The organism is Celerinatantimonas sediminis (assembly GCF_046054195.1).
Taxonomy (GTDB): domain Bacteria; phylum Pseudomonadota; class Gammaproteobacteria; order Enterobacterales; family Celerinatantimonadaceae; genus Celerinatantimonas.
This window is the reverse complement of the sequence record NZ_JBEQCS010000001.1, coordinates 172,524-230,194: the sequence shown is the minus strand read 5'-3', so window position 1 is coordinate 230,194 and position 57,671 is coordinate 172,524. Positions and strand designations below refer to the sequence as shown.

47 protein-coding genes (2 of these 47 cut by a window edge) are annotated in these 57,671 nt (G+C 46.3%); 20 read left to right on the top strand and 27 right to left on the bottom strand.

Features of this window, described 5'->3' with window-relative positions:
* Both ABTQ23_RS01055 and ABTQ23_RS01050 read right to left on the bottom strand, forming a co-directional pair.
* Positions 1 to 924 carry the 5' portion of a sensor histidine kinase gene (locus ABTQ23_RS01055; protein ID WP_408613767.1) on the bottom strand. The gene continues 510 nt to the left of window position 1, outside the view, so the window shows 924 of its 1,434 coding nt (coding positions 1-924); its start codon is at positions 922 to 924; its stop codon lies off the left edge, out of view.
* A 104-nt stretch (positions 925 to 1,028) separates the two neighbouring features.
* Complete coding sequence (locus ABTQ23_RS01050; protein ID WP_408613766.1) at positions 1,029 to 1,235, bottom strand: hypothetical protein; 207 nt, start codon at positions 1,233 to 1,235, stop codon at positions 1,029 to 1,031.
* Between the two features lie 324 nt (positions 1,236 to 1,559).
* Between ABTQ23_RS01050 and ABTQ23_RS01045 the strand changes: the two genes are divergently transcribed.
* Together ABTQ23_RS01045 and pntB are read left to right on the top strand one after the other, a co-directional pair.
* Positions 1,560 to 3,113, top strand: a complete 1,554-nt coding sequence (locus ABTQ23_RS01045; protein ID WP_408613765.1) for a Re/Si-specific NAD(P)(+) transhydrogenase subunit alpha — start codon at positions 1,560 to 1,562, stop codon at positions 3,111 to 3,113.
* Between the two features lie 13 nt (positions 3,114 to 3,126).
* Complete coding sequence (gene pntB, locus ABTQ23_RS01040; RefSeq protein ID WP_408613764.1) at positions 3,127 to 4,590, top strand: Re/Si-specific NAD(P)(+) transhydrogenase subunit beta; 1,464 nt, start codon at positions 3,127 to 3,129, stop codon at positions 4,588 to 4,590.
* Positions 4,591 to 4,930: 340 nt separating this feature from the next.
* On the opposite strand, the gene mqo is transcribed toward pntB, so the two are convergent.
* Positions 4,931 to 6,532, bottom strand: a complete 1,602-nt coding sequence (gene mqo / locus ABTQ23_RS01035) for a malate dehydrogenase (quinone) (protein ID WP_408613763.1) — start codon at positions 6,530 to 6,532, stop codon at positions 4,931 to 4,933.
* Between the two features lie 549 nt (positions 6,533 to 7,081).
* Between mqo and ydfZ the strand changes: the two genes are divergently transcribed.
* The 8 genes from ydfZ (at position 7,082) to ABTQ23_RS00995 (ending at position 17,918) form a co-directional block, all read left to right on the top strand.
* Positions 7,082 to 7,276 (top strand): putative selenium delivery protein YdfZ, encoded by a 195-nt coding sequence (gene ydfZ / locus ABTQ23_RS01030; RefSeq protein WP_408613762.1) that lies wholly within the window; start codon positions 7,082 to 7,084, stop codon positions 7,274 to 7,276.
* A 170-nt stretch (positions 7,277 to 7,446) separates the two neighbouring features.
* Positions 7,447 to 9,522, top strand: coding sequence for an ATP-dependent DNA helicase RecG (recG, locus tag ABTQ23_RS01025; RefSeq protein WP_408613761.1), 2,076 nt, complete (start codon positions 7,447 to 7,449; stop codon positions 9,520 to 9,522).
* A 97-nt stretch (positions 9,523 to 9,619) separates the two neighbouring features.
* The gene (locus ABTQ23_RS01020) at positions 9,620 to 9,907 is read left to right on the top strand and encodes a type VI secretion system PAAR protein (protein WP_408613760.1); all 288 of its coding nucleotides are present in this window, start codon (positions 9,620 to 9,622) and stop codon (positions 9,905 to 9,907) included.
* A 548-nt stretch (positions 9,908 to 10,455) separates the two neighbouring features.
* The gene (locus ABTQ23_RS01015) at positions 10,456 to 12,540 is read left to right on the top strand and encodes a TonB-dependent siderophore receptor (protein ID WP_408613759.1); all 2,085 of its coding nucleotides are present in this window, start codon (positions 10,456 to 10,458) and stop codon (positions 12,538 to 12,540) included.
* A 55-nt stretch (positions 12,541 to 12,595) separates the two neighbouring features.
* Positions 12,596 to 13,711, top strand: a complete 1,116-nt coding sequence (locus tag ABTQ23_RS01010) for an ABC transporter substrate-binding protein (RefSeq protein WP_408613758.1) — start codon at positions 12,596 to 12,598, stop codon at positions 13,709 to 13,711.
* 11 nt (positions 13,712 to 13,722) lie between these two features.
* Entirely contained in the window at positions 13,723 to 14,517 is a 795-nt protein-coding gene (locus ABTQ23_RS01005) for an ABC transporter ATP-binding protein (RefSeq protein WP_408613757.1), read from the top strand.
* The gene (locus ABTQ23_RS01000) at positions 14,504 to 15,529 is read left to right on the top strand and encodes a FecCD family ABC transporter permease (protein ID WP_408613756.1); all 1,026 of its coding nucleotides are present in this window, start codon (positions 14,504 to 14,506) and stop codon (positions 15,527 to 15,529) included. The genes ABTQ23_RS01005 and ABTQ23_RS01000 overlap by 14 nt, the downstream gene beginning before the upstream one ends.
* Positions 15,530 to 15,761: 232 nt before the next feature.
* The gene (locus tag ABTQ23_RS00995) at positions 15,762 to 17,918 is read left to right on the top strand and encodes an AsmA family protein (RefSeq protein WP_408613755.1); all 2,157 of its coding nucleotides are present in this window, start codon (positions 15,762 to 15,764) and stop codon (positions 17,916 to 17,918) included.
* Here ABTQ23_RS00995 and ABTQ23_RS00990 read toward each other — a convergent pair.
* Positions 17,890 to 18,774, bottom strand: a complete 885-nt coding sequence (locus ABTQ23_RS00990; protein WP_408613754.1) for a LysR substrate-binding domain-containing protein — start codon at positions 18,772 to 18,774, stop codon at positions 17,890 to 17,892. The genes ABTQ23_RS00995 and ABTQ23_RS00990 overlap by 29 nt on opposite strands.
* 106 nt (positions 18,775 to 18,880) lie before the next feature.
* On the opposite strand from ABTQ23_RS00990, the gene ABTQ23_RS00985 reads away from it, so the two are divergent.
* Complete coding sequence (locus tag ABTQ23_RS00985) at positions 18,881 to 19,897, top strand: YeiH family protein (RefSeq protein ID WP_408613753.1); 1,017 nt, start codon at positions 18,881 to 18,883, stop codon at positions 19,895 to 19,897.
* Here the strand turns inward: ABTQ23_RS00985 and ABTQ23_RS00980 are convergent.
* The 3 genes from ABTQ23_RS00980 to ABTQ23_RS00970 are packed head-to-tail and all read right to left on the bottom strand — an operon-like array spanning position 19,865 to position 22,129.
* Positions 19,865 to 20,797 (bottom strand): bifunctional GNAT family N-acetyltransferase/hotdog fold thioesterase, encoded by a 933-nt coding sequence (locus tag ABTQ23_RS00980; RefSeq protein ID WP_408613752.1) that lies wholly within the window; start codon positions 20,795 to 20,797, stop codon positions 19,865 to 19,867. The genes ABTQ23_RS00985 and ABTQ23_RS00980 overlap by 33 nt on opposite strands.
* A 33-nt stretch (positions 20,798 to 20,830) precedes the next feature.
* Positions 20,831 to 21,268: a D-aminoacyl-tRNA deacylase gene (gene dtd / locus ABTQ23_RS00975; protein WP_408613751.1), complete on the bottom strand. Its 438-nt coding sequence runs from the start codon at positions 21,266 to 21,268 to the stop codon at positions 20,831 to 20,833.
* 6 nt (positions 21,269 to 21,274) lie between these two features.
* Complete coding sequence (locus ABTQ23_RS00970) at positions 21,275 to 22,129, bottom strand: virulence factor BrkB family protein (protein ID WP_408613750.1); 855 nt, start codon at positions 22,127 to 22,129, stop codon at positions 21,275 to 21,277.
* 245 nt (positions 22,130 to 22,374) lie between these two features.
* Between ABTQ23_RS00970 and ABTQ23_RS00965 the strand changes: the two genes are divergently transcribed.
* Positions 22,375 to 23,928, top strand: coding sequence for a SulP family inorganic anion transporter (locus ABTQ23_RS00965; protein WP_408613749.1), 1,554 nt, complete (start codon positions 22,375 to 22,377; stop codon positions 23,926 to 23,928).
* Positions 23,929 to 23,971: 43 nt separating this feature from the next.
* Here ABTQ23_RS00965 and ABTQ23_RS00960 read toward each other — a convergent pair whose 3' ends face one another.
* From ABTQ23_RS00960 to ABTQ23_RS00945, 4 genes are all read right to left on the bottom strand, one after another.
* Positions 23,972 to 25,273, bottom strand: coding sequence for a hypothetical protein (locus tag ABTQ23_RS00960; protein ID WP_408613748.1), 1,302 nt, complete (start codon positions 25,271 to 25,273; stop codon positions 23,972 to 23,974).
* Between the two features lie 188 nt (positions 25,274 to 25,461).
* On the bottom strand, positions 25,462 to 26,706 hold the full coding sequence (locus ABTQ23_RS00955; protein ID WP_408613747.1) for an MDR family MFS transporter: 1,245 nt from the start codon (positions 26,704 to 26,706) through the stop codon (positions 25,462 to 25,464).
* 135 nt (positions 26,707 to 26,841) lie between these two features.
* Positions 26,842 to 28,671, bottom strand: a complete 1,830-nt coding sequence (gene typA, locus ABTQ23_RS00950; RefSeq protein WP_408613746.1) for a translational GTPase TypA — start codon at positions 28,669 to 28,671, stop codon at positions 26,842 to 26,844.
* 208 nt (positions 28,672 to 28,879) lie between these two features.
* Complete coding sequence (locus ABTQ23_RS00945) at positions 28,880 to 29,917, bottom strand: GGDEF domain-containing protein (protein ID WP_408613745.1); 1,038 nt, start codon at positions 29,915 to 29,917, stop codon at positions 28,880 to 28,882.
* Between the two features lie 318 nt (positions 29,918 to 30,235).
* Here ABTQ23_RS00945 and glnA point away from each other — a divergent pair, with 318 nt between their 5' ends.
* From glnA to glnG, 3 genes are all read left to right on the top strand, one after another.
* The gene (glnA, locus tag ABTQ23_RS00940) at positions 30,236 to 31,642 is read left to right on the top strand and encodes a glutamate--ammonia ligase (RefSeq protein ID WP_408613744.1); all 1,407 of its coding nucleotides are present in this window, start codon (positions 30,236 to 30,238) and stop codon (positions 31,640 to 31,642) included.
* 289 nt (positions 31,643 to 31,931) lie between these two features.
* A complete protein-coding gene (gene glnL, locus ABTQ23_RS00935) occupies positions 31,932 to 32,960 on the top strand; it encodes a nitrogen regulation protein NR(II) (RefSeq protein WP_408614044.1) in 1,029 nt (342 codons plus the stop codon).
* Positions 32,961 to 32,970: 10 nt separating this feature from the next.
* Positions 32,971 to 34,380, top strand: coding sequence for a nitrogen regulation protein NR(I) (gene glnG / locus ABTQ23_RS00930; protein ID WP_408613743.1), 1,410 nt, complete (start codon positions 32,971 to 32,973; stop codon positions 34,378 to 34,380).
* Positions 34,381 to 34,445: 65 nt separating this feature from the next.
* On the opposite strand, the gene hemN is transcribed toward glnG, so the two are convergent.
* Genes hemN through yihI form a run of 3 tightly spaced genes read right to left on the bottom strand, consistent with a single transcriptional unit; the run spans position 34,446 to position 36,837 of the window.
* Positions 34,446 to 35,819, bottom strand: coding sequence for an oxygen-independent coproporphyrinogen III oxidase (gene hemN / locus ABTQ23_RS00925; protein ID WP_408613742.1), 1,374 nt, complete (start codon positions 35,817 to 35,819; stop codon positions 34,446 to 34,448).
* On the bottom strand, positions 35,819 to 36,283 hold the full coding sequence (locus ABTQ23_RS00920; RefSeq protein WP_408613741.1) for a DUF2489 domain-containing protein: 465 nt from the start codon (positions 36,281 to 36,283) through the stop codon (positions 35,819 to 35,821). The genes hemN and ABTQ23_RS00920 overlap by 1 nt, the downstream gene beginning before the upstream one ends.
* Entirely contained in the window at positions 36,280 to 36,837 is a 558-nt protein-coding gene (gene yihI / locus ABTQ23_RS00915) for a Der GTPase-activating protein YihI (protein ID WP_408613740.1), read from the bottom strand. Before yihI ends, ABTQ23_RS00920 begins: the two co-directional genes overlap by 4 nt.
* A 314-nt stretch (positions 36,838 to 37,151) precedes the next feature.
* On the opposite strand from yihI, the gene yihA reads away from it, so the two are divergent.
* Positions 37,152 to 37,778 carry a ribosome biogenesis GTP-binding protein YihA/YsxC gene (gene yihA / locus ABTQ23_RS00910; RefSeq protein WP_408614043.1) on the top strand — a complete coding sequence of 209 codons (627 nt, stop codon included), beginning with the start codon at positions 37,152 to 37,154 and terminating at the stop codon, positions 37,776 to 37,778.
* A 543-nt stretch (positions 37,779 to 38,321) separates the two neighbouring features.
* Here the strand turns inward: yihA and polA are convergent.
* The gene (gene polA / locus ABTQ23_RS00905) at positions 38,322 to 41,096 is read right to left on the bottom strand and encodes a DNA polymerase I (protein ID WP_408613739.1); all 2,775 of its coding nucleotides are present in this window, start codon (positions 41,094 to 41,096) and stop codon (positions 38,322 to 38,324) included.
* 383 nt (positions 41,097 to 41,479) lie between these two features.
* On the bottom strand, positions 41,480 to 41,785 hold the full coding sequence (locus ABTQ23_RS00900; protein WP_408613738.1) for a hypothetical protein: 306 nt from the start codon (positions 41,783 to 41,785) through the stop codon (positions 41,480 to 41,482).
* Between the two features lie 70 nt (positions 41,786 to 41,855).
* Here ABTQ23_RS00900 and ABTQ23_RS00895 point away from each other — a divergent pair, with 70 nt between their 5' ends.
* Positions 41,856 to 42,632, top strand: coding sequence for an alpha/beta fold hydrolase (locus tag ABTQ23_RS00895; protein WP_408613737.1), 777 nt, complete (start codon positions 41,856 to 41,858; stop codon positions 42,630 to 42,632).
* A 7-nt stretch (positions 42,633 to 42,639) separates the two neighbouring features.
* Here ABTQ23_RS00895 and ABTQ23_RS00890 read toward each other — a convergent pair whose 3' ends face one another.
* The 3 genes from ABTQ23_RS00890 to recQ form a co-directional block, all read right to left on the bottom strand.
* Positions 42,640 to 43,239: a histidine phosphatase family protein gene (locus ABTQ23_RS00890; RefSeq protein WP_408613736.1), complete on the bottom strand. Its 600-nt coding sequence runs from the start codon at positions 43,237 to 43,239 to the stop codon at positions 42,640 to 42,642.
* A 92-nt stretch (positions 43,240 to 43,331) separates the two neighbouring features.
* Positions 43,332 to 44,285: a magnesium/cobalt transporter CorA gene (gene corA / locus ABTQ23_RS00885; protein ID WP_408613735.1), complete on the bottom strand. Its 954-nt coding sequence runs from the start codon at positions 44,283 to 44,285 to the stop codon at positions 43,332 to 43,334.
* Positions 44,286 to 44,438: 153 nt separating this feature from the next.
* Positions 44,439 to 46,232, bottom strand: a complete 1,794-nt coding sequence (recQ, locus tag ABTQ23_RS00880; RefSeq protein ID WP_408613734.1) for a DNA helicase RecQ — start codon at positions 46,230 to 46,232, stop codon at positions 44,439 to 44,441.
* Between the two features lie 238 nt (positions 46,233 to 46,470).
* On the opposite strand from recQ, the gene ABTQ23_RS00875 reads away from it, so the two are divergent.
* Complete coding sequence (locus ABTQ23_RS00875; RefSeq protein WP_408613733.1) at positions 46,471 to 47,085, top strand: hypothetical protein; 615 nt, start codon at positions 46,471 to 46,473, stop codon at positions 47,083 to 47,085.
* An 88-nt stretch (positions 47,086 to 47,173) separates the two neighbouring features.
* Complete coding sequence (rarD, locus tag ABTQ23_RS00870) at positions 47,174 to 48,073, top strand: EamA family transporter RarD (RefSeq protein ID WP_408613732.1); 900 nt, start codon at positions 47,174 to 47,176, stop codon at positions 48,071 to 48,073.
* Positions 48,074 to 48,081: 8 nt separating this feature from the next.
* Here the strand turns inward: rarD and uvrD are convergent, their stop codons facing one another.
* From uvrD to lptM, 7 genes are all read right to left on the bottom strand, one after another.
* On the bottom strand, positions 48,082 to 50,253 hold the full coding sequence (uvrD, locus tag ABTQ23_RS00865) for a DNA helicase II (protein WP_408613731.1): 2,172 nt from the start codon (positions 50,251 to 50,253) through the stop codon (positions 48,082 to 48,084).
* Between the two features lie 86 nt (positions 50,254 to 50,339).
* Positions 50,340 to 51,020, bottom strand: a complete 681-nt coding sequence (locus ABTQ23_RS00860; protein ID WP_408613730.1) for an HAD-IA family hydrolase — start codon at positions 51,018 to 51,020, stop codon at positions 50,340 to 50,342.
* Positions 51,020 to 51,928, bottom strand: a complete 909-nt coding sequence (xerC, locus tag ABTQ23_RS00855) for a tyrosine recombinase XerC (protein ID WP_408613728.1) — start codon at positions 51,926 to 51,928, stop codon at positions 51,020 to 51,022. Before xerC ends, ABTQ23_RS00860 begins: the two co-directional genes overlap by 1 nt.
* Complete coding sequence (locus ABTQ23_RS00850) at positions 51,918 to 52,616, bottom strand: DUF484 family protein (protein WP_408613727.1); 699 nt, start codon at positions 52,614 to 52,616, stop codon at positions 51,918 to 51,920. The genes xerC and ABTQ23_RS00850 overlap by 11 nt, the downstream gene beginning before the upstream one ends.
* The gene (gene dapF / locus ABTQ23_RS00845) at positions 52,613 to 53,443 is read right to left on the bottom strand and encodes a diaminopimelate epimerase (RefSeq protein WP_408613726.1); all 831 of its coding nucleotides are present in this window, start codon (positions 53,441 to 53,443) and stop codon (positions 52,613 to 52,615) included. The genes ABTQ23_RS00850 and dapF overlap by 4 nt, the downstream gene beginning before the upstream one ends.
* Positions 53,444 to 53,452: 9 nt before the next feature.
* On the bottom strand, positions 53,453 to 54,700 hold the full coding sequence (gene lysA, locus ABTQ23_RS00840; RefSeq protein ID WP_408613725.1) for a diaminopimelate decarboxylase: 1,248 nt from the start codon (positions 54,698 to 54,700) through the stop codon (positions 53,453 to 53,455).
* Positions 54,701 to 54,729: 29 nt separating this feature from the next.
* The gene (lptM, locus tag ABTQ23_RS00835) at positions 54,730 to 54,873 is read right to left on the bottom strand and encodes an LPS translocon maturation chaperone LptM (RefSeq protein WP_408613724.1); all 144 of its coding nucleotides are present in this window, start codon (positions 54,871 to 54,873) and stop codon (positions 54,730 to 54,732) included.
* Positions 54,874 to 54,946: 73 nt separating this feature from the next.
* On the opposite strand from lptM, the gene cyaY reads away from it, so the two are divergent.
* Positions 54,947 to 55,261, top strand: a complete 315-nt coding sequence (gene cyaY / locus ABTQ23_RS00830) for an iron donor protein CyaY (RefSeq protein WP_408613723.1) — start codon at positions 54,947 to 54,949, stop codon at positions 55,259 to 55,261.
* Positions 55,262 to 55,523: 262 nt separating this feature from the next.
* On the opposite strand, the gene ABTQ23_RS00825 is transcribed toward cyaY, so the two are convergent.
* Positions 55,524 to 57,671 carry the 3' portion of a class I adenylate cyclase gene (locus ABTQ23_RS00825; RefSeq protein ID WP_408613722.1) on the bottom strand. 354 nt of this gene lie beyond the right edge of the window, so 2,148 of the gene's 2,502 nt are visible here — the last part of the coding sequence; its start codon lies beyond the right edge, outside the window — the gene reads right to left on this strand; it ends in the stop codon at positions 55,524 to 55,526.

Below are 57,671 nucleotides of genomic sequence, written 5' to 3'. Positions count from 1 at the left end.
AATTTCCGAAGCTCGCAGCGCTTCGTTTGAAATTTTAGTTAACGTCTCATCGACTCGTTCAAGTTTTTGCTGAGCTAAAAACCGTTTACTGATATCGGCATAACCGGTAATTGAGGCAAGCGGCTGATTTAGCTCATGCGCCAAAGAGGTCGCCATCTCGCCCATTGTCACTTGGCGGTCCATCCGCGCCAATTGCTGCTGCATTAACGCGCGTTGCTCGCTTTCGGCCAAGCGCTGACGGTTTTCCTGCTCAAGACATTGTGCCATATCGTTATAGGCATCGACTAAATCATCCAGTTCATCATTTTGCCGTTTATTTCGCTGCAACCTTAACGGCTGGCCACTGAGATGACCATCGTCCCCACGCAAATAGGCAACAATTTGAATCAGATATTGTCCGAGGAAAATATGGAAAATAAACAACATGAACAATACGACCATCGCCGCTTTGAACAAGTTGGAAATTAACAGTGTTAACGCATAACGAATCAAATCTTGCTGAATTTGATTGGTATCGATAACAACCGCTAAAGCGCCTAATTTTTTGCGTTTGCCGTGATCGACATGCTGCAGAGGGAAATTATATAAAAAGCTATCTGGCGGCGCGGGATGGCCCACTGCAAAATATTGACCATCATCTAAAGATAAACGAACTTCCATAATAAATGGCAAGTTAATCATCCCATTTAACTGAAGCTCGATAAGGTCGGTATTATAATCCCAGACACTTTCGGTCAGTGCTGGCACCCACGAATCTTGAATAATATCGGCTGACTGGCGCACGTTACTCATATCTAAACGATATTGCAGATACAACTGAACGCCCGTGACCGTTAAGGTTAACAGGGAACTAAATAAGACAATGGCCAATACTAGCCGTCTGGCCAGACGACTATCTCGAAAAGACCAACTTTTACGAGCCAAAAGCAATTATTCCGTGTTATCGACTAAAAACACTATATTGCCAGAAGCCGATACAGAATCCTATGACTAAATAGCCATCACCAATAACTGTAATGTGTATTTACTTAGTGAGAACGCTTATGACGCTGACTCTGTTGGGAAGAGCGTGACGAATGGCGCATTTTGGAAACATCGATCAATAACCAGAGCAAGATGACCAACCCGGCAAACGGGGCACCAAACTGTAAATATAGACTCATCAAGCCAGCAAAATAGCACAAAACTGGAACAACACCCACTAAGACCAACAACAGTGCTAAATATGCAAACATCCGCTTACTACCTAAAAAATCTATTAATTATTATATGGTTATTGGGCTTTTTGAACAACACCCTCAACCGAAAAAGCGGCGCATTTTCACACAATAGTCATAAAAATGCATCAATAATCGCAGATTTGCAGATAACTTGTATTTACATTGATTATCTATAAAAGAGTTAGTAACTTAACAACATGACTTTTAATCAAGTTCTCACCTGGGCTGTTGTGTAGAACTACAATAAAATCATGGCTTGTCCAATGCGAAGTTGTACGCATGACACCCCTTTTCATAATGGCTGGTGTTAAAGCTGGCCTTAACCATTAGGACATCACTATGCAAATTGGAGTACCCAAAGAAAGCCGGGAAGGTGAAGCACGGGTCGGCGCAACACCCAAAAGCGTCTTGCAACTGACTCAGCTGGGTTATGAGGTTATCGTTGAAAGTGGCGCAGGTGTGCTGGCTAACTTTAACGATGATGCCTATCAAGATGCCGGAGCAACTATCGGCGATCGCAATGCAGCGTTTGCTTGCGATATTATTCTCAAAGTTCATGCGCCCACCAGCGAAGGCGATGACTGTGAGCTGAGCCTTATTTCACCCGATGCCAGCGTCATTAGCTTTGTCTGGCCCAAACAAAATCCCCAGTTACTTGAGCTCTGTAAAAGCAAATCAATTAACTTGATGGCCATGGATATGGTGCCCCGCATCTCTCGTGCCCAATCGTTGGATGCGCGCAGTTCTCTGGCCAACGTGGATGGCTATCGCTCGGTTATCGAAGCGGCGAATCATTTTGGACGTTTCTTTACCGGCCAAATCACCGCTGCCGGGCGTATTCCACCTGCCAAAGTCTTAGTGATTGGCGCAGGCGTTGCTGGACTTGCCGCGATTGGCACCGCCAACAGCCTCGGCGCGCAGGTTCGCGCCTTTGATACTCGCCCAGAAGTAAAAGAACAAATCGCTTCGATGGGCGCCGAATTTTTAACTGTTGATGTCAATGAGCTGGCCACCAGTGGCGATGGCTATGCCAAACAGATGAGCCAGGAATTTATCGATGCCGAAATGGCACTGTTTCGTGAGCAAGCCGATGAAGTGGACATCATCATTACCACCGCGCTCATCCCGGGCAAACCTGCCCCCAAACTGATTCTCAAAGATATGGTTGAGCGCATGCAACCAGGCAGTGTTATTGTGGATTTAGCAGCAGCTAATGGCGGTAACTGTGAACTGACCAAACCCGGAGAAATCGTGGTTGAGCACGATGTAACCATCATTGGCTTAACTGAACTATCCAATCAAGTGCCAGCCCAAGCCAGCCAGTTGTACGCCACCAACTTGGTGAATTTGCTCAAATTGCTAACACCTGAAAAAGACGGGCAGATGGTGATTGATTTTGAAGATGAAGTCATCCGTGGGGTTACGGCCGTACGCGAAGGCGAAATAACCTTTCCACCACCCGCGATTCAGGTCAGCGCCGCGCCTAAAGCTCAACCGAGCGAACCAGAACCGACATCGGCCCCAGAGCCAAAACCTTCTCGTCCTTGGCTTAAACCTGTCATCGCCGTTGTTGGTGCGCTGTTATTTGGTTGGGTGGCGGCCAATGCTCCGACTGAATTTGTGCAGCATTTTACGGTGTTTATCTTAGCCTGCGTGGTCGGCTATTACGTGGTCTGGAATGTCACCCATTCACTGCATACGCCACTAATGAGTGTCACCAATGCCATTTCTGGGATCATCATTATTGGGGCCTTTGTCCAGATGAAAACGACTAGCACCACATTGATGCTGATTTTATCAACCATTGCAGTGTTAATTGCCAGCATCAATATTGTCGGTGGTTTTGCTGTGACCCAGCGGATGCTCAAAATGTTCCGCAAAGACGGCGAGTAAAGGAGGACTCATTATGTCACATGGATTACTCATCGGTGCATATCTTATTGCGGCACTATTATTTATCGCCAGCCTCGCTGGACTCAGTAAACAGCATACAGCTCGACGCGGCAACTTGTTTGGTATGATTGGGATGGCCATTGCCATCATTGCTACATTAGCCAGCGCGCAAGTTTCAGCGGGCGGTTGGCTCATCCTCATCGCCATTATTATTGGCGCAGCAATTGGACTGCGGCTTGCAATGAAAGTTGAAATGACCCAAATGCCGGAGCTGGTAGCGATGCTACATAGCTTTGTCGGGTTAGCGGCGGTGTTGGTCGGATTTGCCAGTGCATTAGAGCTAGGCCAGCATCTTGAACAGCTGCAGATGGTCAACCATCAATTGGACCAAGTTGCTAAATTCTTAGGCAGCGCCGCACAAACTCAGCAAGTTTTACACAGCGGCCAAAGTGCCCTCATCATTCATCAGTGGGAGATATTTTTAGGTATCTTTATCGGGGCCGTGACCTTTACCGGATCGATTGTCGCATTTGGCAAATTAAATGGCCGATTAAAAAGCGCGCCTAAATCACTCCCCGGCAAACATTGGCTCAATTTAGCGATGCTTATTGTGTCATTGATTCTAGGGCTGGTATATGTCAGCAACGGCAGCTTACTCGCTCTATTTGTCATCATGCTGATAGCTTTTGTCTTTGGCTATCATCTGGTCAGTGCCATTGGCGGCGCTGATATGCCCGTGGTTGTTTCGATGCTCAACTCCTACTCGGGTTGGGCAGCTGCCGCATCTGGGTTTATGTTAGGGAACGATTTGTTGATCATCACCGGCGCCTTAGTGGGTAGCTCTGGGGCGATTCTTTCGTACATTATGTGTAAAGCGATGAATCGCTCGTTTATCAGCGTGATTCTCGGTGGATTTGGCGTTGAAGGTGGCACCATCAGCGATGCTGAGCAAGGTGAGCACCGCGAAGCTTCTGCCAGTGAAGTTGCGCAAATGCTCAGCGAAGCGCAGCGCGTTGTCATCGCACCGGGCTATGGCATGGCAGTGGCGCAGGCGCAATATCCAGTCGCGGATATGACCAGAAAACTGCGCGACAAAGGCGTGGATGTACGCTTTGCCATTCATCCTGTTGCCGGAAGATTGCCAGGGCATATGAACGTACTTCTGGCCGAAGCGAAAGTCCCCTACGATATCGTCTTTGAAATGGATGAAATCAACCCAGATTTTGGCCAAACCGATGTGGTTTTGGTGATCGGTGCCAACGATACCGTCAACCCCGCCGCAAAACAGCCGGGGAGCCCCATTGCCGGGATGCCAGTTTTAGAAGTTTGGGAAGCTCGCCAAGTTGTGGTCTTTAAACGGTCCATGGCCACAGGTTATGCAGGGGTACAAAACCCATTGTTCTTTAAAGAAAATACACAAATGCTGTTTGGCGATGCCAAAGACAGTGTGGAACAAATTCTAAAAGCTCTGGGATAGTTGCAATAAAAGTTGCGATAAAAAACAAAGCCCTCTACATGCGGGCTTTTTTACTATCGATTACAATAAAATAGCTAGGGGCTGTTGACCTTTTGTGATTAGTTTTGCGGCAATCTGAGAGGAATTTAGGCAGATAAACGTTGTGCCGTGTAGGTCTGCACAAAAAACGTTTAACGCTGGATAAATTTCTCTCAGATACTGCCCTTCGGGTTCATTTAAACGCATCCTGAACTTTGTTACACCCTGCTTGGCTTAACTCATTAAGAGACACAGGATGCGCCGCGTTCAAAATGCGTTTAATTTGAACAAAATTCAACCACCAAAGATTAACACCCCCTAATTAAGAGTGCTCTTCTAAACTTAAACTGTCAGCCATCTGCACAATCTCTTGCCACGTTTTAATAGCATTTTGGATCTCTTTACCATCAAATTGATGGGTCAATTGCAGAATTTGTCCGGTAAGTTGCAACTCATGTTCATTAAGCTGAGCATTATTATTAAGTGATACCCCATAAGATGGGATCATCGTTTTAATCTGTTTTTGCCAGCGCTCGCTTGAAAATTCATCAGCAAAACAACGCTCCAGCAATTGCAGCATAATCGCAGCTGAAGTAGATGCACCAGGAGATGCGCCAAGCAGCGCACTTAACGAGCCTTGTTCATCACAAATCAGCTCCGTACCAAAACGCAGCTCACCTGATTTACCCGGCTCTTTTTTAATAATCTGCACTCGCTGGCCCGCTTGCCATAACTTCCAGTCATCTTCTTTGGCTTGTGGGAAGAACTCTTGTAAAGCCTGATAGCGAGCATCGCTACTTTGACATAACTGCCCAATTAAATATTTCACCAAGTCAAAGTTGTGCAAACCAACCTGCACCATCGGCCGCAAGTTGGATAAATTCAGCGAGCCAAACAGATCCCATAACGAGCCGCTTTTTAAGAACTTGCTCGAAAAGCTAGCAAATGGTCCAAACAATAACAATTGTTTGCCATCGATAACACGCGTATCTAGGTGTGGCACTGACATTGGTGGCGCGCCCACAGCGGCTTTACCATATACTTTAGCTTGATGTTGACTGACTAGTTCTGGATTTTCAGTCACTAAGAATTGTCCGCCGACCGGGAAACCACCGTATTGACGAGCCTGAGGGATCCCTGATTTTTGCAATAATTTAAGTGATGCCCCACCTGCGCCAATAAAGACATGCTTCGCATAAACGGTGCGTCGATTCTGTTTATTGTTGCGCTCGGCAACGGTTACTTCCCAGCCTTGTTCGACGCGATTCAGTTCACAGACTTCATAGCCGACACTGAGTTTAAAATTCTCATGTTGCAACAACAGCTGCACCATCTGCCGAGTCAAAGCGCCAAAGTTAACATCTGTACCCAGCGCCATGCGAGTTGCCGCAACAGGTTGCGATGGGTCACGCCCCTGCATCACCAATGGGATCCAATTTTTTATCGTGTCATGATCTTCGCTGTATTCCATCGCTTCAAACAAAGGACTCTGAATCAACGCCTCATAACGCTTGCGTAAAAACTCTACATTTTTCTCACCCCAGACAAAGCTGACGTGTGGCACGCTATTGATAAATGAACTTGGCTCACTGATTAATCCTGAGCGAACTAAATAAGCCCAAAATTGGCGAGAAAGCTGAAATTGCTCATCGATACGAATCGCTTTGGTGATATCAATTTCACCATTTGATTTTTCTGGCGTGTAGTTCATCTCGGCTAATGCGGAATGGCCTGTCCCCGCATTGTTCCAGCCGTTACTGCTCTCTTGCGCAACGCTATCGAGGCGCTCAAACAGCTCAATTTTCCAATCCGGCTCAAGCTGGCTTAAAAAGGTGCCTAAAGTGGCGCTCATGATACCGCCACCGATCAGCACAACATCAACCAGATCTCGGCTATGAGATTCAGAACTTGTAGAATTTGGCATTTTATTGGTTCACTCAAAAATATTGCAGCAACTTTTCATCGCCAAGACCAAATCCTCCCACAAGAGAAATACTTGTAGATACGGTCTAACGATTAACTTAACGAGAAACGTTGATAGTATGCTTTGACAAAAGCACTCCGATCACATTCGGAGCGTAAAATCTAAAAGACACATTAGTCAAAGGTGTTGGACTACTGGTCAATATACCACCATTAGTGGATGGCTCAAGTATTGATTTATTCTCAATACACTTATTAATAAGCCCGTCAATGGGCAATTATCACTCATATCATTGATATTGTTATATCTTCGTCAGAAAAAATAATTTTGATTAATTTTAGAACAATTCTCAAATCCATTTTAAAATGAGACAGAGCTCACATTTTATTATTATTTTATTCAAATCAATCAATTATCCAACTAAAGACAATTTCCTTAAAATTTCATTTAACCATGGCTTAATGTGACAAAGATCTGATCAATAACAACAATCTGTTCTTTAACAGGCTTACAATAATTTCGTCTTTTGGAATGATAAGGAGAACAAAGATGACCAAAGTCTACGATCTCTACCATAACGAATTACAACCCGGTCAACGAGTCCTGATTCGAGAAACTGGTGAAATCGACCAAATTGAAAAAATCAATGCTGATAATCTCTCACCTTACGCCGCTGAACATAATCAATGTGTACAACTAAAACAGAGTACTTGTGCGCCTATTGATATCGCTCGACTTGGCTAATCAGCAAGACCCATAAAGCCAGGGCCAATCTCTTTGGGCTCTGGCTGATAGCAATTTTAATTCCAAACAGCCTTTTAATTTTTCAATCCAATAGTCCCTAACGGATAAAGCTGATTTTAATCAGCCAATTGCATATACTAACCTTAAATCCTGATCATATTTACAGTGGTATGCAGCTGGAACAAACTCCGATAACAGTGCTTAAAGGCGTTGGTGCAAAGTTAGCCGAGAAACTACAGCGACTCGATATTTCAACGCTGCAAGACTTATTGTTTCATCTACCACTGCGCTATGAAGATCGCACCCACATCTGGCCTATCAGCGATTTAATGCCTGGCGTACACGTTTGTGTCTGCGGCATGATTGATAAAGTGGATACACTTTATGGCCGACGCCGAATTTTAAGCTGCCGCATTAATGATGGCAGTGGCGCGCTAACCCTCATCTTCTTTAACTTTAATCAGGGCCAAAAAAAGGCCATGCAACAGGGATTAAAGCTTCGAGCATACGGCGAAATTCGCCGCGGTAAACACGGTTGGGAAATCGTTCATCCGGATTATCAGATTTTTGAGGCCGATGAAGCACTCAATCTAAATGAGCAGCTCACCCCGGTTTACCCCACAACCGAAGGGCTGCGGCAAATTTCTCTGCGCCAGCTAAGCGATCAGGCGCTGCAATTGCTTGAGCAATATCCGCCGCAAGAGCTCATTCCAGAACAAACAGGCCTGCTTCAAGCTTTACCCAAATTGGCTGATGCACTTAAAGCGCTGCATCGGCCCGCACCAGAGACACATCTGGCTGATTTAGAAGATGGTAGCTACCCACCATTGCAACGATTGGTGATTGAAGAGCTTTGCGCCCATCAGTTAAGTCTCTTGACGCTTCGCCAACAGGCGCAAGCTGAATCTGCGCAAGTTTTGCCGAGCGCCCCAGAGCTTGAGCAGCAATTTCTCGCTCAGCTAGGTTTCACCCCAACCCACGCCCAGCAGCGAGTCGCCCATGAAATCAGTCAAGACTTAGCACAAAGTTGGCCGATGATGCGCTTAGTCCAAGGTGATGTGGGCAGCGGCAAAACACTGGTAGCGGCACTCGCGGCACTGCAAGCGCTGGCACAAGGCCAACAAGTTGCGTTAATGGCCCCAACGGAAATTCTCGCCGAACAGCATTTAAATAACTTTACTGATTGGCTTACGCCACTGGGGTTTTCTATCGATTGGCTAGCTGGCAAACAAAAGGGAAAAGCTCGCGAAGAGGCGCTCGCTCGCATCGCCAGTGGCCAGACGCAAATGGTGATCGGAACCCATGCAATTTTTCAAGATCAGGTGCAATTTGCCCATTTGGCACTAGTTATCATTGATGAGCAGCACCGTTTTGGCGTCCACCAGCGCTTGGCGCTTCGCGAAAAAGGAGCCCATGGCTTTGTACCGCATCAATTGGTGATGACCGCAACCCCAATTCCACGAACACTGGCAATGACCGCCTATGCAGATTTGTCACTCTCGGTGATTGATGAGCTACCGCCAGGGCGCACGCCAGTGACCACAGTAGTGGTTCCCGATACGCGCCGCGAGGAAGTGATCAACCGCGTTCATCAAGCATGTCAGAGCGAAAACCGCCAAGCCTACTGGGTATGCACACTGATTGAAGAGTCTGAAGCACTGCAGTGCCAAGCGGCTGAAGATACCGCCGCGCAATTACAACAACAGCTTCCACAATTGCGTATTGGCTTGGTTCATGGGCGCATGAAAGCTCAAGAAAAACAGTGGGTCATGGACGAATTTAAAGCCCATCGGCTGGATCTTTTAGTCGCAACGACAGTCATTGAAGTGGGGGTCGATGTGCCTAATGCCAGCCTAATGATTATTGAAAATCCAGAACGCCTCGGGCTTGCCCAGCTGCATCAGTTACGCGGACGCGTTGGCCGCGGACAAATCGCCAGCCACTGCGTATTGCTCTACCACAACCCCTTGTCAAAAACAGCGACGGCTCGTTTAGGCGTATTGCGCGATAGTAACGATGGCTTTGTGATTGCTGAACGCGACCTTGAAATTCGCGGCCCAGGAGAGATGTTGGGCACCCGTCAAACCGGGCTAGTTAGTTTTAAAATTGCGGATCTGATGCGCGACCAGACGCTGCTAGCACCGGCCCGAGAGCTTGCTAATCAAGTTCTTAGCGAACACCCGGAATGGGTCAAGCCGTTAATTCGCCGCTGGTTAGGCCATCGGGATAAATATGTCCAGGCGTAACCTTGGCAATTAAGTGTGAACATTGAACACTTTATCTTTTCAGCAAAGTTACGCATAATATGTAACTTATTAATAGCTTTGCAGTGATGGAGGACTCATGCCTAAAGCGGTGATTGTCGGTGATATTGGAACAGCTCATGATGGTTATTATGCAACCCCGGTAACAGCAGGGTCTGGAACTGTAAAAATAGATAATATTCCAGCGGCTCGAGTGGGCGATCCGCTCGCGCCACATGACAAGCCCAACAGTCCTAAACACTCACGAACCATTGCCTCAGGTTCATCATCGGTCATTATTGATGGTAAAGCCGCGGCGATTACCGGTGGCAGTGTTGATTGTGGCGGCGTCACGATTGGCACCACAAGCGTGAATATGGGCGCTTAGCCCGCTTTTTTAATTGTGACTGCGTGGGCACTTTAAGATAGTTTTCAAATTGGCCCACACTGGCTCATTGCTTTTTTTGTCATCAAAACAAAAAACCTGAAAATATTGACATATTTCAGAATTATATTCTAAACAGATAATATTTTTGTTTTTATACCCTACAGTTCAACTTTAAAAACTCATTAAAAAACATAATATTCTGAATTATCTACCAAAATTTATCTCTTCCAGCAAATCTCGTTAATTGACAAATATCAATCTAATGACAAGTTACCTACTTATTCATATGACAACTATTTGACAAAATATATCTTGTATGTGACCTTCGTTATATAAAAAAATACATAACGAAAATCATCCAATGCAGTCCTAAATTGGTTGATGTCTGAACTCTGTAATAAACCCGCGCTGCTCTGTTCGCATGCCTGCCCGACTCGGTATTGATTTGTATTTTCTCGACTCACGCATCGACAACAAAGATCGACAAGCACAATAAGTTTGGGTCTGGAAGATATGTGGTTTTTGCTTTTAATACGGATATTACCAATATGGATACGTTTAAACGTAGTAAATTATCGCTCGCCATAGGGATATTTTGCGCCAGCAACATATTCTCTCCTGCATTTGCCGATGACTCAAACGCCACGACAACAACCAACAATCAGAGCTCTGAAGTCACCGCCGAGCCGCAATTGGTTGTTCAGGGTCAGAAAAGTACCAAAGCTGACGAATATTCTCCCAAAGAGGCCTCACTGGGTGCTCTGGGCAAACAAAAATTGCTTGATTTGCCCTATTCAGCAACGGTATTGAGCGAAGATCTACTCGAAGATCGCCAAATCAGCGGCCTTAATGATGCTCTAAAATATGATTCATCCACGCAGATGGAAGCTCGTGGTGGCGTCGATATTGGCCGCCCGCAAAGCCGCGGGATGGAAGGTAGCGTAGTTGATAACAGCCATATCGATGGGATGAACGCAATTATCACGACCGCACAGCCCATGGAACTGTTTGAGCGAGTAGAAATTATTCACAGCTTAACGGGCGCCGTGTATGGACCCGCAACCCCAGCGGGCAGCTTTAACTTTGCCTTTAAACGCCCAACCAAAGAGTATTTAAATAAACTCACCGCAGGCTATAGCAAAGATGGGGCTCACACTCTGGCCGGTGATTTTGGCGGCTCGCCCTCTCGCTATGTTGGTTATCGGTTTAATGTATTAAAAGAGCAAGGTGATGGTTATGTTTCAGGTTCATCCTTAAACCGCAAGATGGCCGGTGGTGCACTTGATTTTCATCCGTTTGAACACACCACCATTGAACTTAACGGCAGTTATTACAAATACAAACGATTTGGTTACCCTGGCGGTTTTAGCTATTCAGCGTCAACCGGCCTTCCCAAAGCATTCGATCCGAAAAATACCAGCTATTCAAACAGCGCTTATGGTCCAACATTAGATACCACTATGGAAAGCGCCAAATTAATTCAACAGATTAATTCAAACTGGTCATTGACCGCTGGCGTTCTACACCAAATTGCGCGGCGCACACTCGATAGCGTGCGCAACACCATCGGCAGTGATGGCACCGTCACCACTACGACTCGCGATGCCAGCCCAATGCGCTTTGTCATCACCAGTAACACCGCTCATTTAAACGGCACCGTGCATACTGGCTCAATCAAACACTCATTGGTGGTTGGAACCTCCGGATATAACTGGGATATTTATCGCAGCTCGACTCACTCGAGCAAAACCAAAGTGCAATCGTTTATGCTTAGCGATCACATTGACTTTAACCGCTATTTCTCAACATTACTGATTGGCAGTTATGGCAAATTTGACGAGCTGAGCTATTCCGACGGTAAAAAAGAGACAACTTATAAAGATCATGGACTCAGCTCCACGGTCTCGCTGATGTATAAACCGTTCGACACACTGACGACCTACATTGCGCATGCCGATACCTTAGAAGCAGGTTCAGCAGCGGATGATGATGCCGACAATGCAGGCGAAGTCATCGCACCTTTACGTAGTAAACAATGGGAGATTGGAGCCAATACCGATTGGGGACTATTGCAAGGCCATTTAGCATTATTCCACCTCACGCGCCCTTATGCCTACACCAACAGCGATACCAATATCTATGGCGTACAAGGCAAACAGCGCAACAACGGTATCGAACTCTCGTTAAATGGCTCGCCACTGTCTCAAGTCGAAATGATGGGTTCACTCACCTACATCGATGCCAAATTGAAAGATGGCTATAGCGAAGATGTCTCCAATAAACGGGTTGTGGGGGTTCCTCGTTATCAAGCGAATCTGTTAAGCGAATATGACTTTCGAGCCATCGAAGGATTATCGCTAAACGCCGATGTTCACTATGTGGGCAAACGAGCTGCAGACAGTACCAATGCGACTTGGGCGGGTTCTTACACCACATTGGATTTAGGAGCCAAATACGTCACCGATAAACTCTATGGGAAAAAACTGACCGTACGACTGAACGCAACCAACGTGACCAATCGCAAATATTGGGTATCGATCTTTCCCGGTAGTATCTACGGCGATGGCAACTCAGCAAGCGCCTTCTTAGGGGCCCCTTTGCAAATGAAATTAAGTGCAACCCTTGAGTTTTAAAGCCAATTAAATGCTGGCATCAAACTGATGCCAGCACTTTGCCAAGGAAGATACGATGCAAGCAAATTTATCATTCTTTTTAAAAGCTAAGGTGTCAGTGTTGTTGGCTCTGCTCATCTGTTCAGTGAGCCCATTTGCGCTGGCGCAAATCCGCTCATCCATACCGACGGTGCAAAGCAGTCAGCCGCGGCGCATAGTGACCTACTATGGGCATGTAAAAATATCGGTGCCGCAAAAAATTAAGCGTATCGCCTGCGCTTGGGAAGCGCAAAACTCTATTCTAGTGATGCTCGGCGCTGGTGATAAAATTGTTGCCACTACAAAAGTTGCGAAAAGTATCCCGGCCTTTACCCAAATCGATCCGGCCATTCGCCACGCTCAACTGGTGACGATGGGAGGAGCGAATGATCTCAACGCTGAACATCTCATCACGCTGCACCCTGATATTTTATTCGTCCCTGAAGGCTTTTCTAAAACCAAACAGCGTCAACTCGAGCGGGCAGGAATTGCGGTCAGTGCTTTTCATAGCAATTCGATGCACTCACTCATTGAGCGCGTTTTAATTACCGGGAAATTGCTAGGTCCTAAGGCTTATCAAAAAGCGCTTCGTTATCAGGCCTATTTTAAACACAACGAGCAGTTGGTTAGCGAACGCTTAAAATCAATCCCGCTCGATCAACGCCGCAGTGTTTATCTAGCCTCAGGGCAACCGTTAACCACCACCGGAAGCCCTTCTTTAAATCAAGATTGGATGGATTTATCCGGGGCTATCAATATTGCTAAAAATTGGCAGTTAGGTTCATTTCATTACGGGCAAGCCAATACCAATATTGAATCGATTATTGGCGCAAATCCGGATGTTATCGTCACCATGTTTGCACGCAGCGCCAAATCCATTGAGCACAACCGGCAATGGCAAACAATCAATGCGGTTAAAAACGGGCACGTTTTAGTTAATCCCCGCGGGCTGTTTTTCTGGAGCAGGGAAACCTCAGAACAAGCGCTGCAGTTTCTATGGATGGCCAAGACGCTCTATCCCAAAGCGTTTAGCGATATTGATATGATCCATGAAACCATTCGTTTTTATCAGAAATTTTATGATGTAACACTCACGCGCACCGAGGCTCAGAAATTTTTGCATCCTGGGCCACTTGTCATTGTCCGTCACTAAAGGAGTCAAGCATGCCAAAGGCTCTTTGTGAACTTGCGGTTAAACAGGTGAGTTTCCACTATGGTGCTCAGCCTATTTTGAATCAGATAAGTTTAAGCGTTACACCCGGTGAGATTGTCGCGCTGCTCGGAGCCAATGGCGCGGGTAAAAGCACGCTTTTACAGCTCATGCTGGGGCTAATTAAACCATCTTCGGGGCTGGTGTTACTCAATAACAAACCCCTTAGCCATTATCGGCGCAAAGAAATTGCTCGCCATATTGCATACGTGCCGCAGCATCATGAATGTCCATTTCCATATAAAGTTTGTGATGTTATTGCGATGGGATTGTTTAGCCAGCGCCATTTTTTAGGTGCTTCGCCAATCGACAGCCAAGCACGAATTATGAAGCTATTAGAACGATTTCATCTGGCCCATTTAAGCCAAAAACCTTATCCACAGCTCTCAGGCGGCCAACAGCAAATTGTGCTGATGTGTCGAGCACTCATTCAAGGCGCAAGTATTTTAGTACTGGATGAACCAGCCTCAGCCTTAGATTTTGGCCATCAAGCGCGGTTACTGGCGCATCTTCGCCAGTTAGCCTCAACTGGCCTTGCAGTTGTGATGAGTACCCATCATCCACAACACGCCACCGCGATAGCAACCCGCGCGGTATTGATGAGACAAGGCCATTTGATAGGTCAAGGCAAACCAGCAGAAGTACTGACCGAGACAAAACTAAGCCAGCTCTATGAGCTAAGCCAGGATGAACTTAGTTTGGTTTGTCAAAGGCAAATTAAAAAGGATTACGCCGATGCAATGGCATAAAGTTCACAGTTACAGCCAATTTTTACTCCTGATTATCATCCTTCTGGCGACCTTGCTCATAGCCCTAACTATTGGCAATTATCCTGTGCATCTAATGGATGTCATGCATTTTGTGAGCGCCTCTTTGGGATGGCAAAAGATGGCGCCCCAACAGTGGAACATTCTTGATGATATTTTTGTGCAAGTTCGCTTTCCGCGGATCCTTGCAGCTATATTAGTTGGCATGGCGCTAGCCACCGCAGGTTCTGCCTACCAAGCTATCTTTCGCAATCCACTGGTTTCACCAGGAATTTTAGGCGTTCTAGCCGGTTCTGCGTTTGGCGCTACTCTAGCGATGTTGCTTAATCAGAGCGATGGCGTACTGCAAATTTGGGCCTTTGGGTTTGGCTTGTTTGCGGTGGTGGTTGGTATTGTCATTGGTCAGCTGTTTGGCTCCGGATCGCTGGTGATGCTCATTTTGGGAGGAATGATTAGCTCAGCGCTTTTTAGCGCACTGTTATCGATTGTTAAATATGTGGCGGACCCACAAGATCAGTTGCCATCGATTACCTATTGGCTAATGGGCAGTCTTGGTCGGGCAAATCTCACCCAAAGCCTATATCTGGCGATACCCATCGGTGTGGCGACGGTTGTCTTGTGGCTATTAGGACGCGCGATTGATGTGATGTCAATGGGCGATCAAGAAGCTAAAACGCTAGGTGTTCCAGTGGTTTTCATTCGCTATCTGGTCATTGCTTTGGCAACGCTCATCAGTGCGTTATCTGTTTCTATCGCCGGCATGATTGGCTGGATTGGTCTGCTCGCGCCACACGTTGCAAGGCTCCTCGTGGGCCCAGGCAATAGCCGATTGCTCCCAGCCAGTACCATCCTCGGAGCAGTATTTTTAGTCATTGCTGACTGCATTGCCCGCTCCGTCGCAGCGGTTGAAATTCCAATTGGGATCATTACCGAATGTTTAGGTCTGCCGATGTTTATTTTGGTGTTACATCGGGTGAAAAAAGGTTGGAATTAACACCCAACAATCAGTTTTTTCTTCGCAAGAGACGCTTAAAACCGCTTAATAAACGGCATTGATTGTTGATAAGTTTGCTAGAATTAATTGTTCAGGTTCAAGTAGTTGTGTAAAGACGCTAGGATTTTTAGATGCCTGTGGTTTAATCGGCTATAAACATAGACAAATAGCCGTTTTAATTTATGCTGTAGCTTTATGTAAGATGTGATGCTAAATAAAGGCCTGAACCTTCATGAGACGGATACGAGATCTATTTTTTATCGTCATTTTGTTGCTGCTGTGCGCAGTGACATTTTTTATCTTCTCGTTTAATCCCGATGACTATCAGACACAATTGCATAACTGGGCAGAGCGCCAAGGCTGGAATATCAGTTATGAGCAAAGCCGCTGGCAATTTACCGACCCATTTCACTGGCAGCTGGATAACGTGTCACTCTCAAAAGCTGGCGATGTCGCACTCGTTAGTCCACAGCTCTCGTTAACGCTCAATCCACTGGCGCTATTTTCGGGCAAATTTGAACTGTCGCAGTTAAATTTGTCTCACCCTAAAATAACGTTTGCCCTGAATCGACAAGCCTCTTGGCAATTTCATATTCCAGCTATTCGCCTCTATCAGGTTGATAACATCAATATCCAGCAGGCGCAAATCAGCTGGCAAGATAGCCAAGGCAAAATGCCATTACAGCTTGAAAATGCGCAACTTGAAATCAGCCATTGGCATCAGCAAGGCAGCAAAAGCTGGCAGCTGCGTGGGATTAGTGATTCACTCAAAAGCTCTAACATTGAGCTCACTCATCCTCAATTTGATGTACAAATCAGCGATAACCAATGGCAGATAGACCAGCTTAATTTTCAGCTAGCTGGGGCCAATATTCAGACTCAAGGCTCTTGGCGGGATGGACAACTCACACTCAATCAGATGCAAATCGATGGCTTAAAATTACAGCCATCCGACTTAGCAAAAGTAACCGCGCCATCACTACCTGAGTTTATTCAATCCGTTGATATCGATGACCTAGCGCTTAGCTCAGCGAATCTGCAAAGTCAGCTAGGGTCGATGCCGGTCGTTATCAATAACATCAGCGGAGATATTCTAAAGCTGCATTGGCAACGAAATACTCCTGCGCAATTATCAGCAAGCTTTGATTTAGATATCAATAACATGCTGTTTAATCAGCTGCCGCTTGAGAAATTATCCTTGCAAGGCGCGCTAAATGGGCAATCGTTAGCAGTGAGCGAGTTTTCAGCCCAATTACAACCAGGACAGTTAACCACATCATTTAATTACAACTGGCAAAATCAGCCCCAGCTTGATATCACCAGCTTAAATGCCAGTGATGCAGTCATCGCACTTTCCAAGACGAGTGAACAAACCGTTGAGACACTTAAAAAGCTATGGCCTGTTACGCTCAACATCTCTCAAGCGAGCCTCAATGGCATTAAACTGCTCTCATACAACAGTGAACTGCCACTCTCGATTCACACAATGGACGTGTCGCTAAGCAATCTAAATGTACTCGATAAAGGCAAGCTCGTATCGCTTAAACAAGCGCTTCACCCTGATACCAGTTTCTTCTGGCAGGCCCCCGATGTTGCCTTTCGCGGCCTGATTATTAACAATGCCAGCTTAGATTTAGGGCCTAACGAGGATCCCAAACAAACGCATATCAACTTATATGGTGAGCTACCACAAGGGCAATTCCAGTGGCAAAGCACACTCCAAAATCAACTGCCAAGTTTGCCGTGGCAGGGTAAATTATCCGCGTTAATTTTAGATATTTCACCGCTATCAAGGCTTACTTTAAGCCGCGATTTTAAACTCGGTGGCGATTTAGAAGCTGATGGCAGCTTCTCCGGGTCGCTAAGTGAGGGTGTTGCAAGTGTCAGCGGCCAGCTTTCTGCAAGCAGCTCCCAATTAGCATTTAATCGCAACCTGCAACCGCTATGGCAACAGCTGCTCAATAGTCCAAAAACATCACTTCCTGCTCACAAAGCACTGCTCAGCGAAGGCATTTCAGCACTATGGAAAACCCCAGAACAGATCCCCGAAGGTGCAACTTTATTTAATCAAGCGAAGCTAAACGTGGATATCACGCGCGGTGTTGCTCAAATTGTCCAGACGCAACTGCCCAGCCAACCTTATAACTGGCTCTTAAGCGGACAGATAGATTTAACTCACCAGAGCTACAATGCGCTTAGTATCGGGATTACTGACAAAGGATGTGTCTTACTCAGCCAGCTATTAGATGGTCCTTGGCAGGCACCACAGATGCGCATTGACCAATATCAGCTCAACCAAAGCTACCTGCCACAAACGGATACGTTTGTCTCAGATAGTCAAAGTTCAGGACAGTGCCAGCTCAAACCAGCATCATCGCCTGCTCAATAAGGCAATCGCGCAAAGGATCGCTTCCCGCGTCTTTGCGCCAGACAAAATGAAACTGGCGACTGATATTAAGTCCATCCACCGATAAGATTTTCAGCTGGCCGCTATTGGCGCGCGGTAAAACGACACGTTTAGGCAAGCAGCTGGCGTATTGACCACTTTCAAGTAGCGCCATAATGGTTGGCACGTGGGTAAATTCTCGCCAGATATTGAGTTTATTAATTCGCGTTGCAACGCTGTTGGTAAAGGTTTCTCGGGTTCCAGAGCCGCTCTCACGCAGCACCCAGCGCAAAGCACTTAAATCATCAATCGAAACCGCATCATGCTGGGCCAACGGATGGCGAGCGCCTACCACGACCACCAGCTCATCATCACACCAGTGAAAGCTCTTAATGCGCGGCTCATCACAGCGCCCTTCAATCACGCCAAGTTCCAGTTCATGGTGCAAGAGCCGTAGAATCACCTGTTCGCTGTTGCTAACAAATGGCTCGAGGCGCAATTGTGGATACAAGTCATCCAGCCGACAAACCAATTGCGGCAAGAGCACTTCGGCAATGGTTTGGCTAATGCCCATGCGTAATTGGCCCGACAACAGATGGCGCCCCTGAAAACCCTGTTCAATCTGTGTGGCATCCTGCAGTAATCGTTTCGCCCGAGGTCGCAGCCAATAGCCCCAAGCGTTCAAAATCAGTCGTCGCCCCGAACGTTCAAATAAAGGATGGCCCAGTTGCTGTTCAAGCTGAGCAAGCGCCATGCTGGCCGCAGACTGGGTCATGGCTAAATGCTCAGAAGCCAGACTCACACTGCCAAACTGAGCGACTGCATCGAAAACAGCCATCTGTTTAAGTGAAAAACTCATATCAATTTTTCTGATTTAAAATATCAAAACTATTCGTTTTATAAATAAATAGCAAGTCCGTAGACTTCTTATTCATCTTTTTACCATCTTTGTAAAGGAATCATAGATGAAAACGCTCTTTCCCGGAGTGCTGCTTGCGTTAGTCACAGCGCTGGTCGGGTCGGTCATTAGCCATTATGTCAGCCATTGGGTCGCACTCAGTCCATTGATGGTCGGTTTGATCTTGGGAATTATCATTGCCAATTCGCCTCTGGAACGATTGCTCCACCCAGCAGCTCAAGGGCTTGGATTTTCCCAAAGCCGCTTGTTACGTCTTGGCGTGATGTTATTTGGTTTACATATTACCGTCTCGGAACTTATTGCAATTGGCTGGCCGGGAATCGGCTTAGCGGCAGTGATGGTCAGCTCGGTGCTGATTGTTGGCTATTTTCTGGGCACTCGCGTTTTTAAACTTCCTGCCGAGCTGGCGCTTTTAACAGCATCTGGGACAGGGATCTGCGGCGCTGCGGCCGTGATGGCAGTGGACCCGGTGATTAAACCCAAAGATGAATATGTGGTCGTTGCAGTTGCCACGGTGGTTATCTTTGGCACATTGGCGATGTTTGGCTATCCGCTAATCTTTCCCATGTTACATATGTCGCAAGATGCCTTTGCCGCATTAGCCGGCTCAACTACTCATGAAGTTGCCCAAGTGGTGGTTATCGGGGAGAGTATTAGTCCACAAGCGGCCAACGTTGCCGTTATCGTCAAACTGGCTCGGGTTATGTTGCTCGCCCCTGTCTTGTTGATTATCAGTTGGCTCTGGCAGAGACGCGCAGCAGCGCAAAACAATACCGGGACACAAAGCCGCGGTAAAATTACGATTCCATGGTTTGCGTTCGGCTTTATTGTGGTGGTTTTACTAAATGGGTACCTGCCATTAACCCATAGCATTCGCAGTGGCTTGCTTAATTTTGATACATTAATTCTCGCCATGGCGATGTCAGCGCTTGGCTTTAATACGCGGCTTAAAAACATTCATGCCAGCAGCGCTAAAGCACTGCTTCTGGCGCTGTGTCTATTTGTGATGATGGTGGCTATCTCTTCAACCTTAATTCACTTTTTCTGGCCGGCGACACTGTAACCGTCTGAGCAAAAATAGCCCTTCAAATTCAGCGACCAAATGGTCGCTGCTATAAAGCTCTACAGCAATCTTAAAGCGGGTTCTTGAGTGGCCCGCATTAAATGACTCAGACATATTCACAACTTGCGAACGTTTGGCTTGAGCTGCGCACTCACCTTGAATCGGTCGACGATATTGAATTTGAGCATCCACCAAAGTAATTTCGGCATCCATATTAAGCTCTTCCAGCGCCAGCCATAACAGCGACCACGCGGTAAGTAACGCCTGACAATAACTGCTCCCGGCAAACATCGACTCATAAGCATTGGCATTTCCCCCCAATGAGAGGCGCGTTTCTAACAGCTCATTGTCATAACGAGTTAGTTTAATGCCGATTTTTTCACTTAATGGAATGCGCTCATAGATCTCCTGATAAAGCTTATGGCACAGCTCGGCGCTGCGCGTGAAATGACAAGGCTCATCAAGGTGCTTGACCATCTGTTGCTGAAAAAAGGTGGTTTTATAATAATAAGGTTCACCATCGGGCAAGTAACCGGCTTGGGTAAAGAAATCCATTGATTCCTGATCTCGAGCGGTCAATACAATCCGCTGCACCCCTTCAGATAACGCGGCTTGCTCAAGTGAGCGCATGATCATCAAGCCAAAGCCTTGCTTACGATAATTAGCATTCACCGCAATATGACGAATCAGAGCTTCTTCGCTGTCGCTAATAAATAATCGGCCAATTGCCATGATTTGATCATTTTCATCCAGCACCATCCGATGTTGGCTATACGCATCATAAGCATCCCGCTCACTGCCCAAAGGCAGGTGCAGCGGTTTATTTAAGACTTCCCAGCGAAACTGAAAATATCGCTCTAATTGCTCATCGCCTTGTGGGGTTACAATCTGGTATTGCATGCCAAACTCCTTACCCTTGTGATTTATCGAGCACTACACTTTAAGCCAAAATGTCATTGGCCCATCATTAACCAATGCAACTTGCATATCTGCGCCAAACTCACCGGTGGCAACTGACAAACCTAACGCTTCACACTGCTGGCAAAATTGCTGGTAAAGCTGGTTGGCCAGCTCAGGCGCAGCAGCTTTGGAAAAACCAGGACGCAGCCCCTTGTGGGTATCAGCGCATAAGGTAAATTGTGAAACCACTAAAAGCTCTCCGCCAGCCTGGCTAACATTTAAATTGGTTTTCCCATCGGCATCAGCAAACACTCGATAATTGCAAACCTTGCGAGCAAGTTCTGTTAATTTACTCTGGTCATCGCCCTGCTCAACACCGAGCAACACCAGCAAACCTTTATCAATCGCACCTATGGTTTGCCCGGCAACGGTGACCGATGCTTGGCTAACACGCTGAATTAAACCAATCATTTACTTCTACTGCTCCTCGTCAGGGCTGGGATTTTCTTGTTCATATTCATCAAGAGCGGCACTAATTTCAGCGCCGAACAACACAATAACCCAGCTGATGTACACCCAAAAAAATAAGATAGGCACAGCCGCCAAGGCCCCATAAATAGCCTGATACGAGTTAAATGAGGCTAGATATAAAGCAAAACCACGCTTGCCCAGTTCAAATAAAATACCAGCAAACAGCGCTCCTACAAAGGCATGGCTGATGCGCACCCGTTTATTGGGCATAATCAAATACAATAACATAAAGGCAATGGTTGAAAGCCCCACAGGGACAAATCGGACGATGCCAGCAAGCGCCTCATTGGCAAAAAACTCCAGCGAAAAGATATAGGAGCTAACCGCCAGGCTGGCTCCAACCAAAACAGGCCCGAGCGTTAAGATCATCCAATAGGTAGGCAATGCTCGAATCAAACTGCGCGAACGGGTTCGTCGCCAAATTCGATTCAACGCGTTTTCAACCGATGCTATCAACATCACCGCAACCACTAACAAAAAAATACCGCCGATGGTCGTCGTGCGATTGGCATTGGCGACAAAGCGGTTCACTTGCGAGCGAATAGCATCCGTGGCAGTTGGCACAAAATTGCTAAATAACAAGTCTTCTAAATGCGCTTGAACACCGTTAAACGCAGGCACCGCACTGATAATAGCAAAGACGACGGCGATCATCGGCACTAAGGACAATAAGGTCGTATAAGCCAGTGCTCCGGCCATCGACGTCAAGCGGTCGGAGCGAATTCGCTGAAACAAAAACACCACAAAGGACCAGCCATGTAATCGCCAATATTTAAACCATCGCTCTAACACACTGCGCATGAGCCAAAATTCCTTATTATTGAGTCTGTTCATATTAACTGAGCAAAGAGCAAGCGCCAATATTCACCGTTGCACACTAAATACTCATTCTAGCAAATCGAACGAATTTTGAACTAAGTCACATTTTTTGCTAAACTCCCGGCTCTTTTATCTAGCTCGTTAAAATTTTGTTGCAAAAATCAAGTAAATCACCCTTTGCGACAGCTAACCGCTAGCCTTACTTGATGTAAATGGATATTTCCACGATGTTTAAATTCCCTAAGTTTAGCGGAACAACAACGCGCGCTGATCTACTTTCCGGTATCACCGTCGCCTTGGCTCTAGTTCCCGAAGCGGTTGCTTTTGCATTTGTTGCTCATGTTGGCCCACTTGTTGGCCTGTATGCCGCCGCGATTATTGGCTTTTTTACAGCTGTTTTTGGTGGCCGTCCCGGCATGATCTCCGGCGCAACTGGCTCAGTTGCAGTGGTCATTGCCGCGCTTGTTGCAACCCATGGCGAGCAGTATCTGTTTGCCGTGATTGTCTGTATGGGCGTGATACAAATACTCGCAGGTGTACTTCGTTTAGGTAAATTCATCCGCATGGTGCCACTACCGGTTATGCATGGGTTCGTCAACGGGCTAGCGATTGTCATTTTCTTAGCCCAGCTTGGAAACTTCAAAGTCAAAGATGCCGCAGGTGTTGCCCACTGGATGAGTGGCCCGCAATTGTGGACGATGTTAGGCCTGGTTGCTCTGACCATGGCTATTGTGCATTTTTTACCAAAATTCACCAAAGCGATTCCAGCTTCACTTGCTGCTATCGTAGTTGTTACATTGGTTTGTTATGGGCTTGATTTACACACCCGCACGGTCGTGGATTTTCTACGTCAAATGACTGGCAACCCTGATGCAACCATCGCCGGTGGTTGGCCAACGTTTCATATTCCGCAAGTTCCTCTTAATTGGGAAACCGTTAAAATTGTCCTGCCATACGCTTTTATTACCGCAGGTGTTGGTCTGATTGAATCACTGCTCACATTAACCGTGATTGATGAGATGACCCAAACCCGAGGCCGCAGTAACCGCGAATGTATGGGCCAAGGGCTTGGTAATATTGTCACCGGTTTCTTTGGTGGCATGGGTGGCTGCGCGATGATTGGTCAAAGTATGATTAACATTCGCTCCGGTGGCCGAGGCCGGTTATCGGGCCTTGTCGCAGCAATTGGTTTATTATGCTTTATTCTGTTTGCCTCATCATTGATTGAGATGATCCCAATCGCCGCATTGGTCGGGGTGATGTTTATGGTCGTGATTGCAACTTTCGAATGGTCGAGCATCCGTCTGTACAACAAAATTCCAAAATCTGACTTCTTAGTGATTGTGCTGGTATCAGTAGTCACTATTTTTACCGATTTAGCAACTGCGGTCTTTATTGGGGTGATTATCTCGGCGCTGGTCTTTGCTTGGAAACATGCCAAACAAATCAGTGCTGACACTAAAATGGAAGGTAAGAATAAAATTTATCATCTGCGTGGACCTATCTTTTTCAGCTCAACCCATAACTTTTTAGAGCTGTTTGATGTTCAAAAGGACCCGCAAGATGTCATCATTGATTTTGCTAATGCGCGAGTTTCTGATCACAGCGCCATTGAAGCCATCGAAACGCTCTCAGAGCGTTATCAGCAGCAAGGCAAACAGTTGCACTTACGTCACCTGAGCCCAGACTGTCGCAAGCTTTTGCAAAAAGCAGGTAATTTAATTGAAGTGAATGTCATTGAGGACCCAAATTATCGGGTCGCAGATGATGCTCTAGCTTAAGCGCGATTCACAAAAAAGCTCCTAAAATTAGGAGCTTTTTTATTTAATCTAAGCATTTTAACTGATACATAAACCGCTCAAATGCTTCTAAATCATCAAGCCCTTCAAGGGTGACGTTTTGCCAATGCAGATGGTGCACGCCGCGCACTTTCACCGTCATTCGTTTAAGGCCTAACACCTGCGCCATCGCCGTGCGATGCAGCCCATGTTTAACCTTAACCAACGAGCTATTTCTATCCAGAGCAACCCAAACTGAATCTTTGCCGTACTCGCCCTCAAAACCAAAGCAAGCCATGTTATACATGTAAAACAGATAATGCTGAATATAAGCAAAAATCCGCTCAGAAGAGGTTAAGGCTATTCCTGCAAAGTGATCGACAAACGCTTTGTTACTGGCGACTTTAGCCATGTATTGCGTATAAAACTCACTGGCCTGGGGACAATCACGATGTTGCCAAATATCACTGATAAATACATAGCGATCATTTTCTACAAATGGCTCAACCTGCTCATCCCAATCACCGTCCCACAAAAATCGTTGCTTAAGCTGTTTGCGCACCGGGCGTTTAAGCGCGGCCATCTTGGTTATTTTGAGCGGATCAATGCTCAGAGTAAGATCTTCGGCAAAGTTTTGCGTTGCCCAAAGCCGCGGTAACCCTTTACCAATCAGCCATCGCCGTCCGATTTTAGTTAAAGACACTAACTTAAGCCATCCACTGACCAATGGCGAAACTAAGCTTTGCCGCAGCGCTAAAATGATTTTCATTTTGACGCGATTTAAACGGACTTGCCATTTATAACGACTATCAAAAGTCCCCGGATAAATCGCTTCACCACTACCGGCATAGCCATTCGGCGCTAAATCAAGATAGTAACGAAGACGCAGCTCAAGTTGGCTCATCCACGTTTTGGAATACTCAATTTTATCAGCGCCGCGCACACCTTCGAGCAAACTCAAAGCACTGACTCGCGAAGGCGCAATACCTTGCGGGTTAGGCATCTTTTGCAAAATAATTGAATCAGACTCTTCGCCAGGCTGACTGGCCGCTGCATGTTTGGCTAACGTTTGCTGAGAAAGACTCAAACGCCGCGCTAAGATTTCAAAGAAAATGGTCTGCAGCGCTTTCTCATCGAGCTTTGCAAAACGCGCCGTATTTAGCGCAAATAAACAGTAGCTATCGGCTAAAACCTGTTCAGCAATTTCTTGTTGATGGGCCTGTTTCGCTAAAGAGGAAACAATCGCGGCTAACAATATTCCCGCTGATGAGCGGACAAATTCCATAACAGAGTCAATATTTTGCTGATCACAAGCTCTCCACGCTTGATAAAAGCAGACATCATTCATATTGAGATAATCTTTAATCAACAACCGTTATCAGTTGATTCGGCATTGAAACGTCAATGCACCATCACAAATAACGACAAACAGATAGAAGATATGGCAAACGCACCCAATAAAAGACCAAACAATTACGCCCATTTGCCATCGCGAATTAGCTAATCATTGTATCAAATAAGCGCTTTTTGATCACTTTATTGAACACGTTGACGTCTGGATGCACAGCCAAATAGCGCCAGCGATGCCAGTACCAAAACAAAACAGCCACTAAAGAGCAATCCAGAGCCAAAATACTCGAGTACCCAACCGCCGAGCAGCGGACCAAGCGCAAACCCTAAAATACTCAGCGATGCGACGCCAAAATAGGTTCCGCGTAAATGCTCAGGGGCAATCGTATCAATCAGCACATTCATTGATGGAAAGACTATCGACTCACCCGCGCTTAAGAAAAATACCCCAACTAGCCATCCCAAAGGTAAGTGCGAGCCACTGAAGATAAAAATCGGTTGGGCTATTGCCATCAATGCCACACCAATGCGAATGCGAGTGGCCAGTGCATAGCGAGACAATAAGGTTAATAGTGGAAACTGCAGCACAACTATGGTCACGGTATTGACCAATACCAGTGCACCAACCCACTTGCCCGCTTGTGCAATCCCGGAGTGGGTAACGACTTGCGGCAGAGATGACTCATACTGGGAATAGGCAACCAGCATTAAAATATCGGCAATCAGTAAAAACCCCAGCAGATGATCCCGGCGCAAAACCCCAACCACTTGAGCAAGATTTAAGCGCTGTGCAGAGTTGGCTAACGGGTGAGCTTTAAGCGTGCAAAACATAAATGCCAGCAGCAAAATCAATGTGTAGAGAAGGTACACAGCGCCTGTAATATAAAAGAGTTTCTGGGGATGATTAAGGCCAAAAACAATTCCCAACAATGGCCCGATGGCACCGCCAGCATTCACCAGAAAATAGCGGACATTTTGTGCCAACTCGCGCGCTTTAGGGCTATCGAGCTGGTCGCTTAGCAACGCTTTAGCCGGGCTTTCTAAGCTGGGTCGCATCATACCAACGGCTAACATCAGCACAAAAAATTGCCACAAGGCATGAGCACTACCAATGCCGGCATAGGTCAGAGCTGACAAAATGCCGCCTGAAATCATCACCCCTTTGCGGCCCCATTTATCGCTGACATACCCCATCCACGTACCGGCCAACCCACTAACCAACGCCGATGCTGCAAGCACTGCGCCGATATAGGTTTCACTGGCGCCATAATCACGGTATAAAAACACCACTAAAAACGGCCAAGCCATAAAATAGCTCAATCGCGAAATAAAGGTACCAAATAGGACTACCCAAACAAGCGCCGGGAACGCTTTTAACTGTTCCCACCAGGAAATTTCAAGCCCGGCAGAGGCAACTGAAGCCGTTTTCATAACAGACTAACATCCACAACCAAACACAAAACAAGAAGCTCATATTACTTATGCGATAGCCGGTTAACTAGCGTTTCAGACATAAAAAAACGACATCTCGAAAGATGTCGTTTTTATAGCGGAAAATCGCGTTATTTAAGCTCTTGGCCCACGATTAGCCCGTTTACGGTCAAGCTCAGTCAAATGACGTTTACGCAAACGAATGCTCTCTGGAGTAACTTCAACCAGTTCATCATCATCGATAAACTCGAGCGCTTGTTCCAAAGTCATAATCACTGGTGGGGTAAGAACCTGAGCTTCATCAGTACCAGAGGCACGAACGTTGGTCAGCTGTTTACCTTTAAGGCAGTTAACAGTCAGGTCGTTATCACGGTTATGAATCCCGATAATCTGGCCTTCATACACTTCATCACCATGGGAGGTAAATAAGCGACCACGATCTTGCAGGTTAAACAGTGAATAAGTCAGCGCTTTACCGGTGGCATTGGAGACCAATACACCATTTTTACGTTGGCCGATTTCACCACCTTTATGTGGACCGTAATGATCAAAAGTATGATAAAGCAGACCACTACCAGAGGTCAGTGTCATAAACTCGGTTTGGAAACCAATCAAGCCACGACTTGGGATCATAAAGTCCATACGAACGCGGCCTTTACCGTCAGGCTGCATGTCAGTCAGTTCAGCTTTACGCACGCCCAACTGCTCCATCACGCTGCCTTGGTCTTCAGCTTCAACGTCAACAGTCACAGTTTCATATGGTTCTTGCAGCTGGCCATCAACTTCACGCAGAATAACTTCTGGGCGCGATACCGCAAGTTCAAAACCTTCACGGCGCATGCTTTCAATTAAGACACTAAGATGCAGTTCACCACGGCCAGAGACGCGGAATTTATCAGGGTCTTCTGTTTCTTCAACGCGCAGCGCAACGTTATGCACCAGTTCCTGCTGCAGACGTTCCAGAATATTACGAGAAGTAACAAATTTACCCTCTTTACCTGCAAATGGCGATGTGTTGACCTGGAAGGTCATAGTCACAGTTGGCTCATCCACTTTCAAAGCAGGCAGCGCTTCAACATTGTTGATATCGCAAATGGTGTCAGAAATTTTCAGCTCACCTAAACCTGTCACCGCAATAATATTACCAGCATGAGCGACATCAGTTTCACTGCGCTCTAATCCCAGATAACTTAATACCTGACCGACTTTGCCATTGCGTTTTTTGCCATCAGCAGAAACGATCGTAACCTGTTGGTTAGGACGAACGCTACCACGTTTAATACGAGCAACCCCAATAACCCCAACATAAGAGTTATAATCCAGCTGCGAAATCTGCATCTGCAATGGGCCGTCAGGGTCAGCATGAGGTGGCTCAACGTCATCGATAATTGCTTGGAATAACGGTTCCATATTATCGCTTGGCTGATCCAAATCCAGTGTTGCCCAGCCATTAATAGCTGATGCATAAACAACATGGAAATCGAGCTGTTCGTCTGTCGCACCTAAGTTATCAAACAGATCGAAAACCTGGTCCATCACCCAATCAGGGCGAGCGCCTGGTTTGTCGACTTTGTTAATGACAACAATTGGTTTTAAACCCTGTGCGAAAGCTTTTTGTGTCACAAAGCGTGTTTGTGGCATTGGGCCTTCTTGAGCATCAACCAACAACAATACTGAATCGGCCATCGACATCACACGTTCAACTTCCCCGCCGAAGTCGGCGTGTCCGGGAGTATCAACGATGTTAATATGATAATCGTGCCAATTAAGCGCGGTGTTTTTCGCTAAAATGGTAATCCCACGTTCTTTTTCAAGATCGTTGGAGTCCATAATACGTTCTTGAACCTCGCCTCGAGTCTGCAAAGTACCTGACTGTTGCAACAGTTTGTCAACCAGGGTTGTTTTCCCATGGTCAACATGCGCAATAATTGCGATGTTTCTTAACTTATTAATATCATTAGACATAATAAACTTTCTGCCTCATTAATCTTAAATTTTCTGTACGCAAATCAGCACGCACTTGCAGCCACTTTTAGCGACTTGGATCACAAAATGGGCTAGATTATACCCTGAACAGCTTATGGGTGATATGAAAAGATGAAGGCTTAATCAACTTCTTTTGGCAAAAGTTAAGCCAACTGGGTGAAATGACATGTTTTATGCTTAAAATCAGTTAATCGATAATGCAGTTGCGGCCTGCTTTTTTGGCATTATACAAGCGCGCATCAACCAGTTCAAAGAGTTGCTCAATATTACTTACCTCATGAGAATGTCCTACACCAATACTGACCGTGATGGGCCGAATATCGGCCAAATGCATCTGTTCTATCGCTAAACGCAGTCGCTGCGCTAATTTTAAAACCTGCTCAGTGGATTGATTAAAGGTAATCACTGCAAATTCTTCCCCACCCCAACGGGCAATAATATCGTTATGGCGAATTTGCTCTCGCAGCTTCTGGCAAAGGTTCACCAACACATTATCTCCCACTAAATGACCGTAGGTATCATTTATCTGTTTAAAGTGATCGATATCGAGGATCATTAGCGCATAACTGACCGGCTGTTTTAAATGGGTAAAGTGCGATACCTCTTTTTCGAGTCCTCGCCGATTTAATAATTGCGTTAGAGGGTCTAGTTGCACCTGCTGCTCAAGTACGCTGGCGTAAGCTGCCTTCTCGCGAATCGAGACAATACTCCATAACAAAACAATGTAGACAATATGAGCCACGGCCATATTAAGAACCATGCCCAAAGTTTCAGAAAGAGAGTCGTAATGAATCAGCACACAAAAGTGCCCGATGATATTGACGCCAAACACAATGATGGTTAACACCACTGCCCGCTTACGAGAAAAGAATAAGTAGGCCATCACATAATTAAGCGCCAGCCACTGCACTGCACTGGATAATTCTTGATGAGGTAATAATTGATGATGGACGATACTGGAGCTAATCAGATACCCCGTAATAATGAAATAACAAAAATGCTGCAACACACTCACAGAGACTTTAAAGCTCAGCAAAAAAATGGCGCCAAGCAAAATAATGCAGATGGGGTAACTTAGGGCATCAAACTCAACAATAATGTTGCTACTTGAGTCAATTGCCCAAATCGCCGAAAACCCTGCAATAGCAAATAACACCAGTGATCGAAATATTTTACTGGAGAGCAAGACACTGTTGTGGTTTGATGAAAGTGATGGTTTCGACATACCTGTCAAAGCGCAATAAATAATTAAAATTTGATGGTTATTATATAGCCATGATTTTTAAATAAATGCATCATCTATGTGATATTGCGTAATGAGCAAATGAATCATGGAATAAATTTACATGATTTGCACCATATTGGTTCAATACGCAATCTGATATGCCCCATAAATGATCACCATAATGGCGAAATATGTCGATGGATCCCGTTGTAGCGGGCTTTGAGCACTTGGCACGAAACTCGCTTCTATTTTGGGCATAACAATTCATTACCAACTTTTAATAGCGCCATCATTTTTGATGACACCGGAGGTTACTACATGTCTGCAGATGTTCTAGCTCTTATCAAAGAGCAAGAAGTAAAATTTATCGATCTACGCTTCACTGATACTAAAGGTAAAGAACAACACGTTTCTCTGCCTGCAAGCCAAATTGATGATGACTTTTTCACAGAAGGGAAAATGTTCGATGGTTCGTCAATCGCTGGTTGGAAAGGGATTAACGAATCTGACATGATTTTGATGCCAGACGCTAGTACCGCCGTTTTAGACCCATTCACTGAAGAAACTACTCTGAATATCCGTTGTGATATTTTAGAACCAGCAACAATGGAAGGTTACGAACGTGACCCTCGTTCAATCGCTAAACGTGCTGAAGAATACATGCGTTCTGAAGGGATTGCAGACGACGTTCTGTTTGGCCCAGAACCAGAATTCTTCCTGTTTGACGACGTTCGTTTTGATGCTCAGATGCAGGGTGCTTTCTACTCAATCGACGATTCTGAAGCAGCTTGGAACTCAGGCAAAGAATACGAAGACGGCAACACTGGCCATCGTCCAGGTGTTAAAGGCGGTTACTTCCCAGTACCACCAGTTGATTCATCGCAGGATATCCGTAGCGCAATGTGCTTACTGATGGATGAAATGGGTCTGGAAGTTGAAGCGCATCACCATGAAGTTGCAACCGCAGGTCAGAACGAAATCGCTTGTAAATTCAACACATTGGTTAAAAAAGCCGATGAACTGCAGATTTACAAATATGTCGTTCATAACGTTGCTCACGCGTATGGCAAAACAGCGACTTTCATGCCTAAACCATTAGTTGGTGATAACGGTAGCGGTATGCACTGTCACCAATCACTGGCTAAAGATGGTCAAAACTTGTTTGCTGGCGACCTGTATGGTGGTCTGTCTGAAACTGCTCTGTTCTACATCGGCGGTATCATCAAACATGCTAAAGCAATCAACGCATTTGCTAACGCATCAACTAACTCATACAAACGTTTGGTCCCAGGTTTTGAAGCACCAGTTATGCTAGCTTACTCAGCTCGTAACCGTAGTGCATCTATCCGTATCCCAGTGGTTCCATCTCCTAAAGCACGTCGTATCGAAGTTCGCTTCCCTGACCCAACTGCTAACCCATACTTGGCGTTCGCAGCAATGCTGATGGCTGGCCTTGACGGAATTAAAAACAAAATCCACCCTGGCGATGCTATGGATAAAGACTTGTATGACCTGCCAGCTGAAGAAGCTGCAGAAATCCCACAAGTTGCAGCAACGTTTGAAGAAGCATTGGCAGCTCTGGATGCAGACCGTGCATTCTTGACCGCTGGTGACGTATTCAGCGACGACACTATCGATGCTTACCTGACTCTTAAACACGAAGAAGTTGTTAAACTTGCAATGACAACTCACCCTGTTGAGTTCCAAATGTACTACAGCTGCTAAGCTGGGGTTACATCTCACTATTAAAAGCCCCGCTTAGTCGGGGCTTTTTTTTCGAGCGAAAGCAATCGTTGCTTGTTAGCTAAATCGGCAAGATTATTGCAACCTATTTGTATAGGGCATCATAATAGTGAGTTAGCCTGCACAGGATCTAGGCAAATGGGCATGAATCGCCATATTTGCCGTGCATGGATATCACTGCATTAGCAAAATACTTGCAGTGTTGCACAATAATAGTGCAATATTTTTAAAGGAGGTCTGCGTGTTAGAAGCATCCGGTCTTAACCGCATTATGTTAGACAATATGGTTACCGGGATTATCTTGCTGGATAAAGAGCAAGTCGTCCAATACGTCAATACCGCGACCGAACAACTGTTAGGACAAAGTAAACGCCGTCTGGCAAACCAGTCATTTCAGAGTTTAATCAGCCACACGACGCTGAACTTAGAAATATTAAACGAAGTGTTGGATCACGGCCAAAGCTTCACAGATAGTGAAGTCACCGTGGTCGTTGATAATAAGCCGGCAATGGTTGAGTTTTCGGCCACCCGGATTTTAAACGAAGGAGAGCCACTGCTGTTACTTGAGCTCAAACCCATTGATCAGCAGAAAAAAATCTCTCAAGAAGTTCATCAGCATGTACAGCAGCAAGCGGCCAAAGAGCTGGTCAGAGGGCTGGCGCATGAGATTAAAAATCCATTAGGCGGGTTGCGAGGCGCAGCGCAGTTACTCGATAGAGAACTACCTGATGAGAATTTAAAAGAATTTACCAACATTATTATTGAGCAGGCAGATAGGTTACGTAACTTAGTTGACCGCTTATTAGGGCCACAGCGCCTAGCAGAACGAGAACTGCGCAATATCCACTCAGTTTTAGAGAAAGTCCGTCAACTCGTCGAGCTGGAATTACCTGAAGGGATAACCATCGAGCGCGACTATGACCCGAGTATCCCTGATTTTGAGATGGACCATGAGCAACTTCAACAAGCGTTTCTCAATATTGTGAAAAATGCCGTGCAAGCGCTCAAAACTCGCGGAGAAGGCCATATTCAGCTGGTCACCCGAACGGCCCATCAAGTTAATATCGCAGGGCAGCGCTATCGTCTCGTCGCGGAAATTAAGATCATTGATGATGGTCCCGGTATTCCGGCTGAATTAGCTGATACTCTGTTTTATCCCATGGTCACAGGTCGCGATGGTGGCACAGGATTAGGGCTTTCTATTTCTCAAAATTTGATTAATCAACATAAAGGCAGAATAGACTGCGCCAGCTGGCCTGGCCACACCGAGTTTGTCATTCATCTGCCTCTTCGTAAGTAAGGATTTCATCATGGCTGCAACAATTTGGATTGTCGATGACGACAGCTCTATTCGCTGGGTACTAGAGAAAGCGTTAAGTGCTGTAGGCTATCAATGCATGAGTTTTGCTGACGGCGAACTGATGTTGAGCCAGTTGGAAATGGAACATCCAGACATCATTATCTCCGATATTCGCATGCCAGGGTTAGATGGCATTGCGCTTCTTGAAAGAGTGCACCAACATGACCCTGATCTACCGATCATTATCATGACGGCTCATTCTGATCTGGACAGTGCTGTAAACGCTTACCAAAGCGGTGCTTTTGAATATCTGCCCAAACCATTTGATGTCGATGAAGCGGTGGTACTGGCTGAGCGCGCCATTAATTTTGCTCAAGAACAGCAAAAACATCGCCAGAAAGAACACCACGAAGCCGGTCCTGAGCAAGAGATGATCGGTGAAGCACCTGCCATGCAGGAAGTTTTTCGAGCCATCGGCCGTTTGTCTCGCTCAAGTATCAGCGTGCTCATTAACGGCCAATCCGGTACCGGTAAAGAGTTAGTCGCGCATGCCTTGCATCGACATAGCCCACGCAATCACATGCCATTTATCGCGCTGAACATGGCGGCAATTCCCCACGATTTGATTGAATCGGAGCTATTCGGTCACGAAAAAGGCGCATTTACTGGCGCCAGCCAGATCCGTCACGGCCGGTTTGAGCAAGCCAATGGCGGAACCTTATTCTTGGATGAAATTGGCGACATGCCACTTGAAATTCAAACACGCTTACTCCGTGTATTAGCCGATGGTCAGTTTTATCGCGTGGGTGGCCATTCATCGGTACAGGTAGATGTTCGAATCATCGCAGCGACTCACCAAAACTTGGAACAGAAAGTTGCCAGTGGTGATTTTCGAGAAGACTTATTCCACCGTCTCAATGTTATTCGTATCCAGCTACCTGCGTTAAAAGATCGCCGTGAAGATATTCCAGCCCTAGCCGATCATTTTTTGCGAAGCGCTGCCGAAGAGCTAAATGTTGAACCGAAAAAACTCAACACCGATACGCAAAAATATATGACCCATCTACCGTGGCCAGGCAACGTGCGCCAACTTGAAAACGTCTGTCGCTGGTTAACCGTAATGGCCAGTGGTCAGGAGATTTTAGTCTCAGACTTACCACCAGAGCTCACCCAACATCAAGACCTGCACGAGCCGACCAGCAGTGAAGGAGATTGGCGAGTACTTTTGCAAAATTGGGTTGAGAAACAGCTGTTGGCAGGTAGTAGTGATATTTTGGCGCAGGCGGTACCCGACTTTGAGCGCATTTTATTGACCACCGCGCTTAAACATACGCATGGCCATAAACAAGAAGCAGCGCGCTTATTAGGCTGGGGACGCAATACCCTCACCCGTAAGCTCAAAGAATTAGATATGAATTAAATAGTTATAGATAACGAAGTGTTAGCAACATCTTTGGGCGGCTTTATGCCGCCCTTTTTTTATAGCTAAATGACTCGAGAAAATTGTCGCTGACGCAATTGTTTTCGAAAATAAACATCAAAACACATGGCGATATTACGAATCAGTAAACGCCCCCGCGCACTCACTTTAATATTGGTATCACTCAGCGTTACTAAACCATCTTCAATAAGTGGCGCAAGCAATGGTAAATCTTCGGCGAAATAATCATTAAAAACTATTTGATAGCGCTCTTCGATGACTGAGAACTGCAAACCGAAATCGCACATCAACGCTTTAATTACATCTCGGCGAATAATGTCATCACGTGAAAGCGCTCGCCCTTTGCACTGGGCGTGCCCCTGCTCATTGACCTGCTGATAGTAATCTTTTAGCACTTTTTGGTTCTGACTATAGTCATCACCGAGCATGCTAATCGCCGAAACACCCAGCCCTAAGAGGTCACAGTCGCCCTGAGTGGTATAGCCTTGAAAGTTGCGATGCAGTTTTCCTTCGCGCTGCGCAATAGCCAGCGAATCATCAGGATGGGCAAAATGGTCCATACCGATAAACTGATAGCCAGCTTCAGTTAAATCTAAAATCGTCTCGCGCAAAATAGTTAGCTTCTGTTCGGGCGTTGGCAAATCTTGCTCTTTAATCTTGCGTTGCGAAGCAAAGTGGCTTGGCAGATGCGCATAGTTAAACACTGACAAGCGATCAGGATTAAGAGCTTTGACCTGTTGCAAAGTATGCGAAAAACTCTCTGGCGTTTGGTGCGGCAACCCGTAAATCAAATCTAAATTGATCGAGCCAAATCCAACTGCTTTGGCTCGTTTCAGTAGCGCTTCGATAAACGCTTTATCCTGAACTCGGTTGACTGCCTGCTGAACTTCTAAGTTAAAATCTTGGATGCCAAGGCTGAGTCGGTTAAATCCCACCTCTGCGAGCAAATCCATGGTATCGAGGGTAATTTCCCGCGGGTCAACCTCAATGCTGATTTCTGCATCGCTGGCAACAGCAAAATTTTCTTTTAACATGCCCATCAGACGGCGCGTCTGTGGATCATTTAAAAAGGTTGGCGTACCGCCGCCCCAGTGCAATTGAGTTACTTTTCGCTCACGCATCAGTGGCGCAACCGTTGCAATTTCGCGCTCAAGGACATCTAGATAATCATCGGCTTTGCTTTGGTGGCGGGTCACCACTTTATTGCAACCGCAGTAGTAGCAAAGCTTATGGCAAAATGGCACATGCACATAGAGCGACAGAGGCCGCTTAGGATAACGTGTTGCAGCTTCCTTAAATTGGGCAAATCCAAATGAGTCGTTAAACTCTAACGCGGTTGGATAGCTGGTATAACGTGGCCCGGCATAATTGTATTTTTCAATTAGCTGTTGGTCCCAATCGACTGCAAACTGACTCATTATCGCTGTACTCCTGTGGCGGAAAAACCACTTAATTGATTAAGTTCCTCATCGATAAGATCGGCAAATAGCTGCTCTTTAGAAAATCGAAATTTATCTTGCTCACGGCGTTTGGCTTTGGTTAGCTCCATACGCTCTTGATGTGTTGGCAAATGGCCAATCGCTTTATACAAACCAAATAGACCGGGATAAAGCTTTGGCCAATCACGCGGCAAAGGCTCAGGATAAGCCATTAACAACTGAGTAATACGAATGGCCGCTTCGCTATAATCACACTGGCCATGCACCGTTGCTTTAGCTATCACTTCAACACTCTCGGCGATGTTGTTCTGACGTGTCGCAATCGCTTGTTTTCGTTTCAGGTTATGCTCTTGCTTCTGAGTACGAATTTGATAAAGCAGATAGGCCAGATAACCACCCAGCCCACCAATAATCGCTACACCTAAAACAACCCAAATGATCATCGGCGCGAACCTTGGTCATCATCGTCAAAATCATCCCAATCATCACTGTCGAAACGATCCCAATCGTCGCTGCTTTGCAGCTGCTCGAGGTCATCGTCATCACTGATGCCCAATTCATCCATCAGTTCGCTGATGCGCTCTAAACGCTGCTCCAACCACTGATTTTCAGCATCAGTTAACTGCTCACCTTCATCGGCTCTGTCAAGCAATGCAACGAGTTTAGGCTCTTGCTCGAGCTTATTGAGCTCATCACTAAGCGAGCGCGTTGCCTCCTTGCGTTTATCAACAGACGGCGCAGCAGGTTGGCTCTTAGCCAATGTGCCAGGTGCAACGAGTTGCACCGGTTTTTTACTGCCAATGCGACTATCGGTTACTTGCGCTTTTTTGCCTGCTAAGCTTGGGTGGCGCTCGCTTTTAGACTGTTGGCGAGATCCACTTTTATGTCCTTTGCCTTTTTTAACTTTACTTTCTGGCAGCTCTCTTTCTGCTTTAAAATCAGCAGGTTTACGTGGAGCTAGCAGCCCGCCTTTGCGATTTCTCTTTTTATGCGCCATGTTATCTCAACTATCACTTACAGTGAAAATGTGTAAGGTAGTTATAGCTTATCACAGCTAGGCAAACCTTACGGGGTGTTTAAATGGAGAGCGATTTTAACACTTGCGTTACCAGCTACAAACTTCATTTATAGATTTTCGATGGATGCAAGCACTGCTGGTTTGCTAAACTCTGCCCAAGACTATGAGCCGCGAATCTTGTTGATTACTTTTACAGGGTCTTTTGGTTTTAAGCCCGATACCTATTTGCCAGAATTCCGCCCGACATCGAGCGGCTTTAAAGATAAGGAGTATTAAGCGTGACAGAGGATACGCTGAACTTTAGCAAAGCGCATTTTATAACCAGCGCGCCAACGATTCGAGCGATGCCAGCCGACGAAGGGATTGAAATCGCCTTTGCCGGGCGCTCCAATGCTGGAAAATCCAGCGCGCTCAACACCCTGACTCGGCAAAAAAACTTGGCTCGAACCAGTAAAACGCCAGGTCGAACCCAATTGATCAATGTCTTTGAGGTTGCACCGAGCAAACGGCTCATCGACTTACCCGGCTATGGGTTTGCCAAAGTACCAGAACAGATGAAAATCCAATGGCAACAGGCGCTTTCGGAATATTTGCAGCATCGCCAAAGCTTGCGAGGATTGGTCGTATTGATGGATATTCGCCATCCACTTCGAGATCTCGACCAATATCTGATTCAGTGGGCCGTTGATTGTAACATTCCCGTATTGGCACTGCTGACCAAAGCCGACAAGCTCAAACAAGGCGCTCGTAAAGCTACCTTGTTAAAATGCCGAGAAGCAGCATTGGCTTTTTGCGGTGATGTACAAATTGAAACATTTTCATCACTGAAGAAAACCGGACTGCCTGCCCTTGAGCAAACCCTTAATAACTGGCTCAGCGAAGCCGGCATCGCACCTGGTGAAGCGAAAGAGCAAGCATAAAAAAACCCGCAGCAAATTAGCTGCGGGCTATAAATATTCGGACTTTAACTGAAAAAACACTATCCAACTCTATTAATCTGACATCCGGTTTCAGATATGGTTCCATGAGTTTAAGGCAATTTCTGATATTTTTTTCAAGCTACCCACCGATTACTTACATTTGCTCTGAAAATAGCCAACATTTTAGTAATTTTATTACAGTTATGAATTAAAATTACATTTTTTGAACCGTCAACTCATATTCCAAAAAGTGTGATGTAAGTAGTCTTAATATAAGAATTTTTGTGACGCAGATATAAAAAAAGCCCCGGTAGAAATCTACCGGGGCAGCTATAAAGCCTATTCAACTACGTGAAATAAAAGGTCTGAAAGATAGAACATCTTACCTCTGTACCCTACGTCTTTTAATATAAGGCAGATCACTTAAAAAATAAAGGGCTTTTGTAGTCTAATTTCAGAATTTTAATCCATATTTTCAACAGTTTTTTATCTAGATCAAAAGATCATTTTATCGTCAGTTATGAATGAAATAACGCATTCTAATTAATGAGCTTCGTCCCAATTATCACCAACGCCAGCTTCTGCTATCAGTGGAATATGCAAACTCACGGCTTGCTCCATAATGGCTTTAAGTTTTGGCATTTGCACAGCAACATCATCTTGTGCAACTTCAAAAATAAGTTCATCGTGAACCTGCATTAACATGCGAACCCGACTGCCTAAATTCTCACTTTGAATGTACTGTGCAACAGCAATCATCGCCTTTTTAATGATATCGGCAGCACTGCCTTGCATCGGCGCATTAATCGCAGCGCGTTCGGCGGCTGCGCGACGCGCACCATTACGCGATTTAATCTCTGGTAAATAGAGACGGCGGCCAAAGATGGTTTCAACAAAACCGTCTTCGCCAGCTTGTGCGCGGGTCTGTTCCATATATCGATGCACGCCAGGGTAACGCTCAAAATAAGTATCCATATAATGCTGGGCATCTTTTCGAGCGATGCCGAGCTGACGTGACAGACCAAATGCACTCATGCCATAAATCAGGCCAAAGTTAATCGCTTTAGCACTGCGGCGCTGCTCATTGGTGACCTGCTCTAACGTCTCACCAAATACCTCAGCGGCAGTTGCTCGGTGAATATCTTTACCTTGGGCAAATGCACTAATTAGCCCTTCATCGGATGACAAATGCGCCATGATCCGCAGTTCAATCTGCGAATAATCGATAGCCACCAGTTTAAAGCCCGGTTCAGCAATAAATGCTTGGCGAATTTTACGGCCTTCTTCATTACGAATTGGAATGTTCTGCAGATTTGGATCGCTTGAAGACAACCGACCGGTGGCAGTGACGGCTTGATGATAAGAGGTGTGCAAACGCTTGGTCTGGGGGTCGATAAGTTTTGGCAGCTTATCGGTGTAGGTCGATTTGAGCTTACTTAGACCCCGATATTCTAAAATCGTCGCTGGCAATGGATAATCCAGCGCCAGCTCTTGAAGCACTTCTTCAGCGGTTGATGGTGCGCCTTTTGGGGTTTTCTTCACCACTGGCAGCTGCATTTTTTCAAATAAAATCTGTTGCAACTGCTTCGGCGATCCGAGATTAAAGCTTTCGCCAGCCAACTCATGAGCTTTACTCTCAAGCTGTTCAATTCGCTCGGCTAAACGTTTGCTATGAGCTTTAAGCTGTTTGGCGTCAATCTTAACGCCGCTGCGTTCCATATCCGATAAAATCGAGACCAGCGGCAGCTCAACCTCTTTAAACAGCTCAACTAAACGTGGCGCCTGAGTCAGTTGTGGCCAGATAGTTTGATGCAGTTGCAGTGTGACGTCTGCATCTTCGGCCGCATACGGATACGCCTGGTCTAAATCAATCTGATTAAAGGTTAATTGCTTAGCGCCTTTGCCTGCAACATCTTCAAATTTAATGCATTGGTGTTTTAAATACTTAAGCGCCAATGTATCCATATCATGACGCCCAGAGGTGCTGTTGAGCACATATGACTCCAGCATTGTGTCATAGGCGATGCCTTTAAGATCAATGCCCGCGCGCGCCAACACGCTTTTATCATATTTAAGGTTTTGCCCCACTTTTTTAAGCGCCGAGTCTTCTAAAAGTGGTTTGAGTTTACTTAAAACCAGCTCTTTATCTAACTGCTGTGGCGCATCAGGATAATCATGACCAATTGGCAAATAGGCGGCTTCTCCAGCTGTCACGGCAAATGACAGGCCAACTAAATCCGCCTGCATATAATTAAGCGAAGTTGTTTCGGTATCAACCGCAAAGAGCTCAGCACTTTTTAATTTATCGCACCAGCTATCCAACTGCTCAGCCGTTAAAATCAGCTCATAATCGCCCGCTTTCATCACGCTCTCTTGGACATCGCTAGTGGGATTTGCTGAACTTGCCTCGGTGGGCATAATCGCGCCAGCACCGGTTTGGGCATCATTGCTCTGCTTGGCTTCTAACAGCTGTGAGAGCCAGCGATTAAATTCCATTTTACCAAACAGCTCGACTAACTGGTCTTGGTCAGCCGGACGGATGGTTAACTCATCACAGCAAAGAGAGAGCGGCACATCGGTGCGAATTGTCGCCAGCTGATAAGAAAGTGGCAGCTGGTCGGCAAAGGCTCTTAAGTTTTCACCAATTTTGCCTTTAATTTCATCTTGATGAGCAAGCAGTCCATCAAGAGAGCCATAAGCATCTAGCCATTTAACCGCCGTTTTCGGACCACATTTAGGAACACCTGGAATGTTATCGACATTGTCGCCCATCAGCGCCAGATAATCGATAATCTGCTCCGGTGCGACACCATATTTTTCCTTCACCCCTTCGCTATCAAGCAAGGTATTGGTCATGGTGTTCACCAGCATAATCTGCTCATCCACCAACTGCGCCATATCTTTATCACCGGTGCTAATTAGCACTTTACGGCCAGCCTCTGACGCTTGTTTAGCCAAGGTTCCGATGACATCATCGGCTTCCACACCTGGTTCAACAATCAGCGGTAAACCCATCGCTTCAATGATAGCGTGAAGAGGCGCGATTTGAGTGCGCAAATCATCCGGCATGGGTGGGCGGTTCGCTTTGTAATCAGAGAATAAATCGTGACGAAAATTTTTGCCTTTGGCATCAAAGATTACCGCAATCTGCTCGGGCTTAACCTGGTTAAGCAGGCTGCGCAACATATTGACGACGCCATAAACGGCGCCAGTGGCTTCACCTTTGGAATTGGTCAGATGAGGCGGCGCATAATAAGCACGAAAAAGGTAGGAAGAACCGTCAATTAAAACCAGCGGATTGTCAGCAATTGTTGCCATTAGCCATTCTCTAAATCAAAGCAGGATATGAACGGCATAATGCCACAGCTAAGAGAAAAGCACCAAGGCATCAATACCGTGCACAACTCGAAAAACCTGTGGATAACTCTGTTATTAAAAAAACAAAAATCCTTCCACTTTTATGATGAAAAAGTAGAATGAATGATAAATTTTCATAAAAAACAATAAGTTAAAGAAGGACAAACACTTCTTTAAACGGGGGATAATCTAACTTCGTGTGTGGAAAAACTCATTCCGTGCATCCGATATTACGACTCTATCCCTTGTGAGTCTGGCCCTTACTTATCACTTGTATTTGCCTGCGACAGACAGAAAAACCCGCCTTGACAATACAAGCTAGCAACTTTAGTCAATGGACAACTTTAACCATGAGGAACTTCAATATAGCGAGATAAGTAGCTACATAGTTCCCGACCAGCTTCGCAAAACTGCTCGGTGACCTGCAACTCAAACCATAGATTAGACGTCAAACAGCAATAACGCAATAGCCAAAAATGTTGCAAATGAATCGGCCAGACGAGCCAATCGGCCCCATATTCTGGGGTAACTGACTGATCAAAAGCGTCTTTTATCCACTGGGTAATCGTTTGTTCACTCAGTAAATCAAATGGTAAAAGTTCGATCGTGGCCTCATTGTCACGAATTATCCAGCGGCGAAATCGCATCATCGCTTCACTTTTAACCTCAGACGTCTCAATAATAGAGATTCGACGAAAAACTAATCATTGGAAAAAGCGCGTGTATCAATTTACTCATAAGCTCAATACAAGCTTCCCTCACAAGGGGGGGCAAATTTACTACGAAAGGCTTGGCGATCCAAGCGATCCGGCAATTATTTTTTTACATGGTGGATTTGTAGACATGGAAGTGTTCAATCCGCTGTTGGCTTTGTTAGGTGAGAACTATCAGTTCATTGGTATCGATAGCCGAGCGCATGGCCGCTCCACGTTAGGCGATGTCAGCTTAAACTATCAACAGTTGCAAGAAGATGTTGAAGCGTTGCTGACTCATCTTGGCATCAACCATTGCAACCTGATTGGTTTTAGCGATGGCGGTATCGTTGGCTATCGTTTAGCCGCTTTAAGCCACGCGATTCATATCGACCGATTAGTGACCATTGGCTCACGCTGGCACATTCGCAATACCGATGCCAATAAAGAACAATGGCTAGCCACCACCGAGCAAATGCGCAAAACCGCTCAACCTCAAGTATACAATCGCTATCAGGCGCTCAACCCAGAGCCAGATTTTGCTAAATTGCTTACCGAACTCACCCAAATGTGGCTGGATGAGAGCAATCACGGCCATCCCAATGACGCCATCACACAGATTAAGTGCCCCGTTTTGGCCTGCCATGGTGATGACGATCCGATTGTATCCTTTGACGTACTCTACCAGCTCACCCAACGGCTCTCGCAGGCTCATCTGTTAAATGTACCATTTGCCAAACATGCCGCATTTGTTGAGCAGCCATTGGTGTTTGCCCAGATCATCAATCAGTTTTTAGCAAAATGAACCACTATTATTTGAGCAAATGAGCACAATCGATAAATTCGAGCGCTTGCCCGTCAAAATAGAAATAACCATCTTGAGGACGGGATTGCTCGAAAATTTCTGTATTATCAAGGCCAACTAACAATGCCCGTAAAACCGAACCGGTTAGCGCGTGGCTGACAACTACCACCTGCTCAGGCGTTGTGGGAGCATTTAAAAAGCTGATTAGCCGTGCTTTTACATCGTCTAACGACTCGGCGCCGGGCGCTTTAAGATACCAATCGCGCAGGCCAACAAACTCGGGATGTTCGGCTTTGATCTCAGGGGCAACTTTTGCTTCCCATTGGCCAAGCGAGAACTCCATCAAGCGCTCGTCAGAGAGGATTTGACTATCATCGCGCGCTAAAGCATTGGCAATCCAATGGGCGGTTTGCATTGCTCGCCCTAATGGGCTGGCAACAATCGTAAAGGCGCTGATATTAAGGCGCTTTGCAAGTGAACAGCCCACCGCTTGAGCTTGGCGCTCGCCCAGTGGGGTTAAATCGGAATTACATTGACCTTGTAAGCGGGAGGCCGCATTAAATTCGGTTTGGCCATGACGGACGATATACAACTGTTTGGCAGGCATGATTGAGAACTCTTAAAACAAAACAACAGCGCTTGAGTATATCGCGAAGCGGCTCTTAACTCATCCTGCCCAAACAAACACAGCCAAATCGATTAAAGCCAACCGCGATGTTTGAAGTACCAATAAGGAGCAAATCCAGAGAGGATCATCAAGCCAATCGCCCACGGGTAACCAAAGCTCCAATGCAGCTCGGGCATAAACTTAAAGTTCATCCCATACAAACTGGCCACCAGCGTTGGTGGCAGAAAGACCACTGAGGCAATCGAGAAAATTTTGATGATTTTGTTCTGTTCAATATTAATGAACCCTTGGGTTGAGTCCATTAAGAAGTTGATTTTATCGAATAAAAAGGTGGTGTGAGACATCAATGTGTCAACGTCTCGCATGATCTCACGCAGGGTTTCAGCATATTCATATTGCGTGCGTAAGTGGCGCAGCAAAAAGGAAATATCACGCTGCGTATCCATCAAACATAACCGGATTTTTCCGTTGCTGTCTTCTAAACGAGCCAGCTTTTCAATAACCGTATCAAGCTCTGTTTCATGCTCTTCTAAAACCAAATGGCTCACGCCTTCAAGCTGACGATGCAAATCTTCTAACGTATCGGCGTGATTTTCGACTTTATGTTCAAGCAATGTCACTAACAGTTCAGCTGGTGAGTCTACGGCAATCTGGGCGCGCCGAGCTCGCATCCGCAGTAATCTAAAATCAGCAATTTCACCTTCGCGAACGGTAATCAGCCGATTTTTTTGCAAAATACAGGCAACCGTAGTGGTTCGATGGCGCCCTTCGCTTTGGCTTAAAAACAGTGAGTGCACATGGATACCGGCTTGATCAACAAAACACCGGGCGGAAGCTTCAATCTCTTCGACATCATTGGATTCGGGCAAATCAGTACTTAACAGACTCTGCAGCTGGAGACGCTCCTCGTCATTGGGTTCATTCATGTCAATCCAGTCGGCTTCATGTAACAACTGCAAGACATTATCTTCGGTTGAATGAATCTCGTGGATCAATCCCCCTTGAATTCTAAAGAATCTCAGCATGCATCCTCTCCAATTTACTCGATATGCAACTCCAGCAGCGCAATCGCGCGACCTTGCTCTAATTAATGAATGATAGTGTAGATGCCAGCGTTTAGATCATAAGCTATTTTTGTGACATCTTTGATTTTTTTAACTTAAATTCCCACCGTCCACTTATGCGGACAGTGGATTATTCTGATAACGGATTATGGCGTCAAGAAAAGCTTGCCCATATCGCTCCAACTTTTTATGGCCCACCCCAGAGATATTTAATAGTTCACGCTCATTAGTTGGCAGTTGCTGAGCCATCTCTATTAAAGAAGCATCGTTAAACACCACAAATGGCGGGACTTCCTCTTCATCAGCCAACTGTTTACGTAATCGCCTGAGCAAAGCAAACAGTCGCTTGTCATAAAACGTAACCGGTTTATGGCGTTTTGAAGCCACATCCAACCGCGGCACCGCAAGCTCTAGCGCAACATCACCACGCAAAACAGCGCGAGCCGCTTGGGTAAGCTGTAATACTGAGCCGCGCGTAATATTCTGTGTCAGCAGCCCTAAGTGAATGAGCTGGCGCAACACACTCATCCAGTGATCGTGCGAGCGATTTTTACCAATACCATGGGTTGAAAGTTGATGGTGGCCCTGTTCGACAATTCGCTGGTTTAAGCTGCCGCGCAGCACTTCAATCACGTAACCAATGCCGAAGGATTGGTTCAACCGATACACACAAGAGAGCGCTTTTTGCGCATCTTCAAGGCCATCATAACGTTGCGGCGGATCTAAACAGACATCGCAGTTACCACATGGCTCAGGATGATATTCGCCAAAATAATTGAGTAGCACCTGGCGCCGACATGTTTGCGCTTCGGCAAAAGCGACCATCGCATTAAATTTATGACTCTCAACGCGGCGCTGGTTTTCATCGCTAGTTTCATCAATCATCCGCCGAATTCGCGCCGCATCTGATGGGTCATAAAACATCACCGCTTCGGTCGGTAACCCATCGCGGCCACCACGGCCAGTTTCTTGATAATAAGCTTCGATATTGCGCGGAATGTCATAGTGAATCACATAACGCACATTGGGCTTATCAATCCCCATACCAAAGGCGACCGTTGCTACTACAATGGTCAGCTCATCGCGTTGAAACGCTTCTTGAACCCGTTGTCGCTCGCTCAAACCTAATCTGGCGTGATAAGCTGCAGCACTATAGCCTTGGCCTGTTAACTTGGCAGCTAATTCTTCTACCCTTCTGCGACTTGTGCAGTAAATAATACCACACTCATCGTGATGAGCTTTGACAAAATCTTGCAGCTGTTGCAATGGGCGATATTTTTCCTGAACGGTATAACGAATATTTGGTCGGTCAAAACTAGCCTGATATAGAAATGGGTCACGCAGCTGCAATCGAGACAGAATATCTTCGCGAGTAGTTTGATCAGCTGTTGCGGTAAGGGCGATGATTGGAAGATTCGCAAAACGCGCTTTAATCTGCCCCAGCGCACTGTATTCAGGGCGAAAATCATGGCCCCACTGAGAGATACAATGCGCCTCATCAACGGCGAGCAATTGCACCTGCCATGATTCAAAATTACTTAAAAAATCACCATGCAATAATCGCTCAGGAGAGACATACAACAGCTTGATTTCGTGGCGAATCAGTTGGCCGTACAAGGCTTGAGTTTGCTCCCAACTCAGCGTTGAGTTTAAATACGCCGCATCAACCCCGTTTCGCGCCAGCGCATCCACTTGATCTTTCATCAGCGAAATCAGCGGTGAAACCACAATCGTCAGCCCCTCAAGCAACATGGCTGGCACCTGATAACAGAGCGACTTGCCACCACCGGTTGGCATCAATACCAATGAGTCTCGTCCGGCAAGAACCTGCTCAACAATATTCGCCTGACCGGGGCGAAAATCATGGTAGCCAAATACATCTTGCAGCACTTGTTGGGCAGATTTCATGTCTGATTCTTTACTTCTTGACGTTGCTGCAATTGGTGAAACTCATGGTTTGATGAGTTCCTTCAAGCAGATGGGAACAGGTAAATGACACGACCGAAGGGCATCACAACTTAGTGTCTATAGTTTACCTTACCAAGCTAAAACCGCAATCTGTGCGATGGGTAGAAAATAATCGAACAAGGTGAAATCAACGGCTATACTTAATATCTGCTCTTTAAGAAAATTCCGGGAGGTCGTTATGACAATCAGTCAGACCAATGCGCGTAATCAGATTGACGCATATATTCGGGAGTTATTAGCCTATAGTGAAGAACAGCTCGATAGACTACCACATAATCAAGCCTTGAGAACTTGGTTAGAGCAGGAGTGCCACAGCTACGCAGAAGATGATTTATTGCCAGAATATCGGCGAATTACCTGCCAACATCAAGGGCTCTTTGCCAATCAGGCGGGCCAGCCCTGCCGTCTAGAATTTATCCGTCCCAGTGCACTTGCAGCTAGGGATCGCTGTCATGTGCAGTATATGTCATTGCGCGATCCTTTGTGTCGCTATCTGGAAGTCACTCAGGTGGTCAGAGAACCATGGCCTGAGCAATTTGTTCAGCGCTATTGTAACGAGCTCATCCCAGGTTTGGTTTGCCTACAAGCTTGGCAGATTCTTGATACGCCACCGGTAAGCCGAATGTTAGCGGGTTTGCTTGAACATCTGCGCAAATTACTGCTTAGCGCAGGCGATGAGTATTTCGTCGCCTTTAATAACTTTTTGTGTGAGCTTGGCAGCCATTACCCACAACTCAAACCACTTTGGGAATCACGACCAGCGAACCAATTAAGCTCTCAAGTGTATTGCTAAAGGGCCCGTCGGTTTAGTTATTGCTGACATAGTGTTTTCCTGCTAGCTTATGGGCGCTTTTCTAATGGATTTCTAACACGCCAACACTATGCAGCAATATACACAAACCCGCCAAGGCGTTCTCTATGCTTTGGGCGCTTATATCATTTGGAGCATTGCGCCAATTTACTTTAAACAGCTCAGCGCTATTAATGCCTTTGAGATCCTCTCCCACCGAATCATCTGGTCTTGTGTCTTTATTGCCATATTGCTTTTTGCAACCAAAGGCTGGTCGCAAGTGCATCGGGTGCTTAAAAATCCACGTCAGTTACTGGTTTTGTTATGTACGGCGCTGCTCATCGGTGCGAACTGGCTCATCTATATCTGGGCCATTAATAATGATCATCTGCTGGATGCTAGCCTTGGTTATTTCATTAATCCGCTGGTAAACGTGGTCGTGGGGATGCTTTTTTTACAAGAGCGGTTTCGTCGCCTGCAATGGCTTGCCGTTATGTTAGCGGCATTAGGAGTCATTATTGAGATTGCTAAATTTGGCTCTTTGCCCTGGATAGCCATTGTCTTGGCCTTCACCTTTAGCTTTTATGGGTTATTGCGCAAACAGGTGAAACTCGCTGCCTTAAGCGGCTTGTGTATTGAGACGGCTATTTTATTGCCTATTGCACTGATTTATTTAATTGGCTTTGATAACTCGGCGAGCAAAAACCTATTCAATAATACCTTGTCACTTAATCTGTTACTGGTCAGCGCAGGCATCATCACTACCATTCCATTGCTCTTTTTTGCTGGAGCCGCGACGCGCCTGCGGTTATCGACCGTTGGATTTTTCCAATACATCGGGCCAACGTTAATGTTTTTGCTGGCGGTCATTGGCTATGGCGAAGCGCTTTCAATGGATAAACTCATCACCTTTGGTTTTATCTGGATTGCGCTGGTTATCTTTGTGCTTGATGCAGCATTAGAGCGGCGCCGACAGGTCAGCGCCCCCTAAAAAATGATTTAAAGTGGCTGGAGCCTTGCAAAAGCAACCACCAGCCATTTGCTTCCAGCATCGTCAAACTGTACCTGGACTCGGCTTTGGGCACCACTGCCTTCATATTGCAAAATCACCCCTTCACCAAATTTCGGATGCACAACTCGCTGTCCAAGCGATAACCCAGTGCTATCAAATGAAGCGGCCGCGGCGCTATCAGAAAACCGTCCACCGCCCATAGGTTGGCTTACTTGCGTGGAAAGGCGAATTTCTTCTAAGCAATCTTGCGGTAATTCTCGAATAAATCGAGAACGACTATGAAAGGACTCTTTACCATATAAGCGGCGGCTTTCGGCATGGCACAGATAGAGTTTGCGCATCGCTCGAGTCATACCAACATAAGCAAGGCGACGCTCCTCTTCAAGGCGTCCCGCTTCTTCAGCCGACTGCTGAGAGGGGAACATTCCCTCTTCCATTCCCACTAAAAAGACAATCGGAAACTCCAGCCCTTTAGCGCTATGCAGTGTCATTAATTGCACCGCACTTTCATCGGCTTCAGCCTGATTATCACCCGCTTCAAGCGCTGCGTGAGATAAAAATGCTACCAGTGGTGAGAGCTCTTCGCTATTTGCATCAGGAATAAATTGACGGGTCGCAGTAACGAGCTCTTGTAAGTTCTCGACGCGCGCCTCAGCTTTCTCGCCTTTTTCACTCTGGTACATCGCCAGCAAGCCGCTATTGCGAATGACATAATCACTCTGCTCAGTCAAATCCATCTGCTCGGTTTGCGCCGCTAGATTATCGACAAGCTGAATAAATCCTTTGAGTGAGTTAGCTGCGCGGCTCGTTAATAATTTTTCACTCACCGCTTGGGCGGCGCCACTCCACATGCTTACTCGGCGCTCGCGAGCAACTTGGCGCAGCAGCTCAAGCGTGCGTTGACCAACGCCTCGGGTTGGCGTATTCACCACTCGCTCAAATGAAGCATCGTCATGGCGATTGTTAATCAGTCGCAGATAAGCCAGAGCGTCTTTAATTTCCTGACGCTCGAAAAATCGCACGCCACCATAGATGCGATAAGCCAGTTGCTCTTGCATTAATGCTTCTTCAAGCACCCGCGACTGGGCGTTATTGCGATATAAAATAGCGCACTCACTAAGAGCTGCCCCATTATTGATGTGGTGGCGAATTTTAGCGACGACAAAGCGCGCTTCATCAACTTCATTAAATGCAGCATACACCGAAATAGGGTCACCATCGGCGCCTTCGGTCCAGAGATTTTTACCGAGCCGCCCCTGATTATGGGCAATCAACTCGTTTGCTGAACGCAAAATCGTTGCACTACTACGGTAATTTTGCTCCAGTCGAATCACATCGACATCGCTAAAATCATCACGAAAGTTCTGAATGTTCTCTACTTTTGCGCCGCGCCACCCATAGATCGACTGGTCATCATCACCAACGATCATCACTTTAGAACGGTTGCCCGCCAGCAATCTCAGCCAGGCGTATTGAATGGCGTTGGTATCTTGAAACTCGTCCACCAGAATATGTCTAAAGCGGTTTTGGTAATGCTCTAAAATGGCTTTGTTATTACGCAATAGCTCCAATGCGCGCAGTAGCAGCTCGGCAAAATCAACCAAGCCCGCTCGTTCACACGCATCTTGATAAGTGCGATAGATATCCACCAGCTGGCGCTCAATGGGGTTGGAGCTCCAATCAATATGCTCAGGGCGCAGCCCTTCATCTTTCTGGCCGTTGATAAACCACATAGCCTGCTTCGGTGGCCACTGTTTTTCATCCAGATTCATGCCCCGAATGATGCGCTTAACCAAACGATATTGATCATCAGAGTCTAAAATCTGAAAATCTTCAGGTAATTTTGCATCACGATAATGGGCGCGCAGCAGTCGATGGGCTAAACCATGGAATGTTCCCAGCCAAATGCCCTGATAGCGAGCTCCAACGAGATCTGCCACTCGATGGCGCATCTCAGCGGCAGCTTTGTTAGTAAAGGTCACCGCCATCAGTTCATAGGGAGAAACCCCTTCAACCTGTAACAAATAGGCAATTCGATGCACTAAAACCCGTGTTTTACCGCTACCAGCTCCTGCCAATACCAGCATATTTTGCGCCGGCGCAGCGACTGCCTCACGTTGTTTTTGATTTAAGCCATCGAGTAATAACGAGATATCCATGGGAGCCTATCGAACTTTAAAACATGTATGAATAAACAGTATATCAACTTAGCGCGCTCAATGCAGCGAGCATGAAACCGCAATGCTCAAAGCAGATTGAGCAGTTCACTTAATTGATTGATCATCAGATGAGGAAGCAATAGTGGCTGTGGCGCGTCTTGGTCATTAAACCAAATCGCTTGGTAGCCATTAACGAGCGCGCCATAAACATCCGTCAGCGCATCGTCGCCAATATGAGCAATTGAGTGAGCAGGCAGAGCCAGTGCCTTGCTTGCAGCCGCAAACAGGTCGGGCCAAGGCTTTTGCCGATAGGGGCCGCCGGCGTAATAAACATGGCTGAAATAATCCCGAATCCCAATGCGCTCAATATCAACGTTGCCATTGGTCATCGCCACCAGCGGTATTTTCTCGGCCAGCTCGGCTAAAATTGCATGGCTTTGCTTGGGGACAGTAAAGTCAGAGCGCACCGCCACAAACTCTTGCATCAAATCGTCCGCTCGATTTTGATAGCCGCTAATCCCCTGCTCTTTTAACCCTAGCGCCAGCCATGCCCGCCGACATTCGGTGACATCATGGATCAATTCGGGTTGAATCGATAACACCCGGCTTTTATAGCCAGACCAATCGATGCGCCGACCAATCTCATCAGCCAGCGTATCGGCCATCCACTGATTGGCACCGTGAATATTCGGGTGGTTATCATAGAGGGTGTCGTCTAAATCAAAACTCAGCGCGCTCGGCTTATGCCAACTGCGAAAAAATAACATTAAGATTTACTCCGCTTGGCTCGAGGGTGGGCGGCATCGTAAACTTTCGCCAGATGCTGAAAGTCCAAATGCGTATAAATCTGGGTTGTCGAGAGGTTGGCATGGCCCAGAAGCTCCTGCACTACGCGCAGATCGCCGCTGCCTTCGAGCATATGAGTTGCAAATGAGTGGCGTAATTTGTGCGGATGAACGTGGTTACCGATATGCTGGCGCTTTGCCCAAACATTTAAACGTTGCTGCACAGCGCGCGTGGTCATACGCTGCTGGCGCATGCTAACAAAAAGCGCTTTTTCACCCACGTGACACATCTGACCGCGAACCTTGAGCCACTTTTCAAGCGCTTCTAGTGCTTTTGAACCAAAAGGCACCAAGCGCTGTTTACGGCCTTTACCTAGTACCAACAATTGGCGAGATTTTAAATCTACATCAGCAATATTTAGCCCGACTAACTCAGCTAAACGCAGCCCGGACGCATAAAACAGCTCCATAATTGCGTGATCGCGCAGCCCTAATGGTGAATCATCTTCAATATTGAGTAACTGCTCGAGCGCATCAACATCAAGGTTTTTAGGCAGCGGCCTAGCCTGTTTCGGTGCACTTAAAGAGCGAGCGGGATTGACATCTATAATGCCCTGTTCGAGCATAAATTGGTAAAAACTGCGCAATGCCGAAAGTTTATTGGCTATCGAGCTGGCACTTAAGCTCTGTCGATTCATCCGCATCGTCATCTGACGCAGGTCGTTTAAACTAACCTTGGTCCAGTCATCGATATTCATCTGCTGCAAAATCGCGCCTTGTTGGTTTAGGCTGCGATGGTAGCCATCCAAAGTCGCGTTGCTATAACGGCGTTCACTGGCGATATAGCGTAAAAATCTATCCAGCAGTTTTTGCATCGATTCACTGAGCATCACAACCAACCAAAGTCGGCAGTAACGTCGCAATTACTTCGCACAGCTGACCAAGTAACAGCCCGTCCATACCCGCAACATAATGATCGGCTTCCCGGCTGGCAGCGGCTAACACACCAAACCGAGCGCGCTCACCAAGCGGCATAATAGCAACTGATTGCGCCTGTTCTTGGCGGGCAAACAGTAAACCTAACTCGCCTTTGCTCAATCGACCAAAGTAATGCCCTTCGTGAGAGAGCCGAGTAATCCAGAAATTTTCTAGCTGCTCGGCGCTTAAGCTAAATGGCTCAAGCTCTTGGGTTAGGCTCAAATGCGCTTTATTTAAACGCAATGAAAGCTGACTGAGCCCCAACTGCTCGACCATCGCCTGACACAGCTTATCTTGCAGCGAGATAAAATCCGTACAACGCAACAGCTGCGGCAACAAATCAACATAAACTCGGAAAATCCGCTCATTGTGGCTCGCCACCGCTAATAGATCAGAAATTTCAGTTTCCAATAAGGCGATTTTGTCACGCATTCTCTCCAGTGAGAGTTCAACCAACGAAACGCTGCCACGTTGCTGATGCGGAATTTTAAGCTGCTCTACTAGGTATGCAAAACGGGTGAAAAAATCTGGATTTTGCTGCAAATATTCAGCAACCAGTTCATCATCAAGTGGTAATTGATCCAGATTGACTCGACTCATAGATTAATCTGTCCATCAAACACATGTTCGGCAGGTCCGGTCATTTTTACGCTGTGCCCTTCGCCATCCCACTGGATCAGCAATCGGCCACCGGGAAGCTCCACTTCTACCTTGCGTCCCAATTTCCCTTGCAGTTGACCAACCACCGCGGCGGCACAAGCCCCCGTTCCACACGCTAAGGTTTCACCAACGCCGCGCTCAAATACACGCAATTTAATCTGGTCCTGACTCAGAATCTGCATAAAACCAATATTAGCACGCTGCGGAAAACGTTCATGATTCTCCAAAAGCGGGCCAATATGTTGCACATCAGCGCTTTGTACGTCATCCACTTCAACCACACAATGAGGGTTGCCCATCGACACCACGCCACAAAAGAAGGTTTGGTCGGCTTCGCGCAGCAGATAGGTTTTCTCCGCTTTATTGGCCCGAAATGGCACTTTGCCCGGCTCTAAAATCGGAATGCCCATATTCACGGTCACGCGATCATCATTTTCGATGTGCAGCATAATTTTGCCGCTACGCGTACTGACTGCAATATGTTTTTTGTTGGTTAGCCCTTTTAAGCGGACAAACCTTGCAAAGCAGCGGGCGCCATTACCACATTGCTCAACTTCACTGCCATCAGCGTTAAAAATGCGGTAGTGAAAATCCAACTCGGGGTCATATGGCGGCTCCACGATCAGCAACTGATCAAAGCCCACCCCAAAATTACGGTTCGCTAAGCGAGCAATCATTTCATTGGAGAAAAAAGCATTTTGGGTGACGTTATCCACCACCATAAAATCGTTACCAAGACCATGCATCTTGGAAAAATTAATCAGCATTAGTCCTCCTTATGGCAGTAGTTGTTCGCCCGCCCACAGGCTTTGACGAGTTTCCCTTTGGCGAACCACATAGGCTTTATCAGCATCCACTAAAATTTCAGCAGCTCTAGGGCGCGAATTATAATTTGAGCTCATCACAAAACCATAGGCTCCGGCAGAGCGCACCGCTAGCAGATCGCCTGAGTGAATCGCTAACTTGCGTGATTTACCAAGAAAATCGCCCGTTTCACAAACAGGGCCAACCACGTCGTACTCACGCTCTGGTGCCTGAGTGTCAGGCTGAACAGGCACGATTTTTTGCCAAGCACCGTAGAGCGCCGGACGGATCAAGTCGTTCATCGCCGCATCAACCAGAGCAAAGTTTTTATCTTGCCCTAATTTAAGATACTCCACTTTGGTGAGCAAAACGCCCGCATTGGCCATAATTGCCCGCCCCGGTTCAAACAATAAGGTGATATTGCGAGAACCCAGACGTTCATGCAGCACTTTGGCATAATCGGATGGCGCTGGAGGCTCTTCATCATTATAGGTCACACCCAAGCCACCGCCGACATCTAAATGCGCGATAGTGATGCCAACTTCGGCAAGCTTATCAATTAAGACCAGCAGCTTATCCACCGCTTCAATAAATGGCGCAAGCTCAATGAGCTGTGAGCCGATATGACAATCCACCCCGTGGATCTCAATTCCCGGCAAGCTGGCCGCTTTTTGATAAACACTCAACGCCTGCTCATAAGCGATACCGAATTTATTTTCTTTAAGACCCGTTGATATATAGGGGTGAGTTTTAGCGTCAATATCAGGGTTGATACGCAGCGAAATTGGAGCACACTGACCACAAGCGCTTGCCACTTCACTAATGCGCTCTAGTTCGCTCTCTGATTCAACATTAAAGCAAAAAATTCCAGCATCCAGCGCTTGGCCAATTTCATCAGCAGTTTTGCCAACACCAGAGAACACGACTTTACTTGGATCGCCACCGGCTTCAATCACCCGAGCTAATTCTCCGCCAGAGACGATATCAAACCCAGACCCTAAGCGTGCTAGAAGGTTTAAAACTCCTAGATTCGAGTTAGCCTTGACGGCATAACAAATCAGATGTTCGCGCTTTCCAGCGGCGACATTAAATGCCTGCCAGTGACGCTCAATCGTTGCGCGAGAATAAACGTACAACGGAGTTCCATGTTCTTTGGCAAGCTTTGCCAGAGAAACTTGCTCGGCACACAGAATGCCATCCTGATAATTAAAGTAATCCAAAGTCATCCCTCTTTAGCAATGAGTGCTAGTTATTCGTTTGCAGGTTGTGCAGTCGTATTTTGACTCACAGCACTGGGCTTAGCCGAAGGATGCGGTGAATACAGTGGTCCTTTTTGTCCACAACCAGCCAATCCTATCAATAAGCTGGCAATCAATATAATACGAGTTACCATAATATGAGTTTAATCCAGTAAGAAATCCCTTTATCATCGCATCCAAGACGAGAAAAGCAATAGGATAACTAACATGACAGACAGTGAATTTCACCAATTAGCCGATCAATTTTTCGAGCGCATGGAACTGGCACTGGATAATCATGATGGCGAAATTGATTATGAAGGCGAAGGCGGGCTATTAAAGCTGCTTTTTGAAAACGGCTCTCATATCGTCATTAACAAGCAAGAACCATTGCATCAGATCTGGGTTGCCACTAAATTTGATGGTCACCATTTTGAATATCAAGATAACCAATGGACGGATAATCGTGGCGGTGGCGAGCTCAATGACTTTATCGTGGCGGCTATCGAGAAACAAAGCGGCGAGAAGCTAGCGCTTGACTAGGGGTTGTTGATCTTTGGTCGTTGAATTTTGTTCAAATTAAACGCATTTTGAACGCGGCGCATCCTGTGTCGCTTAATGAGTTAAGCAAGCAGGGTGCAACAAAGTTCAGGATGGGTTTAAATGAACCCGAAGGGCAGTATCTGAGAGGAATTTATCCAGCGTTAAACTTTTTTGTGCAGACCTACACGGCACAACGTTTATCTGCCTAAATTCCTCTCCGATTGCTGCAAAACTAATCACAAGAGGTCAACAGCCCCTGGCTCTATGCCTGAATTTGTTGCGCCGGATCATGTGAGACGGGGCTTCGATAAGGACGGACAACAAAAGTGCCGTCCTGCTCGACGATGTCATAGAACTGCGGCAAATTAAAATCAATCGGCGCTGGCGTGCTATCAAACTGGTCGCGACTTGAGGTATAAAACCGATTGATCCCCTGCACTAACTCATCTTTTGAGCCATCAAACTGCTGATACACTTCTACGCGATTTTGCTCATCGACAATATAGATATTCAAATCGCTGCCAAGCTGTTCAAAGAAATACTGCACTAACCCTTCACTGGCCTGAGCGTTCACAATTGGTGGAATAGTCACGGCTTTGCCGGCATCCAGACGCAGCGGCATATGTTCCAGTTTGCTGCTTGAATGCTCGGTATAAAAATCGATACTGTTATCCAGCGGTTTCACCGACACACCACGTTCTTCAAAAAACAGTCCGTATTTGTGCTGACCAAGAATCAACGTTTTAATTTTACGGCGCGACTCAGAAGCGGCTAAACGATAACTAATGCATTCAACCAGTAATTTACGGTAGTTGGTCACAATTACCGAGCGGAAATGGCTGGAGTAACAGAACACATCAATGTGCTCTGGTGGATTTGCATCGCGGTGCATTTTACTCAAAATTGTCACCAGCGAATCCGTCACCGCTTGTTCAGAGCTAAAATGCAGCGTTCTGACTTCATGCCAAGAGTTGCGATACACCAAGTCAATCGAGCCAATTAAACATTCAGCAGGTTCACCAAAGGCAAAAATATCCGGCTCAGCAGCATCAAATTCGATGACTTTACCAGCCCAATTCGCAGTTGGGTCAGATTCCAAATTTAGGAAAATACCTAAGTGATTGATTTCACAAGGGCGAGTCAATGCCAGATTCGAAGCAGGCGGAACTCTAACCGGGAAGGCATGGCGTAAATCTTCGGTAAATTCTTGTAATTTACTTTTATCCAGATCGCCTGCTTTGGCTTTGATATGCAAGCGCGTATCGCTCACCAGCAATTGGTTAAAATATCCCCAAGCGACTAATTTGCTGATATAAGATGAGTGCTCCAGCACTTTTTCACCAACCATCATGCGGCTTTGCAAAGGCTGGCGATACAGATACCAACCAGTGGCATTGGCACTGCCTTTGACAACTTGCACAAATGAAAGGTCAGACTCAGCCAGAGCTGGCGAGATTTGTGGGTTAATCTGGGTCACTTTGCCAGGCAAACTTTCAAACGCGGCATACAGTTTGCGCGACAAAATACCAATATCTTCGGCGTTAATCGACTCACTAATATCATTTAAGCGGGCGAAATGAATCAGGTTCCGATAACTGAGCATTAAGGCATCTAAAAGCTCAGAATAAGCCGCTTTAACCTCGACCACGCCCCAGCGCTGACGAGAGTTTAGATAACGCAGTCGGTCATCATCCCAGTTCCACTCGCGCACCAGCCGTTTCATCACCTGGCGTGGCCAATCATGATGGCCTAAAAGGTTCGGTAAGCTGAACCGCTCATTATTTTTTAAGTAAAAACAGCGTCGGACTAAATCGAGCCGTTTGTTATCATGGATGCGCTGCAGGTATTCGGTTACCCGCTCCAACATCATAAAATAGGCATCAATGCGGTGATCGAACACATCACTGTGCTGAAAACGCGATTTCGTTTCACAAGCCAACAGACGGGTATTTGGATAATCAGCCGAATAGGACTCCATTAACACCAGTTTGAGCACCGCTTTATAAGGTGAATCAATCCCTTTATAAAGCTGCCATAGCGCGGAGCCAAAATATTCTTCGGCAGGAATTTTGTCCAGCCCACCTAAATCCAACCAATGCTCGTTATCAAAAATCCCGTTATTGCGCTGCTCGGCGACAAACTCATCGTAAGCGATTGGCAAATCAGCGGGCACCGCATACCAGACCAAATGCTTACCCGCGATGCGCAAACAAGTCCGATAAAATTCATCGAGCAATAATAGATGCTGAGCACTGCCGCAATTATCGGCTGACAATTCACTAATAGCGCCCGATTTAAACTGATTTTCTTCGACTAAAAAAAAGTTCAGCTCGACCTGACGCGCTGCCGCCCATTCACTGATGGCACTACATTTGGTCTGCAAAAGGGCGCGTTGGGCAATGCTTAGGTC

Bases quoted from the DNA above. Each gene is read 5' to 3' on its own strand.
- ABTQ23_RS00875 (WP_408613733.1), top strand. From the start codon at position 46,471: ATGACAATCAGTCAGACCAATGCGCGTAATCAGATTGACGCATATATT.
- hemN (WP_408613742.1), bottom strand. From the start codon at position 35,819: ATGAGTCAGTTTGCAGTCGATTGGGACCAACAGCTAATTGAAAAATAC.
- ABTQ23_RS01000 (WP_408613756.1), top strand. From the start codon at position 14,504: ATGCAATGGCATAAAGTTCACAGTTACAGCCAATTTTTACTCCTGATT.
- cyaY (WP_408613723.1), top strand. From the start codon at position 54,947: ATGACAGACAGTGAATTTCACCAATTAGCCGATCAATTTTTCGAGCGC.
- ABTQ23_RS01050 (WP_408613766.1), bottom strand. From the start codon at position 1,235: ATGTTTGCATATTTAGCACTGTTGTTGGTCTTAGTGGGTGTTGTTCCA.
- ABTQ23_RS00970 (WP_408613750.1), bottom strand. From the start codon at position 22,129: ATGCGCAGTGTGTTAGAGCGATGGTTTAAATATTGGCGATTACATGGC.
- recG (WP_408613761.1), top strand. From the start codon at position 7,447: ATGCAGCTGGAACAAACTCCGATAACAGTGCTTAAAGGCGTTGGTGCA.
- glnL (WP_408614044.1), top strand. From the start codon at position 31,932: ATGTTAGACAATATGGTTACCGGGATTATCTTGCTGGATAAAGAGCAA.
- rarD (WP_408613732.1), top strand. From the start codon at position 47,174: ATGCAGCAATATACACAAACCCGCCAAGGCGTTCTCTATGCTTTGGGC.
- dtd (WP_408613751.1), bottom strand. From the start codon at position 21,268: ATGATTGGTTTAATTCAGCGTGTTAGCCAAGCATCGGTCACCGTTGCC.
- ydfZ (WP_408613762.1), top strand. From the start codon at position 7,082: ATGACCAAAGTCTACGATCTCTACCATAACGAATTACAACCCGGTCAA.
- ABTQ23_RS00955 (WP_408613747.1), bottom strand. From the start codon at position 26,706: ATGAAAACGGCTTCAGTTGCCTCTGCCGGGCTTGAAATTTCCTGGTGG.
- mqo (WP_408613763.1), bottom strand. From the start codon at position 6,532: ATGCCAAATTCTACAAGTTCTGAATCTCATAGCCGAGATCTGGTTGAT.
- glnG (WP_408613743.1), top strand. From the start codon at position 32,971: ATGGCTGCAACAATTTGGATTGTCGATGACGACAGCTCTATTCGCTGG.
- ABTQ23_RS01005 (WP_408613757.1), top strand. From the start codon at position 13,723: ATGCCAAAGGCTCTTTGTGAACTTGCGGTTAAACAGGTGAGTTTCCAC.
- ABTQ23_RS00985 (WP_408613753.1), top strand. From the start codon at position 18,881: ATGAAAACGCTCTTTCCCGGAGTGCTGCTTGCGTTAGTCACAGCGCTG.
- dapF (WP_408613726.1), bottom strand. From the start codon at position 53,443: ATGCTGATTAATTTTTCCAAGATGCATGGTCTTGGTAACGATTTTATG.
- corA (WP_408613735.1), bottom strand. From the start codon at position 44,285: ATGCTGAGATTCTTTAGAATTCAAGGGGGATTGATCCACGAGATTCAT.
- lptM (WP_408613724.1), bottom strand. From the start codon at position 54,873: ATGGTAACTCGTATTATATTGATTGCCAGCTTATTGATAGGATTGGCT.
- uvrD (WP_408613731.1), bottom strand. From the start codon at position 50,253: ATGGATATCTCGTTATTACTCGATGGCTTAAATCAAAAACAACGTGAG.
- glnA (WP_408613744.1), top strand. From the start codon at position 30,236: ATGTCTGCAGATGTTCTAGCTCTTATCAAAGAGCAAGAAGTAAAATTT.
- xerC (WP_408613728.1), bottom strand. From the start codon at position 51,928: ATGCTCAGTGAATCGATGCAAAAACTGCTGGATAGATTTTTACGCTAT.
- ABTQ23_RS00850 (WP_408613727.1), bottom strand. From the start codon at position 52,616: ATGAGTCGAGTCAATCTGGATCAATTACCACTTGATGATGAACTGGTT.
- ABTQ23_RS01015 (WP_408613759.1), top strand. From the start codon at position 10,456: ATGGATACGTTTAAACGTAGTAAATTATCGCTCGCCATAGGGATATTT.
- ABTQ23_RS00890 (WP_408613736.1), bottom strand. From the start codon at position 43,239: ATGCCTGCCAAACAGTTGTATATCGTCCGTCATGGCCAAACCGAATTT.
- ABTQ23_RS00860 (WP_408613730.1), bottom strand. From the start codon at position 51,020: ATGTTATTTTTTCGCAGTTGGCATAAGCCGAGCGCGCTGAGTTTTGAT.
- ABTQ23_RS00995 (WP_408613755.1), top strand. From the start codon at position 15,762: ATGAGACGGATACGAGATCTATTTTTTATCGTCATTTTGTTGCTGCTG.
- ABTQ23_RS00990 (WP_408613754.1), bottom strand. From the start codon at position 18,774: ATGAGTTTTTCACTTAAACAGATGGCTGTTTTCGATGCAGTCGCTCAG.
- ABTQ23_RS00900 (WP_408613738.1), bottom strand. From the start codon at position 41,785: ATGATGCGATTTCGCCGCTGGATAATTCGTGACAATGAGGCCACGATC.
- ABTQ23_RS00945 (WP_408613745.1), bottom strand. From the start codon at position 29,917: ATGTCGAAACCATCACTTTCATCAAACCACAACAGTGTCTTGCTCTCC.
- ABTQ23_RS01020 (WP_408613760.1), top strand. From the start codon at position 9,620: ATGCCTAAAGCGGTGATTGTCGGTGATATTGGAACAGCTCATGATGGT.
- pntB (WP_408613764.1), top strand. From the start codon at position 3,127: ATGTCACATGGATTACTCATCGGTGCATATCTTATTGCGGCACTATTA.
- ABTQ23_RS01010 (WP_408613758.1), top strand. From the start codon at position 12,596: ATGCAAGCAAATTTATCATTCTTTTTAAAAGCTAAGGTGTCAGTGTTG.
- ABTQ23_RS00920 (WP_408613741.1), bottom strand. From the start codon at position 36,283: ATGATCATTTGGGTTGTTTTAGGTGTAGCGATTATTGGTGGGCTGGGT.
- recQ (WP_408613734.1), bottom strand. From the start codon at position 46,232: ATGAAATCTGCCCAACAAGTGCTGCAAGATGTATTTGGCTACCATGAT.
- ABTQ23_RS01045 (WP_408613765.1), top strand. From the start codon at position 1,560: ATGCAAATTGGAGTACCCAAAGAAAGCCGGGAAGGTGAAGCACGGGTC.
- ABTQ23_RS00965 (WP_408613749.1), top strand. From the start codon at position 22,375: ATGTTTAAATTCCCTAAGTTTAGCGGAACAACAACGCGCGCTGATCTA.
- ABTQ23_RS00980 (WP_408613752.1), bottom strand. From the start codon at position 20,797: ATGCAATACCAGATTGTAACCCCACAAGGCGATGAGCAATTAGAGCGA.
- polA (WP_408613739.1), bottom strand. From the start codon at position 41,096: ATGGCAACAATTGCTGACAATCCGCTGGTTTTAATTGACGGTTCTTCC.
- ABTQ23_RS00960 (WP_408613748.1), bottom strand. From the start codon at position 25,273: ATGAATGATGTCTGCTTTTATCAAGCGTGGAGAGCTTGTGATCAGCAA.
- typA (WP_408613746.1), bottom strand. From the start codon at position 28,671: ATGTCTAATGATATTAATAAGTTAAGAAACATCGCAATTATTGCGCAT.
- yihI (WP_408613740.1), bottom strand. From the start codon at position 36,837: ATGGCGCATAAAAAGAGAAATCGCAAAGGCGGGCTGCTAGCTCCACGT.